Below are 55548 nucleotides of genomic sequence, written 5' to 3'. Positions count from 1 at the left end.
ACCTCGGTGAAGCCGCAGGCGTGGTGAAGCGCGAGGCTCGCCGGGTTGGGCAGGGCGACGGCGGCCACGACGAGGTGCACGCCGTCGTCGGCCAGGGGCGCGAGGAGGGCGTCGTACAACGCCCGTCCGGTGCCCAGTCCCTGGCGGCCCGGCGCGACGTAGACGGTGCTCTCGCGCGTGTGGCGGTAGGCCGGCTTCGGCCGGTAGGTGCCCGAGGTGGCGTAGCCGATGACGGTGCCCCTCGTGCTCGGCCACCAGGAAGTGGTCGCCGGCGACGAGCTTGTCCTCCCAGAGCTGCATCGGCCGGCCCTCGAGGTCGAAGGTCGCGTGGCCCTCGCGTGCCTCACGCGCATAGATGGCGGCGACGGCAGGCAGGTCGTCAGCGGTGGCCACGCGGATCTGCATGACGACAGTGTGACGTGACCACCCCGGACAGGCTGGTTGGATGGGGCCATGAGCGACACCCCTGAGGTGGAGCGGACCGTCCGCGCCTACGACCTCGACGCCGTGGCCTACGCCGAGGCCTCGCCCGCGATGCCCGACTCGGTGCGCGCCGACGTCGAGGCGCTCGCCCGGCAGCTGGGACCCGGCGCCCGCGTGCTGGAGATCGGCTCCGGCGGCGGTCGGGACGCCCGGTTGATGGAGGAGCTCGGGCTGCGCGTGCGGCGTACGGACATCACCCCGGGCTTCGTGGCCCTGCTGCGCGAGCAGGGCCACGTGTGCGACCTCCTCGACCCCCTCGTCGACGACCTCTCCTCGTCCGAGGGGCCCTACGACGGGGTCTGGGCCAACGCGTCGCTGCTGCACGTCGAGCGCGGCGACCTGCCGACGGTGCTGGCCCGCCTCGCCGGCGTGACGCGCCCGGGCGGGCTCCTGCGCGTCTCGCTCAAGGAGGGCGACGGCGAGGGGTGGTCGACGCACGGGTCGGTCCGGCACCCGCGGCACTTCACCTACTGGCGCGCGGACGCGCTGCACGAGGTGGTGCAGGACGCCGGCTGGACCGGGGTGACGGTCATGTCGGGTCTCGCGGGCAAGCGGTCGGAGTCGTGGCTCGAGGTGTCGGCGTCCCGTGGCGCGGTGGGCGCATGAGGCACACCGAGTTCTGGGCGCGGCTCGACCACGCGCTCGGCCGCAGCTACTCGCGCACCTGGGCCGAGCTCACGGTCGTGCGTGACCTCGACGGGCGCACGACGCAGGAGGCGCTCGACGCCGGCGTGCCACCCAAGCAGGTCTGGGCCGCGGTGTGGCGCCAGCTCGAGCTCCCGGACAGCGAGCGATGACGAGCCGGGTCGCTGCCGACGTCGACCTCGTCCAGCTCCAGCGCCGCACGGTGCGCACGCTGGTGGTCTCGCAGGCCGTCGGCGCGGTCGGGGTCACCATCGGCGTGGCGACCGCGTCGCTGCTCGCCCGCGACATCTCCGGCAGCGAGACGGTGGCCGGTCTGGCGCAGACCTTCCAGGTGCTCGGCACGGCAGCGGCGGCGTACGGCCTCGCGCGGGTGATGCGGCGCCGCGGTCGTCGTGTGGGCCTGGTCCTGGGCTACCTGCTCGGGTCGGCCGGAGCACTGCTCGCGGTGGTCGCCGGGGTCGTCGACTCGCTGCCCGTCCTGCTGCTCGGCGCGGTGCTGCTGGGCTCGACCACGGCCGTCAACAGTGGCTCGCGCTACGCCGCCACCGACCTCGCCACCGAGGAGCACCGCGCCCGGGCGCTGTCGGTGGTCGTCTGGGCCACGACCATCGGCGCCGTGGCCGGGCCCAACCTGCTCGGCGTGGGCGCCGCGGTGGCGAGGTCGCTCGGCATCCCCGAGCTGACCGGGGGGTTCGCCATCGGGTCGGTCGTGCTCGTGCTGGCCGCGACGTGGGTGTGGGTGCGGCTGCGCCCCGACCCGCTGCTGGTCGCGCAGGACCTGGCCGGGCTCACGGCCGGTGCTGCCTCGGCCGGTGACACCCGCTCGTGGACGCGCTTCGTCGAGGTGGTGCGCGCGGTGCCCGCGGTCGGCGCTGCCGTGGTGGCGATGGCCTGCGCCCACGCGGCCATGGTGACGGTCATGATCATGACCCCGCTGCACATGGAGCACGGGGGCGCGCACCTCGAGGTCATCGGCTTCGTCATCTCGATCCACGTGCTCGGGATGTTCGCCTTCTCGCCCGTCGTCGGCTGGGCGGCCGACCGCTTCGGACGCTCGCAGGTGCTGGTCACCGGGGGGCTGGTGCTGCTGGTCTCGCTCGCGCTGTGCGGGCTCTCGCCCGAGGGCTCGTCGTGGCAGATCTTCGCCGGGCTCTTCCTCCTGGGGCTGGGCTGGTCGTGCGCGACGGTGGCCGCCTCGACGGTGATCGCGGACCGCACGCCCATCGCGGCACGCACCGACGTGCAGGGCACCTCCGACATGGCGATGGCGCTCACCGCAGCCGGTGGGGGTGCGCTCGCGGGCGTCATCGTCGGCAGCCTCGGCTACGCCGCCCTGGCGCTCTTCGCCGCCTTGCTGGCCGGCACGGTGGTGGTCGCCGGCCGCGTCACGCGTCGCCATTCCTGACGGGTCGCACCCGTTCCGCGACACGCCGCGACGGACACTGCATCGAACACGTGTTCGGGCTACTGTTCGTCCACAGGTACGACGCAGGTCGAGGTTGTCCACAGCGTTCGACGGTCCTGATCAGGGACTGTCGGTGGCTCGTCCTAACGTCGCAGAAGTACCTCACACACACGACGAGAGAACGGGACACAGCAATGGCTGGTGCAGACCGCGAGAAGGCCCTCGACGCCGCGCTCGCACAGGTGGAGAAGCAGTTCGGCAAGGGCTCGGTCATGCGACTGGGCGACGAGACGCGTGCCCCGCTCGAGGTGATCCCCACGGGGTCGATCGCCCTCGACGTGGCCCTCGGCCTCGGCGGCCTGCCCCGTGGGCGCGTCGTGGAGATCTATGGTCCAGAGTCGTCGGGAAAGACCACGGTCGCCCTCCATGCGGTGGCCAGCGCCCAGGCGGCCGGCGGGATCGTCGCCTTCATCGACGCCGAGCACGCGCTCGACCCCGACTACGCCAAGAACCTCGGCGTCGACACCGACGCCCTGCTGGTGTCCCAGCCCGACTCCGGTGAGCAGGCGCTCGAGATCGCCGACATGCTGATCCGCTCCGGCGCCCTGTCGCTGATCGTCATCGACTCCGTCGCCGCGCTCGTGCCCCGCGCCGAGATCGAGGGCGAGATGGGCGACAGCCACGTCGGCCTCCAGGCCCGACTGATGAGCCAGGCGCTGCGCAAGATGACCGGTGCGCTCAACAACTCCGGCACCACCGCGATCTTCATCAACCAGCTGCGCGAGAAGATCGGCGTGATGTTCGGCTCGCCGGAGACCACCACCGGTGGCCGGGCGCTGAAGTTCTACTCCTCGGTGCGCCTCGACGTGCGCCGCATCGAGACGCTGAAGGACGGCACCGACATGGTCGGCAACCGCACCCGCGTCAAGGTCGTCAAGAACAAGGTCGCCCCGCCGTTCAAGCAGGCCGAGTTCGACATCATGTACGGCAAGGGCATCAGCCGCGAGGGCGGCCTGATCGACGTCGGTGTCGAGGCGGGCATCATCCGCAAGGCCGGCGCCTGGTACACCTACGAGGGCGACCAGCTCGGTCAGGGCAAGGAGAACTCGCGCAACTTCCTCAAGGACAACCCCGACCTCGCCAACGAGATCGAGAAGCTGATCCTGGAGAAGCTGGGCGTCATCCCGGCCGTCGACAAGCCCGCCGACGAGCTGAGCGACGAGCCCATCGGGGTCAATGACTTCTGATCGCGCAGGCGGCTCCGAGGGACGAGGAGACGGCGTGGGCGCGGGCAGGTTGAGCAAGCACTCGACCGAGCCTGCGAGGTCGGGTCCGCGCGACGAGACCCACGAGAGCCGGCCGGCCCCCTCGTGGGCCGGTGACGTCGGCCTCGGCGTGCAGGCGTGGGTGGGGGAGACCCCGCCCCCGCCTGCTGAGCCGCGTGCCCGCGGCGGCCGGTCCGGAGGCTCGCGCGCGTCGGGCTCGGCCGGCGGCGGGGGGCGGAAGAAGAGGCGCACCTGGGAGGAGCGCGAGGCTGCGCGCGTCGCGCGGGAGGAGGCGGCGGCCGCCGAGGTCGAGGCCGACCCCGAGGCCGTGGCGCGCAAGATCCTGCTCGACACCCTCACCGGTCAGGCGCGCACGCGTCAGGAGCTGGCGGCCAAGCTGGCCAAGCGGGGCGTCCCCGACGAGCTGGCCTCGACGTTGCTCGACCGCTTCACCGAGGTCGGCCTCATCGATGACGGCGCCTTCGCGGTGGCGTGGGTGGAGAGCCGGCACCGCAGCCGCGGGCTCGCGCCCCGCGCGCTCGCCCAGGAGCTGCGCCGCAAGGGCGTCGACGACGAGCACGCCAAGCTCGCCCTCGAGCAGATCGACGAGGACGACCAGCGCTCGGCGGCACGAGCGTTGGTCGACAAGAAACTGCGCTCGATGAGCGGCCTCGACCACCAGGTCGCGACCCGTCGGCTGGCGGGGATGCTCGCCCGCAAGGGCTATCCCGCAGGCCTGGCGTTCTCGGTGGTGCGCGAGGCCCTCGCGGGGCGGGACGACGATCTGCTCGACGACGAGGCGCCCTTCGACGAGTGAAGCCGCGCATGTGGCTCGTCCGCTCCCGGCGGTCGCTGGGTCCGTCATGCGAACCGTCACGCATGGGTGCGGCTTTGTATGACGGATGCGGGTGGTCCAGCCGTCGACCCGGGTCCTTCCACCGGGTGGGGCACCTCTGGTGGGATGGCGTGGTGAGCAACGAGCGCGAGGTCCTCACCTACGACCTGTTCGGCACCGCGACCCGGGAACTGGCGCAACAGGTGGCCGACTCCGGGTTCGAGCCCGACCTGATCCTCTCGATCGCGCGCGGCGGGCTGGCGCTCGGCATGGGGCTGGGCTACGCGCTCGCGGTGAAGAACCTGTCGGTGATCAACGTGGAGTTCTACACCGGGGTCGACCAGCGCCTCGACGTCCCGATCGTGCTCCCGCCCACCCCGGCTGCGGTCGACCTGTCGGGCCTCAAGGTGCTCATCAGTGACGACGTGGCCGACACCGGACGCACGCTGGAGCTGGTGCACCAGTTCTGCGAGGGCCACGTCGCCGAGGCGCGCACCGTGGTGATCTACGAGAAGCCGCAGTCGGTGATCAAGCCCGACTACGCCTGGCGCCGCACCGAGCGGTGGATCGACTTCCCGTGGTCCGTGCTGCCGCCCGTCGTGCCCGGCGGCCTCGCGCACTGACCCGTGCACAGCAGGCGAGTCGAGGACAGGGGCGCTGTGCTCCCCTAGCATCCCCGCAGCGGGTCGCCCGACCCGCGACGAAACGGGGGTTACATCATGAGCGAGCCTGCCTCGCCGCCGGAGCAGTCCGGTGAGCAGCACCAGCACCACCAGTCCGAGTCCGTCGACGCCACCTCCCACGGCGCCACCGCGCCCGCCGAGCCCGTCGCGACGCCGCACGAGCGCGTGGCGCCCGGTCTCGCCGCTGCGGTCGGCGCCATCGTCGCCGGGGCGGTCATCACCCTCGTGGTGTGGAACTTCGGCTTCATCGCGTCGGTCACCAGCTTCGTCATGGCGGCGGGGGCCGTCTTCCTCTACCGGCTCGCCGCGGCGCGCCTCCGCGCAAGGGCGTCGTCCCCCTGGTCGTGCTGATCGTCGCCGGCGTGGTCGCGACGTTCTTCCTGCTCGTCGGGCGGGACGCGGCCAAGGCCTACGACGAGATCGTCGCGGGGGTGCCCGAGGGGCAGGTCGCGATGGGCAAGTCGGAGTTCGTCCGGACGTCGATGTTCGACGGTGAGATCCTCAAGACCTACGGCAAGGACATGGCGTTCTTCTTCGGGTTCGCGGTGCTCGGGGTGTGGACCACGCTCAAGAACATGCTGGGGAGCGCGAAGGCCTGACCCGTCCCGCAGGTGGGTGGGCCATGATGTGCCCATGACCGACGCCATCACCGCCCACCTGCGGTTGCCTGCCGGACCCGTCGACCTCACCACCATCGAGACCGACGCAGCTCCGGGGTTCGACGGTGACAAGGCCGAGGGCAAGGCCACCCTCTTCGCCATGGGCGACGAGCTCTCCGACCTCCAGGAGCGGCTGTGGGCGCAACGCACGGTCGGCTCCGAGCGTCGGATCCTCCTCGTGCTGCAGGGCATGGACACCAGCGGCAAGGGTGGCGTGCTGCGCCACACCATCGGCCTGGTCGACCCGCAGGGCGTGAAGATCACCAGCTTCAAGGCCCCCACCGAGGAGGAGCGTGCGCACGACTTCCTGTGGCGCATCGAGAAGGGCCTGCCGCCGGCCGGGTTCATCGGCGTGTTCGACCGCTCGCACTACGAGGACGTGCTGATCGCTCGCGTGCGCGGCTTCGCCGAGCCCGAGGAGATCGAGCGTCGCTACGGCGCGATCAACGACTTCGAGGCCAGCCTCGTCGACGAGGGCTACTCGATCATCAAGTGCATGCTGCACATCAGCGCCGAGGAGCAGCGCGCGCGGCTTGCGGAGCGTCTCGACAACCCCGAGAAGCACTGGAAGTACAACCCCGGCGACCTCGACGAGCGGGCGTTCTGGCCTGACTACCAGGCGGCCTACGAGACCGTCCTGGAGCGCACCAGCACCCAGCTCGCGCCCTGGCACGTGGTGCCGTCGGACAAGAAGTGGTTCCGCAACCTCGCCATCGGGCAGCTCCTGCTCGAGACGTTGCGACGCCTCGACCTCCAGTGGCCGGAGGCCGACTTCGACGTGGACGCCGAGAAGGCGCGGCTCGCGGGGGAGTCCCCGGTCCAGTGACACAGCCCGGCCTCCCCGTCGTCGCGGTCACCCGCTACGTCACCCCGCTCCGCGAGGGCGGCAGCCTGCCCGGGGTCGTGGAGGGCGACGACCTCGGCACCTACGTCTGCAAGTTCCGCGGCGCCGGGCAGGGCGCCAGGGTGCTGGTGGCCGAGGTGGTCGTCAGCGGACTCGCCACCCGCCTGGGCCTGCGCACGCCCCGCCTGGTCGTGCTGGACCTCGATGCCGAGCTGGCGCGCTACGAGGCCGACGAGGAGGTCCAGGACCTGCTCGTCGCCAGCGTCGGGACCAACCTCGGCATCGACTTCCTCCCCGGCTCGTTCGGCGTCGACGGCCAGGTGAGCGCTGCCGATGACGAGGGCGCTCGGGTGTTGTGGCTCGATGCGTTCACCGCCAACGTCGACCGGTCCTGGCGCAACCCCAACCTGCTGCTGTGGCACGGCGACCTGTGGGTCATCGACCACGGTGCCTCGCTCTACTTCCACCACGCGTGGGGCGGGGGCGTGGGCGACCCCGCCAGGTTCGCCGCGCAGCCGTGGGACGTGTCCGGGCACGTCTTCGAGGCGTGCGCCTGGCGGGCGCGGGCGCTCGACGACGAGATCTCGGCCGAGCTCGACCGCGACGTCTTCGCCGACGTGCTGGCCGCCGTGCCCGACGTGTGGCTGGAGGCGGTGCCGGGTGCGGAGACGCCCGAGGCGTTGCGGGCGGCGTACGTCGACTTCCTCACCGCCCGGCTCGGCACCCGGCAGTGGTTGCCGGAGGTGGCGCGATGAGCCGCGTCGCCTACCAGTACGTCGTTCTGCGCTGCGTGCCGCGCCCTGATCGCGAGGAGTTCCTCAACGTCGGCGTCGTGGTGCACTGCCAGTCCACCGACTTCCTCGAGGTCGCCTGGAACGTCGACGCCGAGCGGCTGCGGGCGCTCGACCCCGGCATCGACGTCGACCGGGTGTGCGAGGCCCTGGCGTTCGTCGAGCGGGTGTGCCGCGGCGACGAGCAGGCGGGCGAGGCGGCCCGGCAGTCGCTCGGGCAGCGCTTCGGGTTCCTGAAGGCGCCGCGCAGCACCGTGCTCCAGCCCGGCTCGGTGCACGGTGGGGTCACCGACGACCCGGCCCGCCAGCTCGAGCACCTGCGCCAGCAGCTGGTCGGCTGACGCTCCGCTCAGACCGGGACGAGCTCCACCGCGCCGACGGCGTAGCGCGCGAGGACCGCCCGCGCCACCGCCGGGTGCGCGCCCAGGGGGTCGGACACCGCGATGGCACCGGCCTCGAGGGCGAGCTCGCCGGCGCGGTCGGGCAGCCGGCCGGGGGCGAGGAAGAACGACGCGACGGCGATGTGCCGCTTGCCCTCGGCGCGGAAGGCCCGCACGGCTTCCCCGGTGGCGGGCGGCGCGGCGGAGGCGAAGGCAGCCGTGACGGGCAGGTTGTGACGCGCGCCCCAGGTGCGGGCGATGCGGGCCACCGACTGGTTGGCGAGCGGGTCGGACGAGCCTGCGGCGGCCAGGACGAGGGCGTCGAGCTCGCGCACCCGGGCGGCCTTGAGCGCGTCGCGCAGACGGACGTCGAGCACCTCGAGGAAGGAGGCCTCCATGCCCAGGATGCGGCTGGCCTGGATCCGGAGGCCCTCGTGTCGCGCCATGGCGGCGGCGATGACCTCGGGGACGTCGACCTTGGCGTGGTAGGCCTCGGTGAGGAGGAGGGGCACCACCACGATCTCGTCGAAGCCGGCCTTCACGAGGCGGTCGACGACCGTGTCGAACGACGGCTTGGCGAGGTCGAGGAACGCGGTCTCGATGCGGAGGTCGGGACGCATGGCCTTGACCTCGGCGACGAGCGACTTGATCGTCGCGGCCGAACGCGGGTCCCGGCTTCCGTGGGCCAGGGCAACCAGAGCAGGAGCAGCCATCAGGGGTGCCTCCGATCGTGAGAGGTGGTGCGGTGGTGCTGGGCGGGTGCGACGACGCTGTCGCGGAGGAGAAGAACCTCGTGGGGTGGCCTCATGCGTGGATCCCGCACTCGGTCTTCGTGGTGCCGGCCCAGCGCCCGCTGCGCGGGTCGTCGCCGGGGGCGACGCGACGCGTGCAGGGCCAGCAGCCGATGCTGGGGTAGCCGTCGTGGACGAGCGGGTTCACCAGGACGCCGTTGTCGGCGATGTAGGCGTCGACCTGCTCGTCGCTCCAGCGCGCCAGCGGCGAGACCTTGACCTTGCCCTTGCGCGCGTCCCAGCCGACGACCGGGGCGATGACCCGGTTGTGGGTCTCGGCGCGCCGCAGGCCGGTCGCCCAGGCGTCGTACTCGGCGAGCGTGTCGTTGAGCGGCTTGACCTTGCGCAGCGCGCAGCAGAGGTCCGGGTCGGTCTTGTAGAGGTCCTTGCCGTGGAGCGCGTCCTGCTCGGCCACGCTCAGCGAGGTGCTGACCGTGCGCAGGTTGACCGGCAGGGTGGCCTCGACCGCGTCTCGCGTGCCGATGGTCTCCACGAAGTGGTAGCCGGTGTCGAGGAAGACCACGTCGATGCCGGGCGCGACCTGGGAGGCGAGGTGGGCGAGGACGGCGTCACCCATCGAGGAGGTGATCGCGAAACGGTCGCCGAAGGTGGCCACCGCCCACTCGATGATCACCTCGGCCGGGGCGAGCTCGAGCTCGGCGCCCACGTGGGAGACCAGCTCGCGCAGCTCCTCCGGCGTACGTCCCTCGGTGTGGGTGCCCTTGAAGTCGCGGGCCGCCTGCGTGGAGGCACTCATGCGGGGTCCCCTCGGCGTTGTCCGGGGGAGCGCAGCGGAGGAGAAGAACGCCGTGGGGTGTTCATGCCGCACCTCCGCCCGGACGGATCATCCCGGTCATCTGCACGGTGAACGCGCGCAGGCACGAGCGGCACTCCCAGGCACCTGCACCCTCACGGGGGAACAGGTTCTCGTCCCCGCAGTAGGGGCAGTGGAAGGGCTGCGCGCGCTCGCTCATCAGGCCGACACCGGCTCCCCGCGCAGCAGGACGTCGTCGGCACGTGCGACCCACGCGGCGAACCGCTCGCCGGCGGTGCGGTCGGCGAGGTACGCCGACACCACCGCGGTGACGTAGTCGCCGAGGCCGGCGCTGGTGACCTTGTGGGCGCGCAGCTTGCGACCCATCGCCGGGTTGAGCCCGAGGGCGCCGCCGAGGTGCACCTGGAAGCCCTCGACCTGACGGCCGTCGGCGTCCATCACCAGCTGGCCCTTCAGGCCGATGTCGGCGACCTGCGTGCGGGCGCACGCGTTGGGGCAGCCGTTGACGTTGACCGAGATGTCGGTGTCGAGGTCGGGGAAGCGCTTCTCCAGCTCGGTCACCAGGCGGCGTGCGCGCTCCTTGGTTTCGACGATCGCGAGCTTGCAGAACTCGATGCCGGTGCACGCCATCGTGGAGCGACGCCAGTTGCTCGGTCGCGCGGTGAGCCCGATCTTCTCGAGGTCGTCGGCGAAGGCGGCGGTGTCCTCGGCGGCGACGCCGATCACTACGAGCTTCTGGTAGGCCGTGAGGCGCGCACCCGCGGCGCCGTAGTGCTCGACGAGCTCGCCGAGAGCGCTGAGCGTGGTGCCGTCGATGCGACCCACGACCGGGGCGGCACCGACGTAGAAGCGGCCGTCCTTCTGCTCGTGGATGCCGATGTGGTCGCCCTGGGCGACGGGTGCCTCGGGCGAGGGGTTGTCGACGAGCGCGCGGTGCAGGTATTCCTTCTCGAGCACCTCGCGGAACTTCTCCTTGCCCCAGTCGGCCAGCAGGAACTTCAGGCGGGCCTTGGAGCGGAGCCGGCGGTAGCCGTAGTCGCGGAAGATGCCGGCCACGCCCTCCCAGGCGTCGGCCACCTCGTCGAGGGGGATCCAGACGCCGAGCTTGTGCGCGAGCATGGGGTTGGTCGAGAGGCCGCCGCCGACCCAGAGGTCGAAGCCGGGACCGTGCTCGGGGTGGACGGTGCCCACGAAGGCGACGTCGTTGATCTCGGGCGCGACGTCGTGGCTGGGGTGGCCGGTCAGCGCGGTCTTGAACTTGCGGGGCAGGTTGGAGAACTCGGGGTTGCCGAGCGCGCGGCGCTTGATCTCGTCGAGGGCGCTGGTGCCGTCGATGATCTCGTCCTTGGCGATGCCGGCGACGGGGGAGCCGAGGAAGGGGCGCGGGCCGTCGCCGCAGGCCTCGAGCGTGGACAGGCCGACCGACTCCAGGCGCTCCCAGATGGCCGGGACGCTCTCGATCTCGATCCAGTGGTACTGGATGTTGTTGCGGTCGGTGATGTCGGCGGTGTTGCGGCCGTAGGCGGTCGAGACCTCACCGAGCGCCTTCAGGGCGGCGGCGTCAAGGACCTGGCCGTCGGTGCGCACGCGCATCATGAAGAAGCGGTCGTCGAGCTCCTCCTCCTCGAGCTGGGCGGTCTTGCCGCCGTCGAAGCCCGGGGCGCGCTGGGTGTAGAGCCCCATCCAGCGGAAGCGGCCGCGCAGGTCGGCGGGGTCGATGGAGTCGAAGCCGCGACGCGAGTAGGTGTGGAGGATGCGGTCGCGGACGTTGAGCGGGTCGTCGTCCTTCTTGGACTGCTCGTTCTTGTTGAGCGGCTCGGTGTAGCCGAGCGCCCACTGACCCTCGGCGCGCTTGGGGCGCGGGATCTCGGTGTGCTGGGCGGCCTGGGGGGTGAACCGGAGGTCGGGCATGACCAGGGGTGTCCTGTTCGCTGAGGGGTGCCGCGCGCGACGGTGAGCGCGGTGGGGGATGCGGGGCGGCGTCAGCGATGCCAACAGGTCGCGCTGCCCACGCGCATGAGGTCGACGTGACGTCGGACCACAAGGTGTGCGTGGGTGGAAGCGGTGACCATGTCAAGAAGTCTCAGGTACTGGACAGGGGTTCCACAAGGCGAAATCTTGTTATGTGAGACGTGCCGCCACGATGTGAGACAACCGTCGGACGTCCACGGGTAACCAGGGCCCCAGGTGCGGCCCAGGTCACACCGTCCGTGCCACGTCGCCCAGCGAGCACGGGGCCACCCCACCCCTCTAGGCTGTGCTCATGACGGACTCCCTGATCAGCAGTGCGTACTCCCAGGCCCTCGAGGTCATCGCGTCGGTCGAGCCCCGCATCGCCGAGGCCACCCGGCAGGAGCTGGCAGACCAGCGCAGCTCGCTCAAGCTGATCGCCTCGGAGAACTACGCCTCGCCGGCGGTGCTGATGACGATGGGCACCTGGTTCAGCGACAAGTACGCCGAGGGCACGGTCGGGCACCGCTTCTACGCCGGCTGCCAGAACGTCGACACCGTCGAGTCGCTCGCCGCCGAGCACGCGCGCGAGCTGTTCGGTGCCCCCTACGCCTACGTCCAGCCGCACTCGGGCATCGACGCCAACCTGGTGGCGTTCTGGTCGATCCTGGCCAACAAGGTGGAGTCGCCCTACCTGGAGAAGATGCAGGCCAAGAACGTCAACGAGCTCTCCGAGGCCGACTGGGAGACGCTGCGCCACGAGTTCGGCAACCAGCGCCTGCTCGGCATGTCGCTCGACGCCGGCGGCCACCTGACGCACGGATTCCGCCCCAACATCAGCGGCAAGATGTTCCACCAGCAGCAGTACGGCACCGACCCGGAGACCGGCCTGCTCGACTACGACGCGGTCGCTGCGAAGGCCCGCGAGTTCAAGCCGCTCGTGCTGGTCGCCGGCTACTCCGCCTACCCGCGCCGGGTGAACTTCGCCAAGATGCGCGAGATCGCCGACGAGGTCGGCGCCGTGCTGATGGTCGACATGGCCCACTTCGCGGGGCTCGTCGCCGGCAAGGTGTTCACCGGTGAGGAGAACCCGGTGCCCTATGCCCACCTGACCACCACGACCACGCACAAGTCGCTGCGCGGCCCGCGAGGCGGCATGGTGCTGGCGCAGGAGGAGTTCGCCGCCGACGTCGACCGCGGCTGCCCGATGGTGCTCGGCGGCCCGCTGTCGCACGTGATGGCCGCCAAGGCCGTGGCCTTCGCCGAGGCGCGCACGCCGGCGTTCCAGGACTACGCGCAGAAGGTCGCCGACAACGCCAAGTCGCTCGCCGAGGGCTTCCTGACCCGCGGCGCCAACCTGGTCACCGGCGGCACCGACAACCACATCGTGCTGCTCGACGTGTCGTCCTTCGGCCTGACCGGTCGCCAGGCCGAGTCGGCGCTGCTCGACGCCGGGGTCGTCACCAACCGCAACTCGGTCCCGGCCGACCCCAACGGCGCCTGGTACACCTCCGGTGTCCGGCTCGGCACCCCCGCCCTCACCACGCGCGGCTTCGGCCACGACGAGTTCGACACCGTCGCCGACCTCATCGTCGACGTGCTGAGCAACACCGGGGCCGGCACGACCAAGGCGGGCGGGCCCAGCAAGGCGTCGTACGTCCTGGGCGACGGAGTCGCTGACCGGGTGACCTCACGGTCGGCGGAGATGCTCGACAAGCACCCGCTCTACCCCGGGCTCGTCCTCAGCTGAGCGGTGCCGTGGCCGCACGCGTGCCTCAGTCCCGGTCGGCACCGGTCCAGACGTATCCCACCTCGGGTCGACCGGCGCCGCCGTAGCGAGGTGACCGTGCCACGCGACCCTCGTCGGCGAGGTGCTCGAGGTAGCGCCGGGCGGTGACCCGCGAGACGCCCACCACGGCAGCCGCCTCCGTGGCCGACAGGCCCTCGGGGCGCTCGCGCAGCGCGACCACGACCGCGCGCAGCGAGTCCAGGCTCATGCCCTTGGGCAGCGCCTCACCGGTGGGTCGTGCGCGCAGCGCCCCGAAGAGCTGGTCCACGTCGTCCTGCACGACGTCGGCGGGGGAGCGCTCGAGCCGCGAGCGGAACTCGGCGTACTGCTCGAGCTTGCCTCGGAAGGCGGCGAAGGTGAACGGCTTGAGGAGGTAGAGCACGACGCCCTGGCTCACCGCGCGTCGTACGACCTCGGTGTCGCGTGCCGAGGTCACCGCGATCACGTCGACCGGGCGCCCCTCGGCGCGCAGGCGCTGCAGCAGGCCCAGCCCGTGGCCGTCGGGGAGGTGCATGTCGAGCAGGATCAGGTCGACGGTGTCGTCGCGCGCGAGCAGACGCACCGCCTCGCCGGCGGACCGGGCGACCCCGGCGAGCTCGAAGCCGGGCACCCGCCCGACGTAGGTCGCATGGGCCTCGGCGGCGATCTCCTCGTCCTCCACCACGAGCACGCGGACGCTCACGTCACTCCTCCCGGTGTGCGGACGCGCCCCACGTCGACCACGAAGCGAGCGCCGCCGAGCGGGGAGTCGCTCACCTCGAGGGTGCCGCCGTGCTGCTCGACCACCCGCGCGACCATCGCCAGGCCGAGGCCGCGGCCTTCCTGGGCCTTGCTCGACCACCCGCGCTCGAGCACGTGGGCGCGGTCGCCCGGCGCGATGCCGGTGCCGGAGTCGTCGACCGTGACGGTGAGGGTGTTCGGGTCGCCATGCAGGTCGACCCGGACGCGCTGCGGTGTGGTGGCGCGGGTCTCGGCGACCGCGTCGAAGGCGTTGTCGACCAGGTTGCCCACGACCGTGATGAGCTCGCGCGCGTCGACCGGCAGCTCTGCAGGGAGCCCGCCCGCGACCTCGAGGTCGATGCCGCGCTCGGCAGCCTGCGCGGTCTTGCCGAGGAGCAGCGCAGCCAGGACGGGCTCGTCGACCGCCGCCACCAGCTCGTCGGCGAAGCCTTGCGCGAGCTCGAGCTCGGAGGTGGCGAACTCGACGGCCTGCTCGACACGCCCCATCTCGACCAGCGACACGATCGTGTGGAGCCGGTTGGCGGCCTCGTGGTTCTGTGCGCGCAACGACTCGGTGAGCCCGCGCACCAGGTCGAGCTCGCCGGTGACGGCCTGCAGCTCGGTGCGGTCGCGCACGGTGACGACCGCACCGACCTCGGCCTGGCGCCAGTAGGCCGGTGCGCTGCTGAAGACCAGCACCTGCTGGCCCAGGACGTAGGTCTCGTCGGCGACGGCCGTACGCCGCTCGATCGCGGACACGAGCCCGGGAGGCAGGTCGAGGTCGGTCAGCGGCCGGCCCTCCACGTCGTCCGGCAGGGCGAGCAGCCGGGTCGCCTCCTCGTTGACCAGCTGCACCCGCTGCTCGTCGTCGACCAGCAGCAGGCCCTCACGCACCGCCCCGAGGACGGCGCGGTAGTACTCGTACATCCGGGTGATCTCGCGCTCCCCGAGGCCGTGGGTCTGACGACGCAGCCGCCTCGAGATCAGCCAGGCGCCGAGCAGGCCCGCCACCAGCGCCGCCGAGGCCGCGAGCGCGATGCCCGGCAGGTCGCCCACCAGCTGGCGGTCGAGGCGGTCGACCGTGATGCCGACCGCGACCAGCGCGACCACGTCGCCGTCGGAGACCACCGGCACGACGGCGCGCACCGACGGCCCCAGCGTGCCGGCGTACACCTGGGTGAAGACGCGTCCCTCGGGTGCGTCGCCGAGGTCGCCGACGAACGGCCGCCCGATCTGCGCGGGGTCGGGGTGGGTGTAGCGCGTGCGATCGGTGTCCATGACGACCACGAAGTCGGTGCCGGTGTCGCGCCGCACCTCCTCGGCGAAGGGCTGCAGCCGCAGTGACGGGTGCGCGGCGCCCACCTCGCGTCGTACGAACGGGGAGTCGGCCACCGAGCGCGCGACCGCGGTCGCCTGGTCGCGGGCGCTGTCCCGCGTGTCGCGGCGCGCGTCGAGCGCGGCCAGCGCCACAGCGGTGACGACCAGCACGACGACCACCCCCACCTGGAGCAGCAGGATCTGGCGGGCGACGGGGCTCTCGCGCGTGCCTCGACGTGCCATGCGGGCATTGTGCCGCACGCAGTGAGGGGCTTGTGACGACGAACACAACGCACGAAACGGTGACCGCCCTCACACAGGCGCCCACGATGGCACCCGGGCCCGATCGCCGGGCCCGGAGCCCAGGAGGACACCATGAGCACCACCCCGAGCGTGGAGGCGCCGCAGACGCGACGCGACCGCACGCACTACCTCTACATCGCCGTGATCGCCGCGGTGATCCTCGGCATCGTCGTCGGCTTCGTCGCCCCCGAGTTCGCCACGGGCCTCAAGCCCATCGGCGAGGGCTTCGTGGCGCTGATCAAGATGATGATCCAGCCGGTCATCTTCTGCACGATCGTGCTGGGCGTCGGCTCGGTGCGCAACGCCGCGAGCGTCGGCAAGGTCGGCGGCCTGGCACTGGGCTACTTCCTCGTCATGTCGACCGCGGCGCTCACGATCGGCCTCGTGGTGGGCAACCTGCTCGACCCGGGCCAGGGCCTCAACATCACCGACGAGGTGGCCAGCGCCGGCCAGGAGAAGGCCGCCGGCGGCGGCTCGACGACCGACTTCCTGCTCCACATCATCCCCGACTCGTTCCTCTCCGCCCTGACCTCCGGCGAGGTGCTGCAGACCCTGCTGGTCGCCCTGCTCGTGGGCTTCGCGCTGCAGGCCATGGGTCGCGCCGGCGAGCCCATCCTCACCGGCATCGGCCACGCCCAGCGCCTGGTGTTCCGGGTGCTCGCGATGATCATGTGGGCCGCGCCGATCGGTGCCTTCGGCGCCATCGCCGCCGTGGTCGGCGAGACCGGTGTCGACGCCCTCAAGGCGCTCGCCACGATCATGGTCGCCTTCTACATCACGTGCGCCGTCTTCGTCTTCGGCGTGCTCGGCCTGATCCTCAAGGTCGCGACCGGCGTCAACATCTTCAGCCTCCTGAAGTACCTCGGCCGTGAGTTCCTGCTCATCGTGTCGACCTCGTCGTCGGAGACCGCGCTGCCGCGCCTGATCGCCAAGATGAACCACGCCGGCGTGGCGAAGTCGACCTCCGGCATCGTCGTGCCGACCGGCTACTCCTTCAACCTCGACGGCACCGCGATCTACCTGACCATGGCCTCGATCTTCATCGCCGACGCCATGAACAAGCCGCTGGCCCTGGGCGAGCAGATCTCGCTCCTGGTCTTCATGGTGATCGCCTCCAAGGGCGCCGCGGGCGTCACCGGCGCCGGTCTCGCGACCCTCGCCGGCGGACTGTCCTCGCACCGCCCCGACCTCCTCGACGGCGTCGGCCTGATCGTCGGCATCGACCGCTTCATGTCCGAGGCCCGCGCGGTGACGAACTTCGCCGGCAACTCGGTCGCCACGATCCTGGTCGGGCACTGGACCGGCACCCTCGACCGCGCCCAGCTCGACCGGGTGCTGGCCGGCGACGACCCGTTCGACGAGACCACGATGCTCGACGACGACCACGGTCCTGCCGTCCACGCCCCGAGCGTCCACACCGAGCCGGCGGCCGTCACCCGCTGACCGACCGACGCGCGCCCCGGGACCTTCGCGGTCCCGGGGCGTCGCCGTCGTAGACGCGCGGACCGAAGTCGCGGCTGGTCACCCCGCTCACGCGGCGAGCGGCCACACTGCTGGCAGTTCGGTCCGCGCGTCTCCGACTGTCCGGACGAGCACGTCCCGCACCCAGTCCGGTCGGAGCATCACGTCGTCCCAGGTGAATCGCAGGATCGTCCATCCGTCGGCGCTGAGCAGCGTGTAGCGCCTGATGTCCTTGAGGAAGCCCTTGCGGTTGCCGTGCCACTCGTAGGACTCGCACTCCACCACCAGTCGCCGCTCGCGGTCCACGAGGTCCGGGCACGCCCAGTAGTGGTCGGTCGAGAGCACGGCCTGTGGAGTGACGGACAGTCCAGGAACCTGCAGACAGATCGCGCGGGTGACCGACTCGAAAGGATTCGCGGCGCGCGCGTCGGCCTGCAGGGCGATGCGCCGCACCTTCGCACTGCCCGCTCCCTGCACCTGTGCCGCCACGCGCCGCAGCGTGGCGTCCTCACCATGGCGGAGAGCGGAGTCGGCGATGGCCAGCGCTTCGTCGTACGGAAGCAGACGGAGGCACTGCAGCAGGGTGATCTCGCGGCTCGTGGCGACGCCGCAGACGTCGTCGGGCCCGAGGTCTGCGCGGTGCAGCACGACCTTCTCGCGCCACGCCTTGGGCACGTTGCGATGCCTGGGGAAGACCACGTGCGGCTTGTCCGGGACGGTCTTGACCTCCCAGCCGTGGTGCAGCGCGGCACTCGTCAGGCTGAGGCGGCCGTTGACGCGGAAAGCGAGAGCTGCCGCGGAGTCCACGGCCGGCAGCGTGTAGCGACCCTGCCCCACCCGGATCACGTCGTGGTGGCGCACGGCACGATCGACATCGGCCCGCGAGGTCGCCCCGATGAGGTCGGCACGCGTGGCCATGCCGCCCATGCGCCCGAGAAGTGACACCACATCCACGGCACCAGCATCCGGGACAGGAGCCGCTCCCCGCTCGACTCATCCACAGCCTGCAGACGCGCGGACCGAACGGCATCGGCCGGTCCCGGCTCACCCGGGCACGCCTGCCCGAGCGGGACTTGGGTCCGCGCGTCTACGTCAGCGAGCGGTAGAGCTCCACCGTCCGGCCCGCGATCGCGTCCCAGCTGAACGACTCCCCGGCGCGCCGACGACCGGCGGCGCCGAAGGTGCGGGCGCGGTCGGGATCGGAGACGGCGTCGGTGAGCGCGGCGGCGAGGTCGGCGACGTAACGCTCGGGGTCGAGCGGGGTGCCGGTGCCGTCGGTGGCCTGCTCGATCGGCACCAGCCAGCCGGTATCCCCGTCCACGACGACCTCCGGGATCCCGCCGGTCGCGGTGGCGACGACGGCGGTCTCGCACGCCATCGCCTCGAGGTTGACGATGCCGAGCGGCTCGTAGATCGAGGGGCAGGCGAAGACGGTGGCGGCGGTCAGCAGCGCGACCACGTCGGGACGCGGCAGCATCTCCGCGATCCAGACCACGCCGGAGCGCGTGGCGGCGAGCTCGTCGACGAGTCCGCGCACCTCGGCCTCGATCTCGGGGGTGTCCGGGGCGCCCGCGCAGAGCACGAGCTGCACCTCCGGCGGCAGCGCCGCGGCCGCGCGGAGGAACAGCGGCAGGCCCTTCTGGCGGGTGATCCGGCCGACGAAGATGACGCTCGGCCGGTCGGGGTCGACGCCGAGCTCGCGCACGCGGTCGGGGTTCGCGGTCGGCGACCACTGGGTGGTGTCGATGCCGTTGTGCACGACGTGGACGCGTGCGGGGTCGACCGCGGGATAGCTGCGCAGCACGTCGTCGCGCATCGCGGCGCTCACCGCGACGATGCCGGCGGCGCCCTCGTACGACGTGCGCTCGGCCCAGCTCGACAGGGCGTAGCCGCCGCCGAGCTGCTCGGCCTTCCACGGCCGCATCGGCTCCAGCGAGTGGGCGCTGACGACGTGCGGGATGCCGTGCATGAGGGAGGCGAGGTGGCCGGCCATGTTGGCGTACCAGGTGTGGGAGTGGACCAGGTCGGCCCCGGCGCAGTCGTCGACCATCGCGAGGTCGACGCCCAGGGTGCGGATGGCGGCGTTGGCGCTCGCGAGCGAGGACGGCTCGGCGTACGCCGTGGTGCCGGGCTCGGTGCGCGGCGCCCCGAAGCAGCGCACGCGCGCGTCCACGTCGGGCACCACCCGCAGGGCCCGGACGAGCTCGGCGACGTGCACGCCGGCACCCCCGTAGACCTCCGGCGGGTATTCCTTGCTGAGGACGTCGATGCGCATGTGCCGAACCTAGGGGCCAACCAGATGGGATGGAAGGTCGACCGCGCCACCGCGGACGGCTAGTTTCGTCGCATGGCCATCACCCCCCCGCGCAAGAAGGTGCTCGCCGTCGTCCTGGCCGGGGGTGAGGGCAAACGACTGATGCCGTTGACGGCCGACCGCGCCAAGCCCGCCGTGCCGTTCGGAGGGATCTACCGCCTCATCGACTTCGCGCTGTCCAACGTCGTCAACTCCGGCTACCTCAAGGTGGTCGTGCTGACGCAGTACAAGTCGCACAGCCTCGACCGGCACGTCACCACGACCTGGCGGATGTCGAACCTGCTCGGCAACTACGTCACCCCGGTGCCCGCGCAGCAGCGCGTCGGCAAGCGGTGGTACCTCGGCAGCGCCGACGCGATCTACCAGTCGCTCAACCTGCTCACCGACGAGCAGCCCGACATCGTCGTCGTGGTGGGCGCCGACCACGTCTACCGGATGGACTTCTCGCAGATGGTCGCCGACCACGTGGAGTCGGGCGCCGGCTGCACGGTCGCGGCGATCCGCCAGCCAATCAGCCTCGCCGACCAGTTCGGCGTGATCGACGTCGACCCCGCGAACCCTCAGAAGATCCGCGCCTTCCTGGAGAAGCCGACCGACCCCGTGGGCCTGCCGGACTCGCCCGAGGAGGTGCTGGCGAGCATGGGCAACTACGTCTTCACCGCCGACGCCCTGCGCGACGCGGTGACCCGCGACGCCGAGCTCGAGGGCTCCAAGCACGACATGGGTGGCGACATCGTGCCGTGGTTCGTCGACAAGGCGGAGTCGTCGGTCTACGACTACAAGGACAACGAGGTGCCGGGCTCCACCGACCGTGACCGCGGCTACTGGCGCGACGTCGGGACGATGCGCTCCTACTACGAGGCCCACAAGGACCTCGTCTCGCCGCTCCCTGTCTTCAACCTCTACAACAACGCCTGGCCGATCTACACCAGCTACGGCCCGCACCCGCCGGCCAAGCTGGTCGAGGGCGCCAGCGGCGCGGGCGTGTCGACCTTCAACTCGATCCTCTCGCCCGGTGTCGTCGTCACCGGCGGCACCGTCAACCAGTCGGTGCTCTCGCCGGCCGTGTGGGTCAAGGACGGCGCCGAGGTGTCCGACTCCGTGCTGATGGACGGGGTGTGGATCGGCGAGGGCGCGGTGGTGCGCAACGCGATCATCGACAAGGGCGTCGTCGTCCCGCCGGGCGTCCAGATCGGTGTCGACCACGACGCCGACCGCGCGCGCGGCTTCGTCGTCGAGGACGGCCTCACCGTGCTGGCCAAGCAGCAGCCGGTGCCGGAGGCCTAGAGGGCGTCGCGCTTGCCGACCAGGAAGGCGCGCTCGACGTCGTTGCGGCACGCCGCGACCGCCTGGTCGTACGCCGCTCGTGCCGCGTCGACGTCGCCGGACCGGGCGAGCAGCTCGGCGCGGACCGCGGCGGGACGGTGGCTGTCGGGGATCTCCAGTCCCTCGAGCGCCGCGAGCCCGGCGGCCGTCCCCTGGTCCTCGGCCACCGCGACGGCGCGCGCCAGCCGCGCGGACGGTGACGCCGTCACCTGCAGCAGCAGGTCGTAGAGACCCACGATGCGGTCCCACCGGGTGTCGTCGGCGCTCGGTGCGGTCGCGTGCTCGGCGGCGATCCTCGCCTGGAGGACGTACGAGGCCGCGCTGGGCGTGAGGGGGCCGGCGAGCGACGGCGTCGCCAGCAGCCGGACGGCCTCGGCGACGTCGTCGTGGTGCCAGCGGGTGCGGTCCTGGTCGGTGAGCAGGACGAGGTGGCCGTCGCGGACCCGTGCGTCGCGGCGCGAGTGCTGGAGGAGCATCAGGGCGAGCAGGGCCACCAGCGCCGGCTCGTCGGGTCGCAGCCCGAGCACGACGCGGACCAGGCGGATCGCCTCGGCGGAGGTCGCCGCGCGGAGCAGGTCGGGCCCGGTGCCGGGTGCGTATCCGGCGGTGAAGGCGAGGTAGGCGGTCTGGGCGACCGTGTCAAGCCGGTGGGGGAGCACCGAGGCGTCCGGCACGGCGAAGGGGATCCCGGCGCCGACGATCCGCTTCTTGGCGCGGGTGATCCGGGCGGCCATCGTGGGCTCGGGGACCAGGAAGAGGCGGGCGATGTCGCTCGTCGGCACGCCGAGCACCAGCCGGAGGCTGAGCGCACTGGCCGACTCGGGGGACAGCGCCGGGTGGGCGCACATGAGCACCAGGCGCAGCACGTCGTCCTCGACCAGGGTGCCGCTGTCGGCCATCGTCGACGTGGTCTCGGCCCGACGCTCGACGTCGGTGAGCAGCAGCGGCAGCTTGCGCCGGGCGACCTCCTCGGTCCGCAACCGGTCGAGCAGCCGGCGTCGCGCGGCGGTCATCAGCCACCCGGCGGGGTTGGCGGGCACGCCGTCGTCGGGCCAGGTCCGGCTGGCGGCCTCGACGGCGTCGCCGAGGGCGTCCTCGACGAGGTCGAGCCGGCGGAACTGCGCGAGGAGCAGCGCCACCAGGCGGGCCCACTCCTCGCGCACGACGTCCTCGAGCTCCTCCACGGGTCAGTAGGGGTCCACGACCGGCGACAGCTGGATGTCGTAGGGCGGCAGGACCCGCAGCAGCTCGAGCAGCACGTCGAGGTCGGGGGCCTCGACGAGGTAGAAGCCACCCATGGCCTCGATGGCCTCGGCGTAGGGGCCCTCGGTGAGGGTGGTCGTGCCGCCCCGGGTGCGCAGCGTGGTCGCGTGCTCCGGCCCCGCGAGCGCCTCGCCGGCGAGGATCTCCACACCGTCCCGCGCGCGGCAGGCGGCGCTGAAGGCCTCGAAGCGGGTCATCACCTCGGCCTGCTCCTGCGGGGTGTGGTCGGGCCACGGCTTCAGCTCGCCGTCGCCGACGAGCAGCACGAGGTACTTCACGACGGCCCAGCCTCGTCCTGCACGCACCTGCGGACCTCGACGGCATCGCCGGTGCCGGCCAGGACCAGGCAGCAGTCCATGAGGTCGTCGAGGTCGTCGCTCGCCACGACGTAGTAGCCACCGACCTGCTCAGTGATCTCGGACCACGGACCGTCGGTCACGGTCGTGCCGTGGGGCGCGATGCTGCGAGCCTCCGATGCACGGTGCAGCTCGGAGCCACCGATGATCCGATGGCCGCGCTCGAGCAGCTGTGCGGCGAACTTCTCGTGGGCGCCGGAGGCCAGCTGCTTCTCCTCGTCTGTCGCCGTGGTCCACCAGCGGTCACCGTCTCCGACGATCAGGACGACGTACTCGGACATGTCGCTCTCCCTCACTCCGCCATGCGGCGGAACTCGATGTGCTCGCCCCGCGCTGCGAAGCGCTGGCAGACGTCACGCAGGTCGGCCTCGTCCTCGCTGTCGACGAGGTAGAAGCCGACGACCTGCTCGGCCGTCTCGGAGAAGGGTCCGTCCGTCACCAGTGCCTGCCCGTCGGCGCCGGGGCGCATCGAGGTGGCCCGCTCCGACGGTTCCAGCGGACCGGCGGTGACCAGGGTGTGGCCACCGGCCTCGAGGTCCTCGTGGAACTGGACGTGCGAGCGCATCCCCTTCTCGTGCTCCTCGGGCGGCAGGTCGGCCCACTCTGCCTCGGGTGCGGGAAGCAGGATCAGGTAGCGGCTCATGGGTGTGGATCTCCTCCTGGGGCAACAGGCCGCGGGTGCGACCTCAACACTCTGACGGATGGGCGCGACGCGATTCGACAGCGCCGTGCGCCTTTCTCGCCGAACCCGTCTCGACGGGGCGTGGACGCGGGCACCAAGATGGGGCCATGGCCACCCACGAACGCGCCGGACAGCCCGCCCGCACCGAGGACCTGGTGGACGTCTCCCACCTCGTCACGGCCTACTTCGACCTCGAGCCGGATCCCGACGACGTCGCGCAGCAGGTGGCGTTCGGCACCAGCGGCCACCGCGGCACCTCGCTCACCACCTCGTTCAACGAGGTGCACATCGCGGCCACGACGCAGGCGATCTGCGACTACCGCCGGGAGCAGGGCTACGACGGGCCGCTCTTCATCGGTCGTGACACCCACGCGCTGTCCGAGCCGGCGTGGGCCACCGCGCTGGAGGTGCTGGTCGCCAACGACGTCACCGTGCTGGTCGACGACCGCGACGGCTTCACCCCGACCCCCGCCGTCAGCCACGCGATCATCCGCGCCAACCAGGGGCGTACGACGGGCTCCGGCCTCGCCGACGGCATCGTGGTCACGCCCTCGCACAACCCGCCCCAGGACGGCGGATTCAAGTACAACCCGCCCCATGGCGGGCCGGCCGACTCAGACGCCACGAGCGTGATCGCCGCGCGGGCCAACGAGCTGATCCGCGGCAACATCGAGGGCGTGAAGCGGGTCGCCTTCGCCAAGGCCCGCGCGGCGGTCGGCACCTACGACTTCCTCGGCACCTATGTCGACGACCTGCCGACGGTGCTCGACCTCGACGTGGTGCGCGACGCCGGCGTCCGGATCGGCGCCGACCCCCTCGGTGGCGCGAGCGTGGCCTACTGGGGCGAGATCGCCGAGCGGCACCGCCTCGACCTGTCGGTGGTCAACCCGCTGGTCGACCCCACGTGGCGGTTCATGACGCTCGACTGGGACGGCAAGATCCGCATGGACTGCTCGTCCCCGCACGCGATGGCCTCGCTCGTGGGGCGCAAGGACGACTACGACATCGCGACGGGCAACGACGCCGACGCCGACCGGCACGGCATCGTCACCCCCGACGCAGGGTTGATGAACCCCAACCACTTCCTCGCCGTCGCCATCGGCTACCTCTTCGGAGGTGCCCGGCCGGGGTGGCCGGACTCGGCGCGCATCGGCAAGACCCTGGTCTCGAGCTCGATGATCGACCGGGTGGCGGAGTCGATCGGCAAGCCGCTGGTCGAGGTGCCGGTGGGCTTCAAGTGGTTCGTGCCCGGGCTCATGGACGGTTCGTTCGGCTTCGGCGGCGAGGAGTCGGCCGGTGCGTCGTTCCTGCGCCGCGACGGCTCGACCTGGACCACCGACAAGGACGGGCTGCTGCTCGCGCTGCTGGCGAGCGAGATCCTCGGCGCCACCGGCAAGACCCCGAGCCAGCACTACGCCGACCTCGTGGCCCGTCACGGCGACCCGGCCTACGCCCGCATCGATGCCCCGGCCGACCGCGCGCAGAAGGCCAAGCTCGGCGCGCTCTCGCCCGATGACGTGACCGCGACGTCGTTGGCGGGGGAGGAGATCACCGGCAAGCTCACCGAGGCACCGGGCAACGGCGCGAAGATCGGCGGGCTCAAGGTGACGACCGAGTCCGCCTGGTTCGCGGCGCGCCCCAGCGGCACCGAGGACGTCTACAAGATCTACGCCGAGTCGTTCCGCGGCCCCGAGCACCTCGCGCAGGTGCAGGAGGAGGCGCGCGAGGTCGTCAGTACGGCGCTGGGCTGAGGAAGTGGCTCTCCCCGCGCGACTGCGGGGGGACCGTCACGGGACCCGCCTCGATCGGGCCGGTGGACCCGCCCGCGTGCGCCCACGCCGGCTGCTGGTCCTCGAGCTGGGTGCGGGAGAACGTCACCGCCACCACCGAGTCCAGACGCACCAGCGACTGGTGTCCCTGCCCGTCGTCGAGCACGGCGCCGAGCCCGTCGCACCCGAGCACCCGGCCGTCGAGCCACGTGCCCTGCACTAGCACGCGCACCTCGGCGCCGGTGTCCTCCGCGCGCCGCAACAGCGTCCCCACGCTGAGCATCGTGCTGCTGACCTTCGCCATCTGCCCCACCCCCACACGGTGTCGTTTCGGCCGAACCTAGGCCGGGGCGCGGGCCCGCGTGGGCGATCGGCGGAGCGTGCGACGTACGTGCTGTGAACCTTGACGGACGCTGCGGGGTCGTCCGGACCAGTGGCGGACGAGGTCAGCCCCCGACGGGGCCGGCCTCGATGGGGTCGCGGCGACGCTGGCCGTGGGCGCGAGCGTCGTCGGAGTCGTGGGGGTCGTCGATGTCGGCGCGCGAGAAGGCGACCGCCGAGATGGAGTCGAGCCGCACCAGCACCTGCTGGGCGTTGCCGTCGTCGAGGATGACTCCGAGGCCGTCCGCGCCGACGATGCGGCCGTCGAGCCACGTGCCCTGCACCAGCACCCGCACGGGCGCGCCGGCATCCTGGGCGTGACGCAGCAGAGTGCCGACGGTGAAGAGCGTGCTGTTCTGGCTGGACATGTGATCCCCTCGAGTTCGCGCACACGCTACGTCCTGCGCGGCGCGCGCGCCGGGGGTTTGGTCAAGTTCCACCTGACCGGGTGAGGACGCTCAGCGCGTCGGCGTGGCGCGCTCCACGATCGAGCGCAGCGACCCGCTGGTCAGCATGCCGAACGTGCCGCCGTACGACGTCCCGAACCGGCTGCCGCAGAAGGCGTCCGCGACCTCCGCCGGCGCGAAGCGCACCAGCAGCGAGCCCTGCAGGCAGGCCGCCATCGCCCCCGCCAGCCGACGCGCGCCGGCCTCGGGTGCACCGCCGGTCTCGCCGAGCAGGGAGAGGGTGTCGTCGACGGCGCGGTCGAGCCGGCTGTCGCCACCGCGCGCCGCGCCGACCTCGGTGATCCAGGCGTGCAGCACCTCGGGCTCGCGTCCGAGCGCGCGCAGCACGTCGAGCGCGTTGACGTTGCCCGAGCCCTCCCAGATCGAGTTGAGCGGCGACTCGCGGAACATCAGCGGCAGCCCCGAGTCCTCGACGTAGCCGTTGCCGCCCAGGCACTCCAGGGCCTCGGCCACCATCGCCGGCGTGCGCTTGCAGACCCAGAACTTCGCCAGCGGCAGCGCGATGCGCCGCAGGGCGACCTCGTGCGGGTCCCCGGGCCGGTCGACGGCGGAGGCGAGGCGCATGGCGAGCGCCGTCGCCGCCTCGGACTCCACCGCGAGGTCGGCCACGACGTTCTGCATCAACGGCTTGTCGGCCAGCACCCCGCCGAAGGCGGAGCGGTGGGCGACGTGCCACGAGGCCTCGGCGAGTGCGTGCCGCATCAGCGACGCCGAGCCGAGCACGCAGTCGAGGCGGGTCGCGGCGACCATGTCGATGATCGTGCGCACGCCGCGACCCTCGTCGCCGAGGCGCTGCGCGATCGTGCCCTCGAGCTCGATCTCGCTCGAGGCGTTGGAGCGGTTGCCGAGCTTGTCCTTGAGCCGCACCACGTCGAGCCGGTTGCGCGTCCCGTCGGGGAGCACCCGCGGGACGACGAAGCACGTCAGCCCACCCTCGGCCTGGGCCAGCACGAGGAAGACGTCGTTCATGGGGGCAGACGTGAACCACTTGTGCCCGCGCAGCGCGTACCAGCCGTCGTCGGCCGTCGGTTCCGCGCGCGTGACGTTGGTGCGCACGTCGGAGCCGCCCTGCTTCTCGGTCATGCCCATCCCGGCGAGGGCTCCGGACTTCTCCGAGCGGGCCCGCACGCCGGGGTCGTAGGAGCGCGCCGCCAGCAGGGACGTCCACTCCTTCGCGATCGCGTCGTCGGCACGCAGCGCGGGCACGGCGGCGTAGGTCATCGAGATGGGGCACCCATGACCGGGCTCGGTCTGCGACCACGCGAAGAAGCCCGCCGCTCGGCGCAGGTGCGCGTGCGGGTCGCCGGCCTCCTGCTGCTCCCACGGCGCAGCCTGGAGACCGTGGCCGACGGCGCGCTCCATCAGCCAGTGCCACGACGGGTGGAACCTCACCTCGTCGACGCGGTGGCCGAACCGGTCGTACGTCGTCAGCTCGGGGTGGTGGCGATTGGCGAGCACGCCGTGCTCGCGCGCCTCCTCGGTGCCGGCCTCGGCGCCCAGCGGGGTGAGGTCGTCGACCAGCTCGGGCGTGCCGAGCCGGGTGACCGCCTCGGTGAGGGCGAGGTCGGAGTTGACCACGTTGTGGCCGACCAGGGCGGGGGCCTGGTTGGTGGCGGCGCGGAGATCGGTCATTACCCAACAGTAGGACTCCCGCGACCGGTCGCGGGACCCGCGCCCGGGATTCGCCGAAGGGCGCCGGTGGGTCGATAGCGTGGGCCCGTGGTCGAGGCGAGCGAGGACACCCGTGCCCCGCGCCGCGTCGAGGACGTGCTCCGACGCTGGCGCGAGCACCTGTGGCGCATCGTCGTCACGACGGTCGGCTCGTGCCTGCGGCACCGCGTGACGGGGCTCGCCGCCGAGGCAGCCTTCTTCGCGGTGCTCTCGGTGCCGCCGCTGGTCTTCGCCCTCGCGGGCGCCGTCGGCTTCGTGAGCGAGCGCTTCACCGACACCCAGATCGACGACGTGCGCAACGCCGTGCTGGAGGTCTCGCGCCAGGCGCTGACCGAGCGGGCGGTCAACACCATCATCCGGCCCACGATCGACACGGTGCTCGACGGCGGGCGCTACGACGTGATCTCGATCGGCTTCATCCTCGCCCTGTGGTCGGGCTCGCGTGCGCTCAACGTCTTCGTCGACACCATCACGATCATGCACGGGCTCGGTGGTCACCGCGGGATCGTGGCGACCCGGGCGCTGTCGTTCGTGCTCTACGTGCTCGCGATGATCACCGGCGCGCTCAGCCTGCCCCTGGTGGTGGCGGGCCCGTCGCTGGTCGACCGCGTGCTGCCGCCACGCCTCGACTTCCTCAACAGCCTCTACTGGCCGGTCGTGCTGCTGGTCTGCATCTGCTTCCTCGCCACGCTCTACCACGTGTCGGTCCCGGTGCGCACCAGCTGGAGCTTCAACCTCCCCGGCGCCGCCTTCGCGCTGTTCTGCTGGATCGCCGGCTCCTACGTCCTGCGCTGGACGCTCACGGTCACCGCCGCCGAGTCGCGATCGATCTACGGACCTCTGGCCGCACCCATCGCCGTGCTGCTCTGGCTCTACCTCCTGGCGCTCGCCGTGCTCATCGGGGCCGCGGTCAACGCAGCCTTCGACACCGTGTTCCCGCAGAAGAACACGATGCGCGCGCGCCTCGAGCTGGTCCAGCGCCTGCGCGAGCGGATCACCGTGCGAGACTCCTGACCGTGCCACTCGACAGCTTCCACCCCAGTGTGGGGCGGGTCTCCCTGCCGGACCGCACGCGCTCCCCGTGGTGGGAGCTCGGTCGCCGCGTGCTGATGGCGCTGGCGATCCTGGTCGGCACGGTGCTGCTGGTCTGGTTCGACCGCGAGGGCTACCGCGACAACGCACATCCGGCTCGCGAGCTGTCGCTGCTCGACGCCTTCTACTACACGACCGTCACGCTCAGCACGACCGGCTACGGCGACATCGCGCCGATGTCCGACCAGGCCCGCCTGGTCAACGCGCTCGTGGTCACGCCGGCCCGCATCGCCTTCCTGGTCCTGCTGATCGGCACCACCCTGGAGGTCCTCGCCTCCCAGGGACGCGAGATGTTCCGGGTCTCCCGGTGGAGGAAGAAGATGGACCAGCACGTCGTCGTCATCGGCTACGGCACCAAGGGCCGCAGCGCGATCGACACCCTCGTCAGCAACGGCTACGACCGCGATTCGATCGTGGTCGTCGACCCGGAGCCGGTGGCGATGGAGGAGGCCAACCGCGACCAGCTCGTCGGCATCATCGGCGACGCGACCCGGCGCGGCGTGCTGCGCCAGGCCGGCATCGAGAAGGCCACCCACGTCATCATCACCACCGACCGCGACGACTCCAACGTGCTGGTGACGCTGACGGTGCGCCAGCTCAACCCCGACGCGTGGATCGTCGCCGCGGTGCGCGAGCACGAGAACGTCGCCCTGATGCGCCAGTCGGGCGCCAACTCGGTCATCACCTCGTCCGACGCGGTCGGCCGGCTCCTCGGCCTCTCGTCGATGTCGCCGACGCTCGGCTCGGTCATGGAGGACCTGATGACCTACGGCGAGGGCCTCGAGGTCGCCGAGCGCGACCTGCTCGTCAACGAGGTCGGCAAGCAGCCGCAGCGACTGCCCGACCAGGTGATCGCCGTCGTGCGCGACGAGAAGGTCTACCGCTACTTCGACCCGGTCGTCTCCCTGCTCGCCCGCGGCGACCGGCTCATCGTCGTACGCCCTGCCAAGGAGCTGCCGTGGGCGCCCCGCCCCGGGACGCACGGCGAGGAGCTCGCCGACGAGGACGACTGAGGCTCCTCCGTGATCGCCTCGCACGCCCACCGCTTCGTCTTCATCAAGACGCGCAAGACCGCCGGGACCAGCCTCGAGATCGCGTTGTCGCGCCACTGCGGGCCCGACGACGTGGTGACCCGCATCAGCCCTGAGGACGAGGAGCTGCGCGCCGCCGCCGGGGGAGTGGGCCCGCAGAACGACGACACCGAGCCCGGCTCGTACGCCCACATGGGCGCGCGCCGCGTGATCGAGGTCATCGGCCGCGAGGCCTGGGACGACTACTTCACCTTTGCGGTGGAGCGCAACCCGTTCGACGTGGTCGCCTCCTCCTACCGCTACAGCGCGCGCAAGCCCACCTTCACCAAGACCTTCGCCGAGTTCGTGCGCACGCCCCGGCGCATGGAGCGCCTCGCCCTCAACGAGCGTCTCTACCGCCTCGGTGGCCGCGTGGTCGTCGACCGGGTCTACCGCTACGAGGAGCTCCCCGACGCGGTGGCCGACATCTCCGACCGTCTCGGGATCCCCCTCGACCTGCCGCACGCCAAGCAGGGGAGCGGACCGCACTACCGCGACCTCTACGGCCCCGGCGACGCCGACATCGTCGCGGAGCGCTTCGCCCGCACCCTGCGCGAGTTCGGCTACGAGTTCTGACGCCGGCCCGTGCGACCGTCGGGCACTGGCGCACCACTTGCAGGCCTCACTAAGATTTCGGCACAGGCTGTGGGCGCGGAGGAGGACAGTCGTGAGCGGCGTGGTGCACCGCATGGGTGTGTTCAAGGAGCTCGACCTGGCGCTGGGAGCCACGTCGGACGAGGAGAAGCGGCTGCGGCTGGCCGTCGACGCCGCCACCTCCCTCGTCGCGCACTGCTGCCATGCCGGGTTCACGGTCAACGACGGGGGCACCCTCACCACCCGCGCCAGCAGCGACGAGGTGGTCCGCGTCGCCAACGACCTCCAGCAGGAGCTGGGCGAGGGGCCGTGCCTGGACGTCATGCGTGACCAGGACACGCTGGTCAGCCCCGACCTGCAGCACGACGAGCGGTGGCCGCGCTGGGGTCCGCGGGTCCACGCCGAGCTCGGCGCCGGGTCGATGATCTCGGTGCTCGTCCACACCGACGCCGGCTCCTACGGTGCGTTGAGCCTCTACGCCGCCCGCCGCGTGCGCTTCGAGTCCGACGACGTCGCCATCGCGCAGACGCTCGCCGCGCACCTCGCGATGGTCGTGGCCGCGGGGCGGGAGAGCGACCAGCTCGGCCGGGCGGTCCACAACCGCACGATCATCGGGCAGGCCCAGGGCATCTTGATGGAGCGGCTCGACGTCGACGCCGCCCAGGCCTTCGACTACCTGCGACGCGTCTCCTCCACCTCCAACCGCAAGCTGTCGGACGTGGCCGCGGAGATCGCACGCACGCGCGTGCTCCCCGACGCGACGGTGCACCAGGGCTGACGCTCCGGACAGCAGAGGAGCCCGGCACCCGCGAGGGGTGCCGGGCTCCTGCCGGTGTGGTGGGCGATACTGGGTTTGAACCAGTGACCTCTTCCGTGTCAAGGAAGCGCGCTACCGCTGCGCCAATCGCCCGTGTGAACTTGTGATGCGAGGTGGGTACGGGATTTGAACCCGTGTAGACGGATTTGCAGTCCGTTGCCTCGCCTCTCGGCCAACCCACCGTGGAGGTTCCGAAAAAATGAACGGGGGAGACCTTCCGAGCGGACAACGAGACTCGAACTCGCGACCTCAACCTTGGCAAGGTTGCGCTCTACCAACTGAGCTATGTCCGCCTGCATTTGCGGCCGTTTCACCGGCCTCAACTGCGAGTGGAACATTAGCCCATGGCTCTCGCGCCGCCAAAATCGGGTCCCCGGTGCGCGTGTCCCGCACCCGGTGCGACCCGGGCCGAGGGGCGTCACCGTCCCCCTAGAGTGACGCCATGCGTGCATGGCTCAACGGTGACCTGATGGCCGATCCGACCGCGGGGGCCGTCGCGGTCACCGACCACGGCTTCACCGTCGGCGACGGCGTCTTCGAGGCGGTGAAGACCGTGCACGGCCGGCCGTTCGCACTGACCCGCCACCTGGCGCGGCTGGAGCGGTCGGCGGCCGGCCTCGGGCTGCCCGCCCCCGACCTCGACGACGTACGACGCGGGGTGGAGGCAGTCGTGCGCGACGGCGCCGAGGACGACCCCATCGGCCGTCTGCGCATCACCTACACGGCCGGGCCGCACCCGATGGGATCCGGGCGCGGCGGCGGGCCGCCGACCCTGGTCGTCGCCTACAGCGCGATCGAGCCGGCACCCGCGTCGACAAGCGTGGTCACGGTGCCGTGGACCCGCAACGAGCACGGCGCCACCGCAGGGCTCAAGACCACGTCGTACGCCGAGAACGTGATCGCGCTGGCCCACGCCGCCGAGCGGGGCGGCACCGAGGCGGTCTTCGCCAACACGGCCGGCCACCTGTGCGAGGGCACCGGGAGCAACGTGTTCTACGTCGTCGACGGCGAGCTGCGCACGCCCACCCTGGCCTCGGGCTGCCTCGCTGGCGTCACCCGCGCGCTGGTGGTCGAGTGGTGCGGCGCCCGCGAGGTCGACGAGCCCCTCGCCACGGTGCTGGAGTCGGCGAGCGAGGTCTTCCTCGCCTCCACCACCCGCGACGTCCAGGCGGTGTCCCGCTGGGACCACCGCGACCTGCCGGCACCCGGGCCGGTCACGCAGAGGTGTGCGCAGACGTGGGCTGCCCGCGAGGCTGAGACCATGGAGCCATGACGAGCGCCTTCCCCCTCGACCCGGCCATCTCCGCGCGGCTGCGCCACACCGCCGAGGGCCTGGTCCCGGTGGTGGTGCAGCAGCACGGCTCGGGCGAGGTGCTGATGCTGGCCTGGGCCGACGACGAGGCGCTCGCGCGCACCATCGACACCGGGAGGGCGACGTACTGGTCGCGATCGCGACGTGAGTACTGGGTCAAGGGCGACACCTCGGGCCACCATCAGCTGGTCAAGGAGATCCGCCTCGACTGCGACGGCGACACCCTCCTCTTCGTGGTCGACCAGGTCGGCGCCGCGTGCCACACCGGCGACCACACCTGCTTCGACGCCGACCTCGTACACCGCTTCGATGGCTGACCCGACGCCCCGGCAGGGACGCGCACGCCGCACCCTCGGGCCGGTCGTGCTGCTCGGCATCGCGGCGGCCGGGCTCGCGTCGGTTGCGGGCAGCAAGCCCTGGGTGTCCGGGCGCTCGGGGGCGTTCGACACCTCGGCGCAGGACAACCAGGCCATGGCGTCCACGCTGTCGGTCAGCGGGGCGACCGAGTCGCCGCTGGCCGCCGCGCTGGCGCTCGTCCTGCTGGCGTGCTGGGGCGTCCTGCTCGTCACCCGCGGGCGGTTCCGCCGCGCGGTCGCCGTGCTCGCGCTCGTCGCGGCCCTCGGTCTCGTCGCGACCACGGCCGAGGCGTTCTGGAGCCTGCCCGACAAGCTGGCCGGCGCGCTCCTCGAGATGCCGGGCACCGACACCGTGAGCACGAGCCTGACGTCCTGGTACGCCGCCGCGGGGGTCGCAGCGCTGCTCGCCGTGGCGACCACCCTCGCAGCCGTACGCCTCGTGCCCGGCTGGCCCGAGATGGGCGCCCGCTACGACGCGCCCGCCGACCGTGGCGCGGGCGGCCCGGCGAGCGACGGCGCTGCCGTGCCGACCGAGAACATCGACATCTGGAAGGCCCTCGACGAGGGCCGCGACCCGACCGCCTAGACTTCCCCGCGCACCCCGACCTGACGAAGGAGCACTCACCATGGCTGCTGGCCACGGCAACACCCCCGCTGCTTGGACCGCGGTGGCGGTCGCGATGCTCGGCTTCGTGGTGGGCAGTGTCGCCCTGCTCCAGGTGCCGACGCAGATGACGCTCCTGTGGATCGGCATCATCGTCGCGGTGGTCGCGTTCCCGCTGTTCCTCGTGCTCTCCAAGCTGGGCTTCAACACCTCCGAGCACTGAGCGTCGGCCAGGCCCCGACGACCCGGCACGCGTCCGACCACCCCGTCCCGACGCCCCGTTCCGCCACCTGTCCCGCCACCCGTCCGACCACTGGGCACCGCCCCCGAGCGGGCTGGGCCCGGGTGAGAGGCTTGCCGCATGCCTGCGACCGGTTCCGTGCTCGACGACATCGTCGCCGGAGTGCGTGAGGACCTCGCGCGCCGCGAGGCCGCGCTGCCACTGCCCGACCTCCTCGCGCACCTCGCGGAGGCTCCGGCGCCGCGCGACCCGATGCCGCACTTCCGGGCCCGCGGCTCGAGCGTGATCGCCGAGGTCAAGCGGCGCAGCCCCAGCAAGGGGGCGCTCGCCGACATCCCCGACCCGGCCGAGCTGGCCGCCGCCTACGCCCGCGGTGGCGCCGCGGCGATCTCGGTGCTCACCGAGGAGCGTCGTTTCGGCGGCAGCCTCGACGACCTGCGCGCGGTCCGCGCTGCGGTCCAGACCCCCATCCTGCGCAAGGACTTCATCGTCGAGACCTACCAGCTCGTCGAGGCCCGCGCCGCGGGCGCCGACCTGGCGCTGCTGATCGTGGCCGCGCTCGACGACGACACGCTGCGCCGGCTGCACGACGAGGCAGGCGAGCTCGGCCTCACCGTCCTGGTCGAGGTGCACGACGAGGCCGAGGCCGAGCGCGCACTGGCCCTCGACGCCGAGCTGATCGGCGTCAACAGCCGCAACCTCAGGACCCTCGAGGTCGACGCGGGAGTGTTCGGCCGCCTCGCGCCCCAGATCCACGCCGACGTGGTCAAGGTGGCCGAGAGCGGCATCACCGGCGTCGCCGACGTGCAGCGCTTCGTCTCCGAAGGTGCGGGCGTGGTGCTGGTCGGCGAGGCACTGGTCAAGGACGGCGACCCCGAGGCCGCCGTGAGAGCGATGACAGGAGTGACGGCACCGTGAGCCAGCAGACGACCCGACCGGCCCAGCGCACGAAGTACGACGCCGACGAGCGGGGCTACTTCGGCGAGACGTGGGGCGGGCGGTTCATGCCCGAGGCGCTCGTCGCCGCGCTGGACGAGCTCACCGAGGCCTGGCAGGACGCGATGGCCGACGCTGCGTTCGTGTCGGAGTTCGAGCGGGTGCTGCGCGACTACGCCGGCATCCCGAGCCGGCTCTACCACGCCGAGCGGCTCTCGGCGAAGGTCGGCGCCCGCGTGCTGCTCAAGCGCGAGGACCTCAACCACACCGGCGCCCACAAGATCCGCAACGTCATGGGCCAAGCGCTGCTCACCAAGCGGATGGGCAAGACCCGCGTGATCGCCGAGACCGGCGCCGGCCAGCACGGCGTGGCCAGCGCGACCGCCGCCGCGTGGTTCGACCTCGACTGCACCGTCTACATGGGTGCCGTCGACACCCGCCGCCAGGCGCTCAACGTCGCGCGCATGCAGCTGCTCGGCGCCAAGGTCGTGCCGGTGGAGTCCGGCAGCGCGACGCTGAAGGACGCCATCAACGAGGCGCTGCGCGACTGGGTCGCCAGCGTCGACCACACCGCCTACCTCTTCGGCACCGCAGCCGGGCCGCACCCGTTCCCGAGCATGGTGCGCGACTTCTGCCGCGGCATCGGTGACGAGGCCCGGGCCCAGTGCCTCGAGCAGTACGGCGTCCTGCCGGACGCGGTCGCGGCCTGCGTCGGCGGCGGGTCCAACGCGATCGGCCTGTTCACCGCGTTCCTCGAGGACGAGGGCGTCGAGATCCACGGCTTCGAGCCGGGTGGCGACGGGGTGGAGACGGGTCGCCACGCGGCCACGATCCACGCCGGTGAGGCGGGCGTGCTCCACGGCGCGCGCACCTTCGTGCTCCAGGACGAGGACGGCCAGACCGTCGAGTCGCACTCCATCTCCGCCGGTCTCGACTACCCCGGCGTCGGCCCGCAGCACTCGTGGCTCGCGGCCGCCGGGCGGGCGACGTACACCCCGGTGACCGACGCCGAGGCGATGGACGCGATGGCGATGCTCAGCCGCACCGAGGGCATCATCCCGGCGATCGAGTCCGCCCACGCGATCGCGGGCGCCCTCGAGGTGGCCAGGCGGCTCGGCGAGGAGAAGGGCCCCGACGCGACGGTGATCATCAACCTGAGCGGTCGCGGCGACAAGGACATGGGCACCGCGATCGAGTGGTTCGGGCTCGGTGACGCCGAGGAGGGCCCCGAGGCCGATCTCGAGCAGACCGAGCGGGTGACGCAGCAGTGACGTCCACGACGACCGCCTTCGACACGGCGCGCGCCGAGGGGCGCGCCGCCCTCATCGGCTACCTCCCCGCGGGGTATCCCAGTGTCGACGGCTCGATCAAGGCGCTGCTGACGATGGTCGAGGCCGGGTGCGACGCCATCGAGATCGGACTGCCCTACAGCGACCCGGTGATGGACGGCCCGACGATCCAGGCGGCCGCGCAGGCCGCGCTGGACGCCGGCGTGCGCACCGCCGACGTGCTGAAGGTCGTCGAGGCGGTCGCCGCGACCGGCGTGCCGACCCTCGTGATGACCTACTGGAACCCCATCGAGCGCTACGGAGTGGAGCGCTGGGCCGCCGACCTGGCCGCCGCCGGGGGAGCGGGACTCATCACCCCCGACATCACCCCGGACCACGGTGGCGCCTGGGTCGAGGCCGCCGACGCCCACGGCCTCGACAAGGTGTTCCTCGTCGCCCCCAGCTCCACCGACGAGCGGGTCGAGATGACGGCGGCGTCCAGCCGCGGCTTCGTCTACGCCGCCGCGGTCATGGGCGTCACCGGGGCGCGCGACGCCACCTCCGACCTGGCCGGTCCCCTCGTGCGCCGCGTGCGCGCGGCTGGTGACGTGCCGGTCGCGGTGGGCATCGGCGTCAGCAACGGCGACCAGGCCGCCGAGGTCGCGGCCTACGCCGACGGCGTCATCGTCGGCTCGGCGTTCGTCCGCTGCCTGCTCGACCACGCCGGCGACGAGGCCGCAGGTCTCGAGGCGCTCCGGGCGCTCACGACCGACCTGGCACAGGGCGTACGCCGTGGCGCGAGGTAGCTCGCTCGCCGCGCTCGCACTTCTCGGCCTGCTCACCGCCTGCGGCGGGCAGGCCGGTGCGGGTGGCGGGACCGGCTCCGAGCTCAGCGGCACCGTGCTCGACCCGCCGTTCGAGGTGGCCGCGATCCCGCTGGTCGACACGACGGGCCAGTCCTTCAGCCTCACCGCCGACACCGACAAGGACCTCACGCTGGTCTTCTTCGGCTACACCAACTGCCCCGACATCTGCGGGCAGGTGATGGCCACGCTCGCCGGCACGCTCGCGCGCCTCGACGACGCGCAGAAGGACCGCCTCGACGTGGTCTTCGTGACGACCGACCCGGCGCGCGACACCGAGGCCGTCGTCGACGACTACGTCAGCGCCTTCGACCCCAGCATCATCGGCCTGACCGGAGACCTCGACGACATCGTCGGCGTGGCCCGCAGCATGGCCGTCGCGGTGGACCAGGGGAAGAAGCTCCCCAGCGGTGGCTACGAGGTCACCCACGGCACCCGGGTCCTCGCGATCGACGGCGCCGACGACACGACGATGATGTGGGACCAGGACGTCTCCCAGGCCCAGCTGGCCCATGACGTCACCGTGCTGCTCGACGAAGGATGATCCCTCCCATGCCGCCACTGCCATCGCCGATGGTGACCCTGATGTCCATCCCCAGCCCGTCGCAGGGGGTGTGGCACCTCGGGCCGCTCCCGATCCGCGGCTACGCGCTCAGCATCATCCTCGGCATCGTCGTTGCCATCTGGATCGGCGAGCGACGCTGGGTGGCGCGCGGCGGCACCGCCGGCGAGGTCAGTGACCTGGCGATCTGGGCGATCCCGTTCGGCCTGGTCGGCGGCCGGCTCTACCACGTCATCACCGACTGGCACCTCTACTTCGGTGAGGGCAAGAACCCCGTCACCGCGTTGTACGTCTGGCGCGGCGGTCTCGGCATCTGGGGCGCGATCGCCCTCGGTGCCCTGGGCGTGTGGCTGGGGGCTCGCGCGCGGGGGATCAAGCTGCTGCCGCTGCTCGACGCGCTGGCGCCGGGCGTGCTCGTCGCGCAGGCGCTGGGCAGGTGGGGCAACTGGTTCAACCAGGAGCTCTACGGCCGACCCACCGACCTCCCGTGGGGGCTCGAGATCGACGTCGCGCACCGGCCTTCGCAATACCTCGACGTGGCGACGTACCACCCGGCGTTCCTCTACGAGTGCCTGTGGAACCTCGCGGCGTTCGCCGTGCTGATCTGGCTGGACCGCCGCTTCCGGCTCGGGCACGGTCGCGTCGTCGCGCTCTACGTCATGCTCTACACCCTCGGGCGCGGGTGGATCGAGAACCTGCGCATCGACGACGTCCAGATGAACGACGTGTTCGGGCTGCGGCTCAACGTGTGGACCTCGATCGTGCTGTTCGTGCTGGCGACGATCTTCTTCGTGGTCTCCGCGCGTCGCCACCCCGGTCGCGAGGACGTCGTGCGCACCCGCGAGCCCGACGCCGAGGAGCGCGCCGAGGAGCGCTCGGGCTCCGATCCCACGGCCTGAAACACCGCGCACCGGCGTCGGACGCCGGTGATAGGTTCCGTCTTGCTCGGGCCAACGTCGTCCCCAGCGGTAACGCCCACCCCCCGTGCCCTGCCAGCCGCTCGCGCTGGCACGCCGGGACGACGACGGGAGAACCAGTGTCCCTGGACCACGCGTTCCCGCCGAACTTCCCTCCTGCGCAGGGTCTCTACGACCCGCGCCACGAGAAGGACGCCTGCGGTGTCGCCATGGTGGCGACCCTGACCGGGGAGGCCAGCCACGACATCGTGGCCAAGGCGCTCACCGCGCTCCGCAACCTCGACCACCGCGGTGCCGCCGGCGCCGAGGTCAACTCCGGCGACGGCGCCGGCATCCTCATGCAGGTGCCCGACGCGTTCCTGCGCGAGGTCACCGCCGAGCTCGGCTTCGAGCTGCCGCCGGCCCGGGCGTACGCCGTCGGCACCGCCTTCCTGGCCGGCGACGACAGCACCGTGGCGGCCACCCGCGCCCGCATCGAGGAGATCGCCGACGAGGAGGGCCTCGCCGTCCTCGGGTGGCGCGAGGTCCCCGTCGACGACTCCACCCTCGGCGCGACCGCGCGCAGCGTGATGCCGCGCTTCGCCCAGCTCTTCGTGGCCGGCAAGGGCTCGCGCGTGACCGGCATGGCCCTCGAGCGCCTCGCCTTCTGCCTGCGCAAGCGTGCCGAGTCCGAGACCGAGGTCTACTTCCCGTCGCTGTCGGCGCGCACGCTGGCCTACAAGGGCATGCTGACCACCGACCAGCTCGACCAGGTCTTCCCCGACCTGACCGACGAGCGGGTCGCCTCCGCGATGGCCGTGGTGCACTCGCGCTTCTCGACCAACACCTTCCCGAGCTGGCCGCTGGCCCACCCGTTCCGGTTCATCGCCCACAACGGCGAGATCAACACCGTCATGGGCAACCGCAACTGGATGCGGGCGCGCGAGGCGCTGCTGGAGAGCGACCTGATCCCCGGCGACCTGGAGCGGCTCTTCCCGATCTGCACCCCCGGCGCCTCGGACTCGGCGTCCTTCGACGAGGTGCTCGAGCTGCTGCACCTGGGCGGACGCTCGCTGCCGCACGCGGTGCTGATGATGATCCCGGAGGCCTGGGAGAACCACCGCGAGATGGACGCCCAGCGCCGCGCGTTCTACGAGTTCCACTCCATGCTCATGGAGCCGTGGGACGGACCCGCCTGCGTCGTGTTCACCGACGGCACCCAGATCGGCGCCGTCCTCGACCGCAACGGCCTGCGCCCCTCGCGCTACTGGGTCACCGACGACGGCCTGGTCGTCCTCGCCTCCGAGGTCGGCGTGCTCGACCTCGACCCGGCCACGGTCGTGCGCAAGGGCCGCCTCCAGCCCGGCAAGATGTTCCTCGTCGACACCGAGGAGCACCGGATCATCGAGGACGAGGAGATCAAGGGCGAGCTCGCTGCCGAGCACCCCTACGACGAGTGGCTGCACGCCGGCCTGGTGCACCTCGACGACATCGACGACCTCGAGCACATCGTGCACACCCACTCCTCGGTGACCCGGCGCCAGCAGGTCTTCGGCTACACCCAGGAGGAGGTGCGGATCCTCCTGAGCCCGATGGCCAACACGGGCGGCGAGGCGCTCGGCTCGATGGGCACCGACACCCCGATCGCGGCGCTCAGCGACAAGCCGCGACTGCTTTTCGACTACTTCTCGCAGCTCTTCGCCCAGGTGACCAACCCGCCGCTCGACGCGATCCGCGAGGAGCTCGTCACCTCGCTGAGCGGCTCGATCGGCCCGGAGGCCAACCTCCTCGAGCCGACCCCGGCGTCGTGCCGACAGATCGTGCTGCCGTTCCCGGTCTTCTCCAACGACGACCTGGCCAAGATCCGCCACATCAACCGCCACGGCGACATGCCGGGCTTCCAGGTCCACGTCGTGCGCGGCCTCTACGACGTCGCCGGCGGCGGCGAGGCACTGGCCGCTCGCCTCGACGAGCTGTGCGCCGAGGTCTCGGCCGCGATCGCCGACGGGGCGCGCATCATCGTGCTCTCCGACCGTCACTCCACCGCCGAGCTCGCACCGATCCCTTCGCTGCTGCTCACCGGTGCGGTGCACCACCACCTGGTGCGGGAGAAGACGCGCACCCAGGTCGGCCTGCTCGTCGAGGCCGGCGACGTGCGCGAGGTGCACCACGTGGCGCTCCTCGTCGGCTACGGCGCGGCCGCGGTCAACCCCTACCTCGCCATGGAGTCGGTCGAGGACCTCGCCCGCGAGGCCTACTACGTCAAGGTCGACCCCGAGAAGGCCGTCGCCAACCTCATCAAGGCGCTCGGCAAGGGCGTGCTCAAGGTGATGTCCAAGATGGGCGTCTCCACGGTCGCCTCCTACACCGGCGCCAAGATCTTCGAGGCCGTCGGGCTGTCCCAGGCCGTGATCGACCGCTACTTCTCCGGCACGACGTCCAAGCTCGGCGGCATCGAGCTCGAGACGATCGCCGAGGAGGTCGCGCGCCGCCACGCGATGGCGTACCCCCGAGGTGGCATCGCACCGGCGCACCGCGAGCTCAGCATCGGTGGGGAGTACCAGTGGCGTCGCAGCGTGAACGGGGACGCCGAGCCGCACCTGTTCGACCCCGAGACGGTCTTCCGGCTCCAGCACTCCACCCGCACCGGCAGCTACGACCTCTTCAAGCAGTACACCGACCGGGTGAACCAGCAGTCCGAGCGGCTGATGACCCTGCGCGGGCTCTTCACCTTCAAGGACGGCGTGCGCGAGCCGGTCGACATCGACGAGGTCGAGCCGGTCTCGGCGATCGTCAAGCGATTCTCGACCGGCGCGATGTCCTACGGCTCCATCAGCAAGGAGGCGCACGAGACCCTCGCGATCGCGATGAACCGGCTGGGCGGCAAGTCCAACACCGGCGAGGGCGGGGAGGACCCCGACCGCCTCCACGACCCCGAGCGGCGGTCCTCGATCAAGCAGGTCGCCTCGGGCCGCTTCGGCGTGACGTCGGAATACCTCACCAACGCCGACGACATCCAGATCAAGATGGCCCAGGGCGCCAAGCCCGGCGAGGGCGGCCAGCTGCCCGGCCACAAGGTCTACCCCTGGGTGGCCAAGACCCGGCACTCCACGCCGGGCGTGGGCCTGATCAGCCCGCCGCCGCACCACGACATCTACTCCATCGAGGACCTGGCGCAGCTGATCCACGACCTCAAGAACGCCAACCCGGCCGCGCGCGTCCACGTCAAGCTCGTCTCCGAGGTCGGCATCGGCACGGTGGCCGCGGGGGTGTCCAAGGCACACGCCGACGTGGTGCTCGTCTCCGGGCACGACGGCGGCACGGGTGCCTCCCCGCTGACCTCGCTCAAGCACGCGGGCGGCCCGTGGGAGCTCGGCCTGGCCGAGACCCAGCAGACCCTGCTGCTCAACGGGCTGCGCGACCGGATCGTGGTGCAGGCCGACGGCCAGCTCAAGACCGGGCGCGACGTGGTCATCGCGGCCCTGCTCGGCGCCGAGGAGTACGGCTTCGCGACCGCGCCGCTGGTCGTGAGCGGCTGCATCATGATGCGGGTCTGCCACCTCGACACCTGCCCGGTGGGCGTGGCCACGCAGAACCCCGTCCTGCGCGAGCGGTTCAGCGGCAAGGCCGACTACGTGGTGAACTTCTTCGAGTTCATCGCCCAAGAGGTCCGCGAGCTGCTGGCCGAGCTCGGCTTCCGCACCCTCGACGAGGCCATCGGCCAGGTCGGCACGCTCGACGTCGCCCAGGCCGTCGGCCACTGGAAGGCCGCCGGCCTCGACCTGACCCCGATCCTCCACCAGGCCTCGCGGCACGGGGAGTTCGGGCAGTTCGAGGACCAGGACCTGCGCAACACCAGGACGCAGGACCACGGCCTCGACAAGGCGCTCGACAACGAGCTCATCGCCATCGCCGCCCCGGCGCTCGAGACCGGTGAGCCCGTGCGCGCGCAGGTCGCCGTGCGCAACGTCAACCGCACCGTCGGCACGATGCTCGGCCACGAGGTCACCAAGCGCTACCGCGGCGAGGGCCTGCCCGACGGCACGATCGACATCACCTTCACCGGGTCGGCAGGTCAGTCCTTCGGCGCCTTCGTGCCGAGGGGCGTGACGCTGCGGCTCGAGGGCGACGCCAACGACTACGTCGGCAAGGGCCTGTCCGGCGGCAGGATCGTCGTACGCCCCGACCGGTCGGCGACCTTCGCGGCCGGCGAGCAGATCATCGCGGGCAACACGATCGGCTACGGCGCCACGTCGGGCCAGATCTTCCTGAGCGGCCGCGCAGGGGAGCGCTTCTGCGTGCGCAACTCCGGCGCGAGCGCCGTCGTGGAGGGCGTGGGCGACCACGCCTGCGAGTACATGACCGGTGGCGTCGTCGTCGTCCTCGGTCCCACCGGGCGCAACCTCGCGGCCGGCATGTCCGGCGGCTACGCCTTCGTGCTCGATCTCGACGAGGCGCGGGTCAACCCGGAGCTCGTCGAGCTGTCGCCGGTCACCGGCGCGGCTGCCGAGGAGCTCAAGGGGCTCGTCGAGCAGCACGCCGAGGAGACCGGCTCGGCGGTCGCCGCCGAGCTGCTCGCCGACTGGGACGCATCCCTGGCTCGCTTCACCGAGGTGATGCCGAGCGACTTCAAGCGCGTGCTCGAGGCTCGTGAGGAGGCCCTCGAGGAGGGTCTCGACGAGGACGAGGCCGCCGCCCGCATCATGGAGGTGCTGCATGGCTGACCCGAAGGGCTTTCTCAAGCACGGGCGCGAGGTCGCCTCGCGTCGCGACGTCGCCGAGCGGGTGCACGACTGGAACGAGGTCTACCCCGACGGCATCGGTCGTGCCCTGCTGCCCATCATCACCACCCAGGCGGGGCGCTGCATGGACTGCGGCATCCCGTTCTGCCACCAGGGCTGCCCGCTGGGCAACATCATCCCGGAGTGGAACGACCTGGTCTGGCGCGACGACTGGGACGGCGCGATGGACCGGCTCCACGCGACCAACAACTTCCCGGAGTTCACCGGCCGGCTCTGCCCGGCTCCCTGCGAGACCGCCTGCGTGCTGGGCATCAACCAGGACCCGGTGACCATCAAGAACGTCGAGGTCTCGATCATCGACCGCGCGTGGGGCTCGGGCTACGTCCGCCCGCAGCCGCCGGAGTGGCTCTCGGGCAAGACGGTCGCCGTCATCGGTTCGGGGCCCGCCGGCCTGGCCGCCGCCCAGCAGCTGACGCGTGCCGGTCACACGGTCGCGGTCTACGAGCGCGCCGACAAGATCGGCGGGCTGCTGCGCTACGGCATCCCCGAGTTCAAGATGGAGAAGAAGCACCTCGACCGGCGCCTGGACCAGATGCGTCGCGAGGGCACCGTCTTCCGTGCCGGGGTCGACGTCGGCGGCGACCTCACCGGCCAGCAGCTGCTCGACCGCTACGACGCGGTCGTGCTGGCGATGGGTGCGACCGACGCCCGGGACCTCCCGACCACCGGACGCGAGCTCGGCGGGATCCACCAGGCGATGGAGTTCCTCCCGCAGGCCAACCGGGTCTCGCTGGGGGAGTCGGTCGAGGACCAGATCGTGGCCACCGGCAAGGACGTCGTGATCATCGGCGGCGGCGACACCGGGGCCGACTGCCTGGGCACCTCGATCCGCCAGGGCGCGCGCTCGATCACCCAGCTCGAGATCATGCCGCGCCCCGGCGAGGACCGGCCCTCGGGCCAGCCCTGGCCGACGTACCCGATGACCTACAAGGTCACCTCGGCCCACGAGGAGGGCGGCGAGCGGGTCTACGCCGTCTCGACGCAGGAGTTCGTCGGCGACGCCGACGGCAACGTCGCGGGCCTGCGCCTGGTCGAGGTCGACGCGAAGTTCCAGCCGGTCGAGGGCACGGAGCGGGAGATCCCGGCCCAGCTGGTGCTCCTCGCGATGGGCTTCGTCGGGCCGGAGAAGGCAGGCCTCGTCGAGCAGCTCGACGTCGAGCTCGACGAGCGAGGCAACGTGCGCCGCGACGCGTCGTACGCCTCGTCGGTGCCGGGCGTCTACGTCGCCGGCGACGTGGGCCGCGGCCAGTCGCTGATCGTGTGGGCCATCGCCGAGGGTCGCAGCGCTGCCGCGTCGGTCGACGCCTACCTCACCGGATCGACCACGCTGCCGGCCCCGATCAAGCCGCACGAGCGCCCGCTGGTCGTCTGAGCGGCGCGCCGACCCAGCCGCCCAGCCCTTGTAACGCCGGGTTGGTGCTTGTTCTACCCATGCTGTGCAGGGGTGCCTACAAGTGCCAACCCGGCGTTACATCCATTTTGTGCGCGGGACACTTTGGATCGTTCCAACGTCCGCTAGGGTGGTCACCGTGCGTAGAGCCAAGATCGTCTGCACCCTCGGTCCCGCCGTGAACACCCCGGAAGGGATCCGAGCCCTCGTCGACGCCGGCATGGACGTCGCCCGGCTCAACATGAGCCACGGCGCGTACGCCGACCACGAGGCCGTCTACCGCCTGGTCCGCCAGGCCTCCGACGACACCGGGCACGCCATCGGTGTCTTCGCCGACCTCCAGGGCCCGAAGATCCGCCTGGAGACCTTCGGCGACGGGCCGGTGAAGCTCAAGAAGGGCGCCACCTTCACGATCACCACGCGTGACGTCGTGGGCGACGCCGAGCGGTGCGGCACGACCTACAAGGGCCTGCCGGGCGACGTGAAGCCGGGTGACCCGCTGCTCATCGACGACGGCAAGGTGCGCCTGAAGGTCGTCTCTGTCGACGACACCGACGTGGTCACCGAGGTCGTCGTGGCCGGCAAGGTCTCCAACAACAAGGGCATCAACCTGCCCGGTGTCGCGGTCTCGGTGCCGGCGCTGTCGGAGAAGGACACCGAGGACCTGCGCTGGGCGCTGCACCTCGGCGTCGACTTCATCGCCCTCAGCTTCGTCCGCTCGGCCGAGGATGCCGCCGACGTGCGCAAGGTGATGGAGGAGGAGGACGTCTTCGTCCCCATCATCGCCAAGATCGAGAAGCCGCAGGCACTGGAGAACATCGACGCGATCATCGACGCCTTCGACGGCATCATGGTCGCCCGCGGCGACCTCGGCGTGGAGTGCCCGCTCGAGGACGTGCCGGTCCACCAGAAGCTCCTGGTCGACAAGGCCCGCGCCAACGCCAAGCCCGCGATCGTCGCCACCCAGATGCTCGAGTCGATGATCTCGGCCCCCGCACCGACACGCGCCGAGGCCTCCGACGTCGCCAACGCAGTGCTCGACGGCGCCGATGCAGTGATGTTGTCCGGCGAGACGTCGGTGGGGGAGTACCCGATCGAGGCCGTCAGCACGATGGCGCGCATCATTGCCTCGACCGAGGACCACGGCCTCTCCCACATGGCCGCCGTCACCTGGTCGCCGCGCACCCGCGGCGGCATCATCGCCAAGGCCGCAGCCGAGGTCGCCGAGAGCGTGGGCGCCAAGTACATCGTCGCGTTCACCGCCAGCGGTGACTCGGCCCGCCGCCTCGCGCGCTACCGCGGGAGCATCCCGGTGCTCGCCTTCACCACCACCGACCGGGTGCGCTCGCAGCTGTCGCTGACCTGGGGCATCGAGACCTTCAAGACCGGCGACGTCGAGCACACCGACGAGATGGTCCGCCAGGTCGACGAGGCGCTCCTCGCCATCGGCCGGGTCAAGGAGGGCGACCTCGTCGTCCTCATCGCCGGCAGCCCGCCCGGCATCCCCGGCTCGACCAACGCGATGCGCATCCACCGGATGGGCGACGCGATCAACGAGGTCGCGCCGGCCTACCGCCGCCGCTGAATCAGCGCTTGGGCCCGATCAGCGCGTCGAGACGAGCGACAGCGGCGCGTCGCGAGACCGAAACGACGCGCGGCGCCGAACGGCGCCAGGAGATGTCGGCCATGTCGAGGGCCCAGGTGCACAGGCCGATGATGTCCTCCGAGGCGTTGACGAACTGCCATCGCGGGTACTCGTAGCGGCGCACCTCCCCGGCGACGGTGCGGGTCGCCCAGTTGCGGACCCGCGATCCGTCGGAGTGGAACAAGCCGCGCAGGAAGTCGGGGGGAGATGCCTCGACGAGCTCGCGTTGCCACTGCTCGAGGACGATGGCGTGCTCGTGCTTTCGACCCGCGCCGTGCTGGGGGAACAGGCACGGCCAGTGCTTCCAGGACACCGTCGTGACGACCGCTCCGGGGACCAGGCGGGTGTGGGGCTTGCCGTGGGGCTTCACCGTGGCCATGAGCGCGATCAGGTGGGCGTTGAGCTCGACGTACGTCGCATCGTTGACGACGTGCAGGTTGAACACGTCTCGGCGTCCGCGTGAGATGTGCCCGTCACCGAGATACCAACCGAGGAGCTCGGCGTACTCCTGCCCCGCCAGGGGAGCGCTGTCGCAGCGAGGGCACGGCGGCGCGAGGTGCGTCTGGCCCCGCGCGAGCCCCTGGCGCTGGTACAGCCGGCGCCAGCGTCGGATGGTCTTGGTCCCTACGCCGTGGAGGAGAGCGTTGTCCACATCGCGCATGCCCCGATCGGAGCAGGCCAGCGCTGAGTCGACGACGTGGTGCGGACGGACGTGTGGCATCCGGTCAGGATGCCCCGGGCCACCGACAACGCCGATCGTGCCGGGTGCGGGATTCGAACCCGCACGCCCTTTCGGACAATGAGGTTTGAGCTCATAGCGTCTGCCATTCCGCCAACCCGGCTAGGTGGGCACACCGTATCCGAACTAGCCTTGCCGTCGTGACGCAGCCCGCCGCCCAGCAGCCCGGATCGGAACCCACCGCGGCGACGACCTCACCCACCACCCCCTCCGACGACGTACGCCGCGTGGTGATCGCCGAGGACGAGGCGCTGATCCGCATGGACCTCGCCGAGATGCTCGGCGAGGAGGGCTACGAGGTGGTCGGCCAGGCCGGCGACGGTCAGAAGGCCATCGAGCTCGCCCGCGAGCTGCGCCCCGACCTGGTGATCCTCGACGTCAAGATGCCCGTGCTCGACGGCATCGCGGCGGCCGAGGTCATCGCCGGCGAGCGGATCGCGCCGGTCGTCATCCTCACCGCGTTCTCCCAGCGCGACCTGGTGGTCCGCGCGCGCGACGCAGGCGCCATGGCCTACCTCGTCAAGCCGTTCCAGCGCGGCGACCTGGTGCCGGCGATCGAGATGGCGGTCAGCCGCTACTCGGAGATCACCGTCCTGGAGCGCGAGGTCTCCGACCTCCAGGAGTCGCTGGCCACGCGCAAGTCGGTCGACCGCGCCAAGGGCGTGCTGCAGGAGAAGCTGGGGCTCAGCGAGCCCGACGCGTTCCGCTGGATCCAGAAGACCGCGATGGACCTGCGGCTGTCGATGAAGCAGGTGTCCGACGGCGTGGTCGAGCACGGTGTCGCCGGTCTGGGTGCCGCCGACCAGGCCTGATCCCGCAAGCGCTCGGCGGCAGTGCCCGACCTCGGTCGCGCAGCCGGTACAGACCGCTTGGTCACGAAAGGGCAACGGCCAGCGTCGCCACGCCCTCAATCGTGTCCCGCGCCACATCGCGGGTGTTAGGTTCCCCGGACGAGGCTGCCGAGGTGGACAGCCGCAGAAACTGAAACTGTGGAGGATCCATGATCCGCTCATCCAAGAGGTGGCAGGCACTCGCCCTCACGGCGGTTGCCGGCCTGGCGCTCAGCGCTTGTGGGACGACCGATGACGGCGGGAGCGACTCCTCCGGTGGCGGCGGCGACGCTGGCGCCAGCCCGCTGTGCGGCAAGAGCCTGGCGTTCCTCGGCGCGCTGACGGGCGATGCCGGTGCGCTCGGCCAGAACATGGTCGGCGGCATCCAGCTCGCGCTCGACGAGTACAACAAGGACAACGCCGACTGCAAGATCGAGCTCAAGACGTTCGACTCGCAGGGCAGCCCGGACACCGCGCCGGGTCTGGCCACCCAGATCGTCAACGACGACGACATCTTCGGTCTCGTCGGCCCCGGCTTCTCGGGGGAGTCGCTCGCGACCGGCAAGACGTTCTTCGAGGCCGGCCTGCCGTCGATCTCCCCGTCGGCGACCAACGTCACCATCACCGACCAGGGCTGGACCACGTGGCACCGCGTCATCGGCAACGACGACGCCCAGGGCACCGCCGACGCCACCTACCTGACCGAGAAGGCCGGCGCCAGCAAGGTCTACGTCGTCGACGACGGCCAGGACTACAGCAAGGGCCTCGCGGGCAAGGTCTCCGAGGTCCTCGGTGACGCCCAGGCGGGCTCCGACCAGATCTCGGTCGGCCAGACCGACATGTCGGCCGTCGTGACGTCGGTCAAGGCTGCGGACGCCGACGCCGTGTTCTACGGCGGCTACTACACCGAGGCCGGCCTGCTCGCCAAGGCGCTGCGCCAGGGCGGCTGGAAGGGCACCTTCATGTCGGGCGACGGCTCGGAGGACCCGGCATTCGTCGAGGTCGCCGGCCCGGCGGCCGCCGAGGGCGCCGTGCTGTCCGCTCCCGCTGCTCCGGCTCCGTCCGACTTCGGTGCGACCGGTCTCTACGCCACCCAGGCCTACGACGCGACCAACATCTTCCTGGCCGCGCTCGAGGACGGTGCCGAGACCGGTGAGGAGATCAACACCTTCATCGGCAGCTACAACGAGGACGGCGTGAGCGGCCCGATCTCCTTCGACGACAAGGGTGACATCGAGTCCTCCTCGATCTACGCCTACTTCGTCAAGGACGGCGAGCTCGACCTGGAGAACCCCGAGCAGATCCAGTAAGTCCCTCACCCCGGCACCGGGGTGCAGGCACACGTTGCGGCCGGTGGCACTGCCACCGGCCGCAACGACCGATTCGGATGAAGGAACGTCCCTTGGACTTCGGCGCCCTGTTCGGCAGCTTCGACAACTTCATGAGCTACACCGCCGGCGGGCTGGTCTTCGGTGCCATCTACGCCCTCATCGCCCTCGGCTACACGATGGTCTACGGCGTCCTGCAGCTCATCAACTTCGCCCACTCGGAAGTCTTCATGTACGGCACGTTCGCCGTCGCGTGGACCTTCGTGTTCCTCCACGGCACCGGCCGGGTGAACCAGAGCCTCGGGGAGGCTCTCCCCGTCCTGCTGGCCGCCCTTGTGGCGGCCATGATCGTGTCGGCAGCCATCGCGTTGCTGCTCGAGCGCCTGGCCTACCGCCCCCTCATCAAGAAGGGCGCACCGAAGCTCATCGCGCTGATCTCCGCGATCGGTGCGTCGTTCGCGCTCGCCGAGGCGATGGGCCTGCGCGACCGCTTCGCCTCCTGGGTCGGCCTCGACGACAACCTGAAGAACTACGTCGTGCCCGGCAAGGCGCGCGACGTCTACTCGAACCCCGTGTCGATCCAGCCGAAGGGCCTGTTCGACATCGGCGGCTACAGCGTCACCGACGTCGACCTGGTCGTCCTGTTCGCGGCTCTGGCGATGATGGTGGCGCTCGACCAGTTCGTACGCCGCACGCGCTTCGGCCGCGCCATCCGCGCGACTGCCCAGGACCCTGAGTCCGCAGCGCTGATGGGCGTCAACTCCACCCGCGTGGTGCAGCTGACCTTCCTCATCGGCGGCCTGATGGCCGGCGCTGCGGCGACCCTCTACATGATGAAGATCGGCTCGACGCGACAGAACGCCGGCTTCATCCTCGGCGTCAAGGCGTTCACCGCCGCCGTCATGGGCGGCATCGGAAACCTGCGCGGAGCCCTGCTCGGCGGACTGGTGCTCGGAGTCATGGAGAACTGGGGCTCGGCTGTGTTCGGCTCCGAGTGGAAGGACGTGGTGGCCTTCGTGCTGCTGGTCCTGATCCTCCTGGTGCGACCGTCCGGCCTGCTGGGCGAGTCACTCGGAAAGGCGCGTGCGTGATGGCCAAGGACAGCTCGGAGACCAAGGTGAAGAAGGACCGACGCGGGTTCGGCGAGAAGTACGCCGCCGCGCCGACCCCGGTCAAGGTCGTCGCGGTCACGCTGCTGCTGGTGCTGGTCTACGCACTGCCGCTGCTGCGCCCGCCGATCCTGACGACCAACAGCATCGACTTCGGCACGGTCATGTTCCGCGTGATCGCGTTCGCGCTCGTGGCCCTCGGCCTCAACATCGTGATCGGCTACGCCGGCCTGCTCGACCTGGGCTACGTGGGGTTCTACGCCATCGGCGCCTACACGACGGCCGTCCTGACCGTCTACCACTACAGCTGGCCGTTCTTCCTGGCCCTCCCGGCCGCGATCGTGGTCACCATGATCTCGGGCGTGCTGCTGGGAGCACCGACACTGCGCGTGCGCGGGGACTACCTCGCGATCGTGACGCTCGGCTTCGGTGAGATCATCCGCATCACCGTGCAGAACGTCGAGTGGGTCGGCGCGTCCGCCGGCATCAAGGACATCCCGCACCCGACCGGCATCGGCGCGAAGCCCAACCCGCCGTTCGACCAGGGCGGGTTGTTCCAGGTGCCGCGCCTGCAGTGGGACGGCTTCGTCCCGATCGTGGACCTCGAGCACAAGACGTCGTTCCTGGCCTTCGGCTCGCGCGACGCCGTGCCCTACTACTGGCTGATCCTGACCTTCCTGCTGCTGATCCTCATCGGTGACCGGATGATCAAGGCCAGCCGCGTCGGACGCGCGTGGGAGGCCACCCGCGAGGACGAGGACGCCGCCGAGCTCATGGGCGTGCCGACCTTCAAGTACAAGCTGATGGCCTTCGCCCTCGGCGCCGCGATCGGCGGCATGTCGGGCTCGTTCTACGCCAGCAGCCAGGCCGGTTACATCAACCCCCAGAGCTTCCCGCTGCTGCTCTCGATGCTGTTCGTCGCGACTGTCGTGGTCGGCGGATCGGGCAACCGCTGGGGCGCCATCGCGGGTGGCGCACTCGTCGCCTACCTGCCGGAGCGCTTCCGTGACTTTGCCGACTACCGCCTGCTGGCCTTCGGCCTCGCCCTCACGGTGCTCGCCGTGTGGCGGCCCGAGGGCCTGTTCCCGCCACGGCGCACGCGTCGCGCGAAGGCGGCCGAGGCCGAGATCGACGCACTCGAGGAAGGCACCGAGAACGAGGAGGTGACCCATGCCTGACACCACGCCCGACACCACGCCTGACACCACGCTGGGGGCCAAGAAGGGCCGGACCGTGCTCCGGCTCACGAACGCCACGCTGAGGTTCGGCGGGCTCACCGCGCTCAACGACGTGAGCTTCGAGATCAACGAGGGCGAGATCTTCGGCCTCATCGGCCCCAACGGCGCCGGCAAGACGACGTGCTTCAACGCCATGACCGGCGTCTACGCGCTCACGTCCGGCACCATCGAGTTCGAGGGCAACGACCTCGCCGGTCGCAAGCGGCACAAGATCACCAAGCTGGGCATGGCCCGCACGTTCCAGAACATCCGCCTCTTCAAGTCGATGACGGCGCTCGAGAACGTGATGGTGGGCGCAGACGTCCACAGCAAGGTGAGCTTCTTCGAGGCGCTCTTCCGGCTGCCGCGCCACCGTACGACGGAGGCCGAGGCGCTCGAACGGGCCCGGGAGCTGCTCAATCTGGTCGGCATCGAGGGGCGCCACGACGAGCTCGCGGCCAATCTCTCCTACGGCGACCAGCGTCGTCTGGAGATCGCGCGCGCGATGGCGACCAAGCCCACGCTGCTCTGCCTCGACGAGCCCGCCGCGGGCTTCAACCCGGCCGAGAAGCAGCGCCTGATGGACCTGATCCGCAAGCTCCGCGACCGGGGCGTCACCGTGCTGCTGATCGAGCACGACATGCGCCTGGTGATGGGCGTGACCGACCGCATCGTGGTGCTCGAGTTCGGTCGCAAGATCGCCGAGGGCACCCCCGCCGAGATCCGGGACAACCCGGCTGTCATCGCGGCCTACCTGGGAGTCGAGGAAGAAGATGCTTCTTGAGGTCGAGGGCCTCTGTGTCAACTACGGACACATCGAGGCGATCCGTGACATCACCTTCGGAGTCGAGGAGGGCACGGTCACGACGCTGATCGGGGCCAACGGCGCCGGGAAGACGACGACCCTGAAGACCCTGTCGGGCCTGCGCAAGGTGCGGGCCGGCAAGGTGATCTTCGACGGCACCGACATCACCGACATGTCGCCGGAGAAGCGGGTGAAGATGGGCCTTTCCCAGTCCCCTGAGGGCCGAGGTGTCTTTCCGGGCATGACCGTGCGCGAGAACCTCGACATGGGCGGCTTCGTGCGGCGCGACAAGGCCGGCCTCGCTGCCGACCTCGACCGCGTCATGGCGCTGTTCCCGCGCCTGAACGAGCGCATCTCGCAGGTCGCCGGCACCATGTCCGGCGGCGAGCAGCAGATGCTGGCGATCGGACGGGCCCTGATGGCTCGCCCGCGCGTGGTGCTGCTCGACGAGCCGTCGATGGGCCTGGCGCCCAAGCTCATCCAGCAGATCTTCGCGATCATCAAGGAGATCAACGAGCAGGGCACCACCGTCCTGCTGGTCGAGCAGAACGCCGCCCAGGCGCTCAAGGCTGCCGACCAGGCCCACGTCCTGGAGACCGGCGAGCTGGTCCGCTCGGGCACCGGTGCCGAGCTGGCCGGGGACGACTCGGTCCGCGCGGCGTACCTCGGCGGAGACCTCTGAGCCACCTGCGCGCACGCATCGAGAAGGGCCCGGCCGTGACGGCCGGGCCCTTCCTCGTACGTGGATCGGGTCAGAGGACCTTCGACAGGAAGGCCTGCGTCCGCTCGTGCTGCGGGTCGGCCAGCACCACGCGGGGGTCGCCCTCCTCGACGATGACGCCACCATCCATGAAGACCAGCTTGTCGCCGACCTCGCGGGCGAAGCCCATCTCGTGGGTCACGACCATCATCGTCATGCCCTCCGACGCCAGCGTCTTCATGACCTCGAGCACGTCACCGACGAGTTCGGGGTCGAGCGCCGACGTGGGCTCGTCGAACAGCATCATGTCGGGGTCCATCGACAGCGCCCGGGCGATCGCCACGCGCTGCTGCTGACCACCGGAGAGGTGCGCCGGGTAGACGTTCTCCCGGCCGGACAGCCCGACCTTCTCGAGGTTGGCGCGAGCGATCTCGATGGCCTCCTTCTTCGACCTCTTCTTCACCTTCTCCTGCGCGACCGTGAGGTTGCGCAGGACGTTCATGTGGGGGAAGAGGTTGAACGACTGGAAGACGATGCCGATGCGCGAGCGCACGGCGTCGAGGTCGGTCTCGGGGTCGCAGACGTCGACGCCCTCGACCAGGATCTGCCCGCTGTCGGCCTGCTCGAGCTGGTTGACGCACCGCAGGAGCGTCGACTTGCCGGAGCCCGAGGGGCCGATGACGCAGACGACCTCGCCGTGGTCGACGTGGAAGTCGATGCCCTTGAGCACCTCGATGGGGCCGAACGACTTGTGCAGGTCGCGTACGTCGATCGCGGCCGTCGAGCGGTCGGGACGTGCGGTGGCGGTCATCGGGACCTCCTCTGTCGCTTCTCGAGGAAGCTGACCAGCTGGGTGAGCGGGAGCGTGATCACGAGGTAGAGGATCGCGGCCTGCACCAGGCTCGTGGAGGTGCCCGCCGTGGGACCGCTCGCGAGGAAGTCGCGCGCGATCGTGGTCAGCTCGCGCTGCTCGGCGGCGAAGCCGATCACGAAGAGCAGCGAGGTGTCCTTGATCAGCAGGACGAACTCGTTGGTGAGCGGCGGGATCACGATCCGGAACGCCTGCGGCAGGATCACCGTCAGGGTGGTGCGTCCAGCGCTCATGCCGAGGGAGCGGGCCGCCTCGGTCTGTCCCTTGGGCACGGCCTGGATGCCGGCGCGCAGGGTCTCGGCCATGTAGGCGGATCCCACCATGATCAGGGCCACGATGCCCGCACCGGTGGTGCCGCCCGGAGGCGTCCACTGGAAGGCGATCGTCACGCCGAAGGCCATGAAGAGCATGACCAGCAGCGCGGGCAGGCCACGGAAGAACTCGATGTAGGCCGTCGCCAGCCATCGGTAGGCGGCGACCGGCGAGAGCTTCATCAGGGCCAGCACGAGGGCGAGCGCGAGACCGCCGGCGAAGGCGATGGCGGTGTAGATCAGCGTGTTCTTCACGCCGATCGTGATCAGGTCGCCCCACGAGCCCGGAGGCACGAAACCCTCGGACTTGAAGAAGTTGGCCTTGATGGTCGGCCAGTCCGCGGCCAGGGCGAGAGCGACCGCGCCGCCCAGGAGCACTGCGTACAGCACTCCCTGGACGACGCGGCGCTTCGTGGTGCGTTTCATTGCCATGAGGGAAGGGCTGCGATCACTCAGTCGCGAAGTACGTGTTGTAGATGTCGTCGTACGTGCCGTCGTCGCGCATCGTCGTCAGCTGCTCGTTGACGGCGTCGACCAGGGCGGTGTTGCCCTTCTTCATCGCGAGGCCGTACTGCTCGTCGGTCTTGTAGGTCTCGACGACCGTGAAGCCGCCCGCCTTCTGGTGGTCGAGGTTGACCGGGAGGTCCTGGAGCAGCGCGTCGACCTGGCCGGCCTTGATCGCCTGGAACATCTCGGCGTCGCTGGGGAAGGAGATGATGTCGGCGCCCGAGGCGTTCTCCTCGGTGTAGGCCTTGCCGGTGGTGCCCTGCTGGACACCCACCTTCTTGCCGTCGAGGTCGCCGATCGAGGCGATGTCGGAGCCCTCGGGGACGAGCAGCGACTGCTCGGAGTCGTAGTACCCGTCGGAGAAGTCGAGGGCCGCCTTGCGCTCGTCGGTGATGGTCATGGCGCTGGCGGCCACGTCGCACTGGTTGGCGTTGAGGGCCTGGCCGCTCTGGAGGGCGTCGAAGGAGGAGTCCTTGACCGAGAGCTTGAGGTCGAGGCCGTCGGCGATGGCCTGGACGACGTCGATGTCGAAGCCCTTGAAGCCCGACTCCGAGCCCTCGTCGAAGTCCTCGAACGGCGGGTAGGGGACGTCGGAGCAGACCGTCAGCGTGCCGCTCGACACGGTGGTGAGCCCCGAGGCGTTGGTCGAGCCGCTGTCGTTGCCCGAGTCGCCGCCGTCGTCGGACCCGCACGCGGTGAGGACGGTGGCGAGCGCCACGGTGGACGCGAGGGCGATGGAGCTCCGGATGATGCCGCGCGCCGGGCGCGGAAGGATGCGAGATGCCATGGCGCGGACACTAGTGCAAGCCTGCGGTGTACTCGCGCGTAGTCAGCAGAAGTTATCGACCTGCAGCCTTCGTTCTGGCGCTCCCGCGTCGAGGCCCTCGTGCACCTCCCGGGGTCCGGCAGCGCTCCGGCCCACCTCGGCGTAGCCTCGAGGCGTAGCCGGGCGATATGGTCGCCCGGGTGTGGCGCCGGGCGAGCCGGCGGGGGGCCACTGTTCGTGCACGAGGAAGTGGTGGGTCGATGAGTCGGACGCCGGTGACCGTACGCAAGGCCGAGCCCTCGGACGTTGCGTCGCTGCGGGAGCTGTGGGGCGACATCCTGCGCAAGGGCGGCCTCGACGAGCAGCTGGGCGACGTGTCGCGCATCGTCGCCTCCGCGGAGGGCTGCGACACCCGGTGCGTCGCGGTGGCCGAGATCGACGGCGAGGTGGCCGGCGCGGTCTTCCTCGAGGCGACCACCTTCACCCCGCTCAACCTCGAGCCGGCCGTCCTGGCCGTCTCGCCCCACGTCTTCCCGCACTTCCGCCGCAAGGGGGTCGGCAGCGCCCTGATGGAGGCGGCCTGCCGGTTCGC

General features: G+C 71.1%; 59 protein-coding genes and 4 tRNA genes (2 of these 63 cut by a window edge). 39 read left to right on the top strand and 24 right to left on the bottom strand.

Annotation, left to right across the window (positions count from 1 at the left end; genetic code table 11):
- Positions 1-230 carry the 5' portion of a GNAT family N-acetyltransferase gene (locus ASG76_RS18680; RefSeq protein WP_235529422.1) on the bottom strand. The gene continues 76 nt to the left of window position 1, outside the view, so 230 of the gene's 306 nt are visible here — the first part of the coding sequence; its start codon is at positions 228-230; the stop codon falls past the left edge of the window.
- On the opposite strand from ASG76_RS18680, the gene ASG76_RS19540 reads away from it, so the two are divergent.
- The 12 genes from ASG76_RS19540 to ASG76_RS04485 all read left to right on the top strand — a co-directional run bounded on the left by ASG76_RS19540 (position 229) and on the right by ASG76_RS04485 (position 7951).
- Positions 229-423 carry a hypothetical protein gene (locus ASG76_RS19540; RefSeq protein ID WP_056600617.1) on the top strand — a complete coding sequence of 65 codons (195 nt, stop codon included), beginning with the start codon at positions 229-231 and terminating at the stop codon, positions 421-423. The two genes, ASG76_RS18680 and ASG76_RS19540, sit on opposite strands and share 2 nt — an antisense overlap.
- Before the next feature lie 30 nt (positions 424-453).
- Positions 454-1089, top strand: coding sequence for a class I SAM-dependent methyltransferase (locus tag ASG76_RS04535; protein WP_056600615.1), 636 nt, complete (start codon positions 454-456; stop codon positions 1087-1089).
- The gene (locus tag ASG76_RS04530) at positions 1086-1280 is read left to right on the top strand and encodes a DUF3046 domain-containing protein (RefSeq protein ID WP_056600613.1); all 195 of its coding nucleotides are present in this window, start codon (positions 1086-1088) and stop codon (positions 1278-1280) included. The genes ASG76_RS04535 and ASG76_RS04530 overlap by 4 nt, the downstream gene beginning before the upstream one ends.
- The gene (locus ASG76_RS04525) at positions 1277-2533 is read left to right on the top strand and encodes an MFS transporter (RefSeq protein ID WP_056600612.1); all 1257 of its coding nucleotides are present in this window, start codon (positions 1277-1279) and stop codon (positions 2531-2533) included. The genes ASG76_RS04530 and ASG76_RS04525 overlap by 4 nt, the downstream gene beginning before the upstream one ends.
- 194 nt (positions 2534-2727) lie before the next feature.
- The gene (recA, locus tag ASG76_RS04520; protein WP_056600609.1) at positions 2728-3780 is read left to right on the top strand and encodes a recombinase RecA; all 1053 of its coding nucleotides are present in this window, start codon (positions 2728-2730) and stop codon (positions 3778-3780) included.
- 49 nt (positions 3781-3829) lie between these two features.
- Positions 3830-4615, top strand: coding sequence for a regulatory protein RecX (locus ASG76_RS04515; RefSeq protein ID WP_235529404.1), 786 nt, complete (start codon positions 3830-3832; stop codon positions 4613-4615).
- Between the two features lie 152 nt (positions 4616-4767).
- A complete protein-coding gene (locus tag ASG76_RS04510) occupies positions 4768-5256 on the top strand; it encodes a phosphoribosyltransferase (protein WP_056601016.1) in 489 nt (162 codons plus the stop codon).
- A 96-nt stretch (positions 5257-5352) separates the two neighbouring features.
- Positions 5353-5667 carry a hypothetical protein gene (locus tag ASG76_RS04505; protein ID WP_056600607.1) on the top strand — a complete coding sequence of 105 codons (315 nt, stop codon included), beginning with the start codon at positions 5353-5355 and terminating at the stop codon, positions 5665-5667.
- A complete protein-coding gene (locus tag ASG76_RS04500) occupies positions 5661-5915 on the top strand; it encodes a hypothetical protein (protein WP_056600605.1) in 255 nt (84 codons plus the stop codon). The genes ASG76_RS04505 and ASG76_RS04500 overlap by 7 nt, the downstream gene beginning before the upstream one ends.
- Before the next feature lie 34 nt (positions 5916-5949).
- The gene (locus tag ASG76_RS04495) at positions 5950-6801 is read left to right on the top strand and encodes a PPK2 family polyphosphate kinase (protein WP_056600603.1); all 852 of its coding nucleotides are present in this window, start codon (positions 5950-5952) and stop codon (positions 6799-6801) included.
- Positions 6798-7574, top strand: coding sequence for a HipA family kinase (locus ASG76_RS04490; RefSeq protein ID WP_056600601.1), 777 nt, complete (start codon positions 6798-6800; stop codon positions 7572-7574). Before ASG76_RS04495 ends, ASG76_RS04490 begins: the two co-directional genes overlap by 4 nt.
- On the top strand, positions 7571-7951 hold the full coding sequence (locus tag ASG76_RS04485) for a DUF3037 domain-containing protein (protein ID WP_056600599.1): 381 nt from the start codon (positions 7571-7573) through the stop codon (positions 7949-7951). Before ASG76_RS04490 ends, ASG76_RS04485 begins: the two co-directional genes overlap by 4 nt.
- 8 nt (positions 7952-7959) lie before the next feature.
- Here ASG76_RS04485 and ASG76_RS04480 read toward each other — a convergent pair whose 3' ends face one another.
- The 4 genes from ASG76_RS04480 to ASG76_RS04465 all read right to left on the bottom strand — a co-directional run bounded on the left by ASG76_RS04480 (position 7960) and on the right by ASG76_RS04465 (position 11467).
- Positions 7960-8703, bottom strand: coding sequence for a sirohydrochlorin chelatase (locus tag ASG76_RS04480; RefSeq protein WP_056600596.1), 744 nt, complete (start codon positions 8701-8703; stop codon positions 7960-7962).
- Positions 8704-8794: 91 nt separating this feature from the next.
- Positions 8795-9538 (bottom strand): phosphoadenylyl-sulfate reductase, encoded by a 744-nt coding sequence (locus ASG76_RS04475; RefSeq protein WP_056600595.1) that lies wholly within the window; start codon positions 9536-9538, stop codon positions 8795-8797.
- A gap of 61 nt (positions 9539-9599) precedes the next feature.
- Entirely contained in the window at positions 9600-9755 is a 156-nt protein-coding gene (locus tag ASG76_RS04470; protein ID WP_056600593.1) for an Insertion element protein, read from the bottom strand.
- Positions 9755-11467 (bottom strand): nitrite/sulfite reductase, encoded by a 1713-nt coding sequence (locus tag ASG76_RS04465; protein WP_056600591.1) that lies wholly within the window; start codon positions 11465-11467, stop codon positions 9755-9757. Before ASG76_RS04465 ends, ASG76_RS04470 begins: the two co-directional genes overlap by 1 nt.
- Before the next feature lie 352 nt (positions 11468-11819).
- Between ASG76_RS04465 and ASG76_RS04460 the strand changes: the two genes are divergently transcribed.
- The gene (locus ASG76_RS04460; RefSeq protein WP_056600589.1) at positions 11820-13256 is read left to right on the top strand and encodes a glycine hydroxymethyltransferase; all 1437 of its coding nucleotides are present in this window, start codon (positions 11820-11822) and stop codon (positions 13254-13256) included.
- A gap of 25 nt (positions 13257-13281) precedes the next feature.
- Here the strand turns inward: ASG76_RS04460 and ASG76_RS04455 are convergent, their stop codons facing one another.
- A complete protein-coding gene (locus tag ASG76_RS04455; protein WP_056600587.1) occupies positions 13282-13977 on the bottom strand; it encodes a response regulator in 696 nt (231 codons plus the stop codon).
- Entirely contained in the window at positions 13974-15575 is a 1602-nt protein-coding gene (locus ASG76_RS04450) for a sensor histidine kinase (RefSeq protein WP_056600586.1), read from the bottom strand. Before ASG76_RS04450 ends, ASG76_RS04455 begins: the two co-directional genes overlap by 4 nt.
- 132 nt (positions 15576-15707) lie before the next feature.
- Here ASG76_RS04450 and ASG76_RS04445 point away from each other — a divergent pair, with 132 nt between their 5' ends.
- On the top strand, positions 15708-17078 hold the full coding sequence (locus ASG76_RS04445) for a cation:dicarboxylate symporter family transporter (RefSeq protein ID WP_056600584.1): 1371 nt from the start codon (positions 15708-15710) through the stop codon (positions 17076-17078).
- A gap of 87 nt (positions 17079-17165) precedes the next feature.
- On the opposite strand, the gene ASG76_RS04440 is transcribed toward ASG76_RS04445, so the two are convergent.
- Together ASG76_RS04440 and glgA are read right to left on the bottom strand one after the other, a co-directional pair.
- On the bottom strand, positions 17166-18041 hold the full coding sequence (locus tag ASG76_RS04440; protein WP_157558938.1) for a DUF559 domain-containing protein: 876 nt from the start codon (positions 18039-18041) through the stop codon (positions 17166-17168).
- Between the two features lie 142 nt (positions 18042-18183).
- Positions 18184-19371, bottom strand: a complete 1188-nt coding sequence (gene glgA / locus ASG76_RS04435; protein ID WP_056600581.1) for a glycogen synthase — start codon at positions 19369-19371, stop codon at positions 18184-18186.
- Between the two features lie 78 nt (positions 19372-19449).
- On the opposite strand from glgA, the gene glgC reads away from it, so the two are divergent.
- On the top strand, positions 19450-20697 hold the full coding sequence (gene glgC, locus ASG76_RS04430) for a glucose-1-phosphate adenylyltransferase (RefSeq protein WP_414858315.1): 1248 nt from the start codon (positions 19450-19452) through the stop codon (positions 20695-20697).
- On the opposite strand, the gene ASG76_RS04425 is transcribed toward glgC, so the two are convergent.
- The 4 genes from ASG76_RS04425 to ASG76_RS04410 are packed head-to-tail and all read right to left on the bottom strand — an operon-like array spanning position 20694 to position 22998.
- The gene (locus tag ASG76_RS04425) at positions 20694-21920 is read right to left on the bottom strand and encodes an RNA polymerase sigma factor (RefSeq protein WP_056600577.1); all 1227 of its coding nucleotides are present in this window, start codon (positions 21918-21920) and stop codon (positions 20694-20696) included. The genes glgC and ASG76_RS04425 overlap by 4 nt on opposite strands.
- A gap of 3 nt (positions 21921-21923) precedes the next feature.
- On the bottom strand, positions 21924-22304 hold the full coding sequence (locus ASG76_RS04420; RefSeq protein WP_157558937.1) for a YciI family protein: 381 nt from the start codon (positions 22302-22304) through the stop codon (positions 21924-21926).
- Positions 22274-22636 (bottom strand): YciI family protein, encoded by a 363-nt coding sequence (locus tag ASG76_RS04415; RefSeq protein WP_056600574.1) that lies wholly within the window; start codon positions 22634-22636, stop codon positions 22274-22276. Before ASG76_RS04415 ends, ASG76_RS04420 begins: the two co-directional genes overlap by 31 nt.
- 11 nt (positions 22637-22647) lie before the next feature.
- Positions 22648-22998 (bottom strand): YciI family protein, encoded by a 351-nt coding sequence (locus tag ASG76_RS04410; RefSeq protein WP_056600572.1) that lies wholly within the window; start codon positions 22996-22998, stop codon positions 22648-22650.
- Positions 22999-23144: 146 nt separating this feature from the next.
- Between ASG76_RS04410 and pgm the strand changes: the two genes are divergently transcribed.
- The gene (gene pgm, locus ASG76_RS04405; protein ID WP_056600570.1) at positions 23145-24788 is read left to right on the top strand and encodes a phosphoglucomutase (alpha-D-glucose-1,6-bisphosphate-dependent); all 1644 of its coding nucleotides are present in this window, start codon (positions 23145-23147) and stop codon (positions 24786-24788) included.
- Here the strand turns inward: pgm and ASG76_RS04400 are convergent.
- From ASG76_RS04400 to ASG76_RS04390, 3 genes are all read right to left on the bottom strand, one after another.
- Positions 24769-25119, bottom strand: coding sequence for a hypothetical protein (locus ASG76_RS04400; RefSeq protein ID WP_157558936.1), 351 nt, complete (start codon positions 25117-25119; stop codon positions 24769-24771). The genes pgm and ASG76_RS04400 overlap by 20 nt on opposite strands.
- A gap of 133 nt (positions 25120-25252) precedes the next feature.
- Positions 25253-25555 (bottom strand): hypothetical protein, encoded by a 303-nt coding sequence (locus ASG76_RS04395; RefSeq protein WP_056600566.1) that lies wholly within the window; start codon positions 25553-25555, stop codon positions 25253-25255.
- Positions 25556-25645: 90 nt separating this feature from the next.
- Positions 25646-27286, bottom strand: a complete 1641-nt coding sequence (locus ASG76_RS04390) for an acyl-CoA dehydrogenase family protein (RefSeq protein WP_056600564.1) — start codon at positions 27284-27286, stop codon at positions 25646-25648.
- A gap of 87 nt (positions 27287-27373) precedes the next feature.
- On the opposite strand from ASG76_RS04390, the gene ASG76_RS04385 reads away from it, so the two are divergent.
- The 4 genes from ASG76_RS04385 (at position 27374) to ASG76_RS04370 (ending at position 30859) form a co-directional block, all read left to right on the top strand.
- A complete protein-coding gene (locus ASG76_RS04385) occupies positions 27374-28339 on the top strand; it encodes a YihY/virulence factor BrkB family protein (protein WP_235529403.1) in 966 nt (321 codons plus the stop codon).
- 95 nt (positions 28340-28434) lie between these two features.
- Complete coding sequence (locus tag ASG76_RS04380; RefSeq protein WP_082587289.1) at positions 28435-29430, top strand: potassium channel family protein; 996 nt, start codon at positions 28435-28437, stop codon at positions 29428-29430.
- Between the two features lie 9 nt (positions 29431-29439).
- Entirely contained in the window at positions 29440-30063 is a 624-nt protein-coding gene (locus tag ASG76_RS04375) for a hypothetical protein (protein WP_056600560.1), read from the top strand.
- 91 nt (positions 30064-30154) lie between these two features.
- Entirely contained in the window at positions 30155-30859 is a 705-nt protein-coding gene (locus ASG76_RS04370; RefSeq protein WP_056600559.1) for a GAF and ANTAR domain-containing protein, read from the top strand.
- 57 nt (positions 30860-30916) lie between these two features.
- On the opposite strand, the gene ASG76_RS04365 is transcribed toward ASG76_RS04370, so the two are convergent.
- The 3 genes from ASG76_RS04365 to ASG76_RS04355 all read right to left on the bottom strand — a co-directional run bounded on the left by ASG76_RS04365 (position 30917) and on the right by ASG76_RS04355 (position 31191).
- Positions 30917-30991: transfer RNA gene (locus tag ASG76_RS04365), tRNA-Val, on the bottom strand.
- Positions 30992-31009: 18 nt separating this feature from the next.
- A tRNA-Cys gene (locus ASG76_RS04360) sits at positions 31010-31080 on the bottom strand.
- Positions 31081-31118: 38 nt separating this feature from the next.
- A tRNA-Gly gene (locus ASG76_RS04355) sits at positions 31119-31191 on the bottom strand.
- 149 nt (positions 31192-31340) lie between these two features.
- Between ASG76_RS04355 and ASG76_RS04350 the strand changes: the two genes are divergently transcribed.
- The 12 genes from ASG76_RS04350 (at position 31341) to pyk (ending at position 45713) form a co-directional block, all read left to right on the top strand.
- On the top strand, positions 31341-32171 hold the full coding sequence (locus ASG76_RS04350) for an aminotransferase class IV (protein WP_056600557.1): 831 nt from the start codon (positions 31341-31343) through the stop codon (positions 32169-32171).
- Positions 32168-32527, top strand: a complete 360-nt coding sequence (hisI, locus tag ASG76_RS04345; RefSeq protein WP_056600555.1) for a phosphoribosyl-AMP cyclohydrolase — start codon at positions 32168-32170, stop codon at positions 32525-32527. The genes ASG76_RS04350 and hisI overlap by 4 nt, the downstream gene beginning before the upstream one ends.
- Positions 32520-33152 (top strand): Trp biosynthesis-associated membrane protein, encoded by a 633-nt coding sequence (locus ASG76_RS04340; RefSeq protein WP_056600553.1) that lies wholly within the window; start codon positions 32520-32522, stop codon positions 33150-33152. The genes hisI and ASG76_RS04340 overlap by 8 nt, the downstream gene beginning before the upstream one ends.
- A 40-nt stretch (positions 33153-33192) precedes the next feature.
- Complete coding sequence (locus tag ASG76_RS04335) at positions 33193-33393, top strand: HGxxPAAW family protein (RefSeq protein WP_056600551.1); 201 nt, start codon at positions 33193-33195, stop codon at positions 33391-33393.
- A gap of 138 nt (positions 33394-33531) precedes the next feature.
- Positions 33532-34329: an indole-3-glycerol phosphate synthase TrpC gene (gene trpC, locus ASG76_RS04330; protein WP_056600549.1), complete on the top strand. Its 798-nt coding sequence runs from the start codon at positions 33532-33534 to the stop codon at positions 34327-34329.
- Complete coding sequence (gene trpB, locus ASG76_RS04325; protein ID WP_056600547.1) at positions 34326-35618, top strand: tryptophan synthase subunit beta; 1293 nt, start codon at positions 34326-34328, stop codon at positions 35616-35618. The genes trpC and trpB overlap by 4 nt, the downstream gene beginning before the upstream one ends.
- Entirely contained in the window at positions 35615-36421 is an 807-nt protein-coding gene (gene trpA, locus ASG76_RS04320; protein WP_056600545.1) for a tryptophan synthase subunit alpha, read from the top strand. The genes trpB and trpA overlap by 4 nt, the downstream gene beginning before the upstream one ends.
- The gene (locus ASG76_RS04315; RefSeq protein ID WP_056600543.1) at positions 36408-37022 is read left to right on the top strand and encodes an SCO family protein; all 615 of its coding nucleotides are present in this window, start codon (positions 36408-36410) and stop codon (positions 37020-37022) included. The genes trpA and ASG76_RS04315 overlap by 14 nt, the downstream gene beginning before the upstream one ends.
- Before the next feature lie 8 nt (positions 37023-37030).
- Positions 37031-37939, top strand: coding sequence for a prolipoprotein diacylglyceryl transferase (gene lgt / locus ASG76_RS04310; RefSeq protein ID WP_056600541.1), 909 nt, complete (start codon positions 37031-37033; stop codon positions 37937-37939).
- Between the two features lie 137 nt (positions 37940-38076).
- On the top strand, positions 38077-42660 hold the full coding sequence (gene gltB, locus ASG76_RS04305) for a glutamate synthase large subunit (protein WP_268788338.1): 4584 nt from the start codon (positions 38077-38079) through the stop codon (positions 42658-42660).
- Positions 42653-44110 (top strand): glutamate synthase subunit beta, encoded by a 1458-nt coding sequence (locus ASG76_RS04300; protein ID WP_056600539.1) that lies wholly within the window; start codon positions 42653-42655, stop codon positions 44108-44110. Before gltB ends, ASG76_RS04300 begins: the two co-directional genes overlap by 8 nt.
- A 157-nt stretch (positions 44111-44267) precedes the next feature.
- Entirely contained in the window at positions 44268-45713 is a 1446-nt protein-coding gene (gene pyk, locus ASG76_RS04295; protein ID WP_056601012.1) for a pyruvate kinase, read from the top strand.
- Position 45714: 1 nt separating this feature from the next.
- Here pyk and ASG76_RS04290 read toward each other — a convergent pair whose 3' ends face one another.
- On the bottom strand, positions 45715-46494 hold the full coding sequence (locus ASG76_RS04290; RefSeq protein ID WP_056600536.1) for a hypothetical protein: 780 nt from the start codon (positions 46492-46494) through the stop codon (positions 45715-45717).
- 38 nt (positions 46495-46532) lie between these two features.
- Positions 46533-46615 (bottom strand) — tRNA-Leu (locus ASG76_RS04285).
- Positions 46616-46652: 37 nt separating this feature from the next.
- Here ASG76_RS04285 and ASG76_RS04280 point away from each other — a divergent pair.
- From ASG76_RS04280 to ASG76_RS04255, 6 genes are all read left to right on the top strand, one after another.
- Positions 46653-47324, top strand: a complete 672-nt coding sequence (locus ASG76_RS04280) for an ANTAR domain-containing response regulator (protein ID WP_056600534.1) — start codon at positions 46653-46655, stop codon at positions 47322-47324.
- A gap of 188 nt (positions 47325-47512) precedes the next feature.
- The gene (locus ASG76_RS04275; protein WP_056600532.1) at positions 47513-48652 is read left to right on the top strand and encodes a branched-chain amino acid ABC transporter substrate-binding protein; all 1140 of its coding nucleotides are present in this window, start codon (positions 47513-47515) and stop codon (positions 48650-48652) included.
- Between the two features lie 92 nt (positions 48653-48744).
- Positions 48745-49761, top strand: a complete 1017-nt coding sequence (locus ASG76_RS04270; RefSeq protein WP_235529402.1) for a branched-chain amino acid ABC transporter permease — start codon at positions 48745-48747, stop codon at positions 49759-49761.
- Positions 49761-50957: a branched-chain amino acid ABC transporter permease gene (locus tag ASG76_RS04265; protein ID WP_056600528.1), complete on the top strand. Its 1197-nt coding sequence runs from the start codon at positions 49761-49763 to the stop codon at positions 50955-50957. The genes ASG76_RS04270 and ASG76_RS04265 overlap by 1 nt, the downstream gene beginning before the upstream one ends.
- Positions 50950-51780, top strand: a complete 831-nt coding sequence (locus ASG76_RS04260) for an ABC transporter ATP-binding protein (protein WP_082587241.1) — start codon at positions 50950-50952, stop codon at positions 51778-51780. The genes ASG76_RS04265 and ASG76_RS04260 overlap by 8 nt, the downstream gene beginning before the upstream one ends.
- On the top strand, positions 51770-52483 hold the full coding sequence (locus ASG76_RS04255) for an ABC transporter ATP-binding protein (protein ID WP_056600526.1): 714 nt from the start codon (positions 51770-51772) through the stop codon (positions 52481-52483). Before ASG76_RS04260 ends, ASG76_RS04255 begins: the two co-directional genes overlap by 11 nt.
- Positions 52484-52553: 70 nt before the next feature.
- Here ASG76_RS04255 and ASG76_RS04250 read toward each other — a convergent pair whose 3' ends face one another.
- Genes ASG76_RS04250 through ASG76_RS04240 form a run of 3 tightly spaced genes read right to left on the bottom strand, consistent with a single transcriptional unit; the run spans position 52554 to position 54977 of the window.
- Positions 52554-53312 carry an amino acid ABC transporter ATP-binding protein gene (locus ASG76_RS04250; protein WP_056600524.1) on the bottom strand — a complete coding sequence of 253 codons (759 nt, stop codon included), beginning with the start codon at positions 53310-53312 and terminating at the stop codon, positions 52554-52556.
- The gene (locus ASG76_RS04245) at positions 53309-54109 is read right to left on the bottom strand and encodes an amino acid ABC transporter permease (RefSeq protein WP_235529401.1); all 801 of its coding nucleotides are present in this window, start codon (positions 54107-54109) and stop codon (positions 53309-53311) included. Before ASG76_RS04245 ends, ASG76_RS04250 begins: the two co-directional genes overlap by 4 nt.
- A 22-nt stretch (positions 54110-54131) precedes the next feature.
- The gene (locus ASG76_RS04240; protein ID WP_056600519.1) at positions 54132-54977 is read right to left on the bottom strand and encodes a transporter substrate-binding domain-containing protein; all 846 of its coding nucleotides are present in this window, start codon (positions 54975-54977) and stop codon (positions 54132-54134) included.
- Positions 54978-55231: 254 nt separating this feature from the next.
- On the opposite strand from ASG76_RS04240, the gene ASG76_RS04235 reads away from it, so the two are divergent.
- Positions 55232-55548, top strand: the 5' portion of a protein-coding gene (locus tag ASG76_RS04235) for a GNAT family N-acetyltransferase (RefSeq protein ID WP_056600518.1). 238 nt of this gene lie beyond the right edge of the window; the window shows 317 of its 555 coding nt (coding positions 1-317); its start codon is at positions 55232-55234; the stop codon falls past the right edge of the window.

Origin of the sequence: Nocardioides sp. Soil774 (genome assembly GCF_001428125.1) — a bacterium.
In the GTDB taxonomy this organism is placed as follows: Bacteria; Actinomycetota; Actinomycetes; order Propionibacteriales; family Nocardioidaceae; genus Nocardioides.
This window is presented reverse-complemented; position numbering and strand designations above follow the sequence as displayed.

What these genes read in the sequence shown, in the direction of transcription:
- ASG76_RS04265 (WP_056600528.1), top strand. Translation starts at nt 49,761, where the DNA reads ATGGCCAAGGACAGCTCGGAGACCAAGGTGAAGAAGGACCGACGCGGG.
- ASG76_RS04380 (WP_082587289.1), top strand. Translation starts at nt 28,435, where the DNA reads ATGGCGCTGGCGATCCTGGTCGGCACGGTGCTGCTGGTCTGGTTCGAC.
- ASG76_RS04390 (WP_056600564.1), bottom strand. Translation starts at nt 27,286, where the DNA reads ATGACCGATCTCCGCGCCGCCACCAACCAGGCCCCCGCCCTGGTCGGC.
- lgt (WP_056600541.1), top strand. Translation starts at nt 37,031, where the DNA reads ATGCCGCCACTGCCATCGCCGATGGTGACCCTGATGTCCATCCCCAGC.
- ASG76_RS04275 (WP_056600532.1), top strand. Translation starts at nt 47,513, where the DNA reads ATGATCCGCTCATCCAAGAGGTGGCAGGCACTCGCCCTCACGGCGGTT.
- ASG76_RS04480 (WP_056600596.1), bottom strand. Translation starts at nt 8,703, where the DNA reads ATGGCTGCTCCTGCTCTGGTTGCCCTGGCCCACGGAAGCCGGGACCCG.
- ASG76_RS04335 (WP_056600551.1), top strand. Translation starts at nt 33,193, where the DNA reads ATGGCTGCTGGCCACGGCAACACCCCCGCTGCTTGGACCGCGGTGGCG.
- ASG76_RS04415 (WP_056600574.1), bottom strand. Translation starts at nt 22,636, where the DNA reads ATGTCCGAGTACGTCGTCCTGATCGTCGGAGACGGTGACCGCTGGTGG.
- ASG76_RS19540 (WP_056600617.1), top strand. Translation starts at nt 229, where the DNA reads ATGACGGTGCCCCTCGTGCTCGGCCACCAGGAAGTGGTCGCCGGCGAC.
- ASG76_RS04300 (WP_056600539.1), top strand. Translation starts at nt 42,653, where the DNA reads ATGGCTGACCCGAAGGGCTTTCTCAAGCACGGGCGCGAGGTCGCCTCG.
- ASG76_RS04460 (WP_056600589.1), top strand. Translation starts at nt 11,820, where the DNA reads ATGACGGACTCCCTGATCAGCAGTGCGTACTCCCAGGCCCTCGAGGTC.
- ASG76_RS04255 (WP_056600526.1), top strand. Translation starts at nt 51,770, where the DNA reads ATGCTTCTTGAGGTCGAGGGCCTCTGTGTCAACTACGGACACATCGAG.
- hisI (WP_056600555.1), top strand. Translation starts at nt 32,168, where the DNA reads ATGACGAGCGCCTTCCCCCTCGACCCGGCCATCTCCGCGCGGCTGCGC.
- ASG76_RS04410 (WP_056600572.1), bottom strand. Translation starts at nt 22,998, where the DNA reads ATGAGCCGCTACCTGATCCTGCTTCCCGCACCCGAGGCAGAGTGGGCC.
- ASG76_RS04450 (WP_056600586.1), bottom strand. Translation starts at nt 15,575, where the DNA reads ATGGCACGTCGAGGCACGCGCGAGAGCCCCGTCGCCCGCCAGATCCTG.
- ASG76_RS04485 (WP_056600599.1), top strand. Translation starts at nt 7,571, where the DNA reads ATGAGCCGCGTCGCCTACCAGTACGTCGTTCTGCGCTGCGTGCCGCGC.
- glgA (WP_056600581.1), bottom strand. Translation starts at nt 19,371, where the DNA reads ATGCGCATCGACGTCCTCAGCAAGGAATACCCGCCGGAGGTCTACGGG.
- ASG76_RS04245 (WP_235529401.1), bottom strand. Translation starts at nt 54,109, where the DNA reads ATGAAACGCACCACGAAGCGCCGCGTCGTCCAGGGAGTGCTGTACGCA.
- trpC (WP_056600549.1), top strand. Translation starts at nt 33,532, where the DNA reads ATGCCTGCGACCGGTTCCGTGCTCGACGACATCGTCGCCGGAGTGCGT.
- ASG76_RS04535 (WP_056600615.1), top strand. Translation starts at nt 454, where the DNA reads ATGAGCGACACCCCTGAGGTGGAGCGGACCGTCCGCGCCTACGACCTC.
- ASG76_RS04465 (WP_056600591.1), bottom strand. Translation starts at nt 11,467, where the DNA reads ATGCCCGACCTCCGGTTCACCCCCCAGGCCGCCCAGCACACCGAGATC.
- recA (WP_056600609.1), top strand. Translation starts at nt 2,728, where the DNA reads ATGGCTGGTGCAGACCGCGAGAAGGCCCTCGACGCCGCGCTCGCACAG.
- ASG76_RS04250 (WP_056600524.1), bottom strand. Translation starts at nt 53,312, where the DNA reads ATGACCGCCACCGCACGTCCCGACCGCTCGACGGCCGCGATCGACGTA.
- ASG76_RS04395 (WP_056600566.1), bottom strand. Translation starts at nt 25,555, where the DNA reads ATGTCCAGCCAGAACAGCACGCTCTTCACCGTCGGCACTCTGCTGCGT.
- ASG76_RS04525 (WP_056600612.1), top strand. Translation starts at nt 1,277, where the DNA reads ATGACGAGCCGGGTCGCTGCCGACGTCGACCTCGTCCAGCTCCAGCGC.
- ASG76_RS04505 (WP_056600607.1), top strand. Translation starts at nt 5,353, where the DNA reads ATGAGCGAGCCTGCCTCGCCGCCGGAGCAGTCCGGTGAGCAGCACCAG.
- ASG76_RS04340 (WP_056600553.1), top strand. Translation starts at nt 32,520, where the DNA reads ATGGCTGACCCGACGCCCCGGCAGGGACGCGCACGCCGCACCCTCGGG.
- ASG76_RS04260 (WP_082587241.1), top strand. Translation starts at nt 50,950, where the DNA reads ATGCCTGACACCACGCCCGACACCACGCCTGACACCACGCTGGGGGCC.
- ASG76_RS04530 (WP_056600613.1), top strand. Translation starts at nt 1,086, where the DNA reads ATGAGGCACACCGAGTTCTGGGCGCGGCTCGACCACGCGCTCGGCCGC.
- ASG76_RS04475 (WP_056600595.1), bottom strand. Translation starts at nt 9,538, where the DNA reads ATGAGTGCCTCCACGCAGGCGGCCCGCGACTTCAAGGGCACCCACACC.
- ASG76_RS04445 (WP_056600584.1), top strand. Translation starts at nt 15,708, where the DNA reads ATGAGCACCACCCCGAGCGTGGAGGCGCCGCAGACGCGACGCGACCGC.
- ASG76_RS04350 (WP_056600557.1), top strand. Translation starts at nt 31,341, where the DNA reads ATGCGTGCATGGCTCAACGGTGACCTGATGGCCGATCCGACCGCGGGG.
- ASG76_RS04290 (WP_056600536.1), bottom strand. Translation starts at nt 46,494, where the DNA reads ATGCCACACGTCCGTCCGCACCACGTCGTCGACTCAGCGCTGGCCTGC.
- ASG76_RS04470 (WP_056600593.1), bottom strand. Translation starts at nt 9,755, where the DNA reads ATGAGCGAGCGCGCGCAGCCCTTCCACTGCCCCTACTGCGGGGACGAG.
- pgm (WP_056600570.1), top strand. Translation starts at nt 23,145, where the DNA reads ATGGCCACCCACGAACGCGCCGGACAGCCCGCCCGCACCGAGGACCTG.
- ASG76_RS04495 (WP_056600603.1), top strand. Translation starts at nt 5,950, where the DNA reads ATGACCGACGCCATCACCGCCCACCTGCGGTTGCCTGCCGGACCCGTC.
- ASG76_RS04240 (WP_056600519.1), bottom strand. Translation starts at nt 54,977, where the DNA reads ATGGCATCTCGCATCCTTCCGCGCCCGGCGCGCGGCATCATCCGGAGC.